At 66.3% G+C, this 56040-nt stretch carries 55 protein-coding genes and 1 tRNA gene (2 of these 56 cut by a window edge); 28 read left to right on the top strand and 28 right to left on the bottom strand.

The genetic code is table 11. The annotated features are described in order from the left end of the window. A protein-coding gene (locus POR01S_RS15315; RefSeq protein ID WP_042136819.1) for an MBL fold metallo-hydrolase crosses the window boundary here: on the top strand, positions 1–5 show its final stretch. The gene continues 1027 nt to the left of window position 1, outside the view; only the last 5 of its 1032 coding nucleotides appear in the window; its start codon lies off the left edge, out of view; it ends in the stop codon at positions 3–5. 2 nt (positions 6–7) lie between these two features. On the opposite strand, the gene POR01S_RS15310 is transcribed toward POR01S_RS15315, so the two are convergent. From POR01S_RS15310 to POR01S_RS15295, 4 genes are all read right to left on the bottom strand, one after another. After that, the gene (locus tag POR01S_RS15310) at positions 8–469 is read right to left on the bottom strand and encodes a hypothetical protein (RefSeq protein WP_027598520.1); all 462 of its coding nucleotides are present in this window, start codon (positions 467–469) and stop codon (positions 8–10) included. After that, positions 466–1095 carry a SatD family protein gene (locus tag POR01S_RS15305; RefSeq protein WP_042136817.1) on the bottom strand — a complete coding sequence of 210 codons (630 nt, stop codon included), beginning with the start codon at positions 1093–1095 and terminating at the stop codon, positions 466–468. Before POR01S_RS15305 ends, POR01S_RS15310 begins: the two co-directional genes overlap by 4 nt. Positions 1096–1306: 211 nt before the next feature. Further along, entirely contained in the window at positions 1307–1642 is a 336-nt protein-coding gene (locus POR01S_RS15300; protein WP_007161915.1) for a protealysin inhibitor emfourin, read from the bottom strand. 12 nt (positions 1643–1654) lie between these two features. Continuing rightward, on the bottom strand, positions 1655–2716 hold the full coding sequence (locus POR01S_RS15295) for a M4 family metallopeptidase (protein ID WP_042136816.1): 1062 nt from the start codon (positions 2714–2716) through the stop codon (positions 1655–1657). A gap of 134 nt (positions 2717–2850) precedes the next feature. Here POR01S_RS15295 and POR01S_RS15290 point away from each other — a divergent pair. After that, positions 2851–2924, top strand: a tRNA-Gly gene (locus POR01S_RS15290). A gap of 93 nt (positions 2925–3017) precedes the next feature. Here POR01S_RS15290 and POR01S_RS15285 read toward each other — a convergent pair. After that, a complete protein-coding gene (locus tag POR01S_RS15285; protein WP_439709724.1) occupies positions 3018–5084 on the bottom strand; it encodes a hybrid sensor histidine kinase/response regulator in 2067 nt (688 codons plus the stop codon). Between the two features lie 359 nt (positions 5085–5443). On the opposite strand from POR01S_RS15285, the gene cycA reads away from it, so the two are divergent. Further along, a complete protein-coding gene (cycA, locus tag POR01S_RS15280) occupies positions 5444–6826 on the top strand; it encodes a D-serine/D-alanine/glycine transporter (RefSeq protein WP_042136812.1) in 1383 nt (460 codons plus the stop codon). A 15-nt stretch (positions 6827–6841) separates the two neighbouring features. Here cycA and POR01S_RS15275 read toward each other — a convergent pair whose 3' ends face one another. The 3 genes from POR01S_RS15275 to POR01S_RS15265 all read right to left on the bottom strand — a co-directional run bounded on the left by POR01S_RS15275 (position 6842) and on the right by POR01S_RS15265 (position 10652). Continuing rightward, complete coding sequence (locus tag POR01S_RS15275) at positions 6842–8113, bottom strand: Y-family DNA polymerase (protein ID WP_042136810.1); 1272 nt, start codon at positions 8111–8113, stop codon at positions 6842–6844. After that, entirely contained in the window at positions 8106–8537 is a 432-nt protein-coding gene (locus POR01S_RS15270; protein WP_027598514.1) for a LexA family protein, read from the bottom strand. The genes POR01S_RS15275 and POR01S_RS15270 overlap by 8 nt, the downstream gene beginning before the upstream one ends. Positions 8538–8633: 96 nt before the next feature. Next, a complete protein-coding gene (locus tag POR01S_RS15265) occupies positions 8634–10652 on the bottom strand; it encodes a methyl-accepting chemotaxis protein (RefSeq protein WP_042136808.1) in 2019 nt (672 codons plus the stop codon). A gap of 175 nt (positions 10653–10827) precedes the next feature. Between POR01S_RS15265 and POR01S_RS15260 the strand changes: the two genes are divergently transcribed. The 8 genes from POR01S_RS15260 to POR01S_RS15225 all read left to right on the top strand — a co-directional run bounded on the left by POR01S_RS15260 (position 10828) and on the right by POR01S_RS15225 (position 17901). Then, on the top strand, positions 10828–12291 hold the full coding sequence (locus POR01S_RS15260) for an N-acyl-D-amino-acid deacylase family protein (protein ID WP_042136806.1): 1464 nt from the start codon (positions 10828–10830) through the stop codon (positions 12289–12291). 265 nt (positions 12292–12556) lie between these two features. Then, positions 12557–13336 (top strand): transporter substrate-binding protein, encoded by a 780-nt coding sequence (locus POR01S_RS15255; protein ID WP_223855486.1) that lies wholly within the window; start codon positions 12557–12559, stop codon positions 13334–13336. Between the two features lie 48 nt (positions 13337–13384). Beyond that, entirely contained in the window at positions 13385–14047 is a 663-nt protein-coding gene (locus tag POR01S_RS15250) for an amino acid ABC transporter permease (RefSeq protein ID WP_027598510.1), read from the top strand. Positions 14048–14057: 10 nt separating this feature from the next. Next, positions 14058–14720 carry an amino acid ABC transporter permease gene (locus tag POR01S_RS15245; RefSeq protein ID WP_042136805.1) on the top strand — a complete coding sequence of 221 codons (663 nt, stop codon included), beginning with the start codon at positions 14058–14060 and terminating at the stop codon, positions 14718–14720. Next, positions 14717–15493 carry an amino acid ABC transporter ATP-binding protein gene (locus POR01S_RS15240; RefSeq protein ID WP_007161901.1) on the top strand — a complete coding sequence of 259 codons (777 nt, stop codon included), beginning with the start codon at positions 14717–14719 and terminating at the stop codon, positions 15491–15493. The genes POR01S_RS15245 and POR01S_RS15240 overlap by 4 nt, the downstream gene beginning before the upstream one ends. Positions 15494–15521: 28 nt before the next feature. Beyond that, a complete protein-coding gene (locus tag POR01S_RS15235) occupies positions 15522–15908 on the top strand; it encodes a RidA family protein (protein ID WP_007161900.1) in 387 nt (128 codons plus the stop codon). Positions 15909–15922: 14 nt separating this feature from the next. After that, positions 15923–16696 (top strand): IclR family transcriptional regulator, encoded by a 774-nt coding sequence (locus tag POR01S_RS15230; RefSeq protein ID WP_042136802.1) that lies wholly within the window; start codon positions 15923–15925, stop codon positions 16694–16696. Next, positions 16693–17901, top strand: a complete 1209-nt coding sequence (locus POR01S_RS15225) for an amino acid deaminase (protein ID WP_042136799.1) — start codon at positions 16693–16695, stop codon at positions 17899–17901. Before POR01S_RS15230 ends, POR01S_RS15225 begins: the two co-directional genes overlap by 4 nt. Before the next feature lie 170 nt (positions 17902–18071). Here POR01S_RS15225 and POR01S_RS15220 read toward each other — a convergent pair whose 3' ends face one another. The 4 genes from POR01S_RS15220 to hrpB form a co-directional block, all read right to left on the bottom strand. Then, positions 18072–18500, bottom strand: coding sequence for a pyridoxamine 5'-phosphate oxidase family protein (locus tag POR01S_RS15220; protein ID WP_027598506.1), 429 nt, complete (start codon positions 18498–18500; stop codon positions 18072–18074). 112 nt (positions 18501–18612) lie between these two features. Beyond that, positions 18613–19551 carry an AraC family transcriptional regulator gene (locus POR01S_RS15215; RefSeq protein ID WP_042136797.1) on the bottom strand — a complete coding sequence of 313 codons (939 nt, stop codon included), beginning with the start codon at positions 19549–19551 and terminating at the stop codon, positions 18613–18615. 12 nt (positions 19552–19563) lie between these two features. Beyond that, entirely contained in the window at positions 19564–20394 is an 831-nt protein-coding gene (locus POR01S_RS15210; RefSeq protein WP_042136795.1) for an oxidoreductase, read from the bottom strand. A gap of 109 nt (positions 20395–20503) precedes the next feature. Beyond that, positions 20504–23008 (bottom strand): ATP-dependent helicase HrpB, encoded by a 2505-nt coding sequence (gene hrpB / locus POR01S_RS15205; RefSeq protein WP_042136794.1) that lies wholly within the window; start codon positions 23006–23008, stop codon positions 20504–20506. A gap of 102 nt (positions 23009–23110) precedes the next feature. Here hrpB and pmcY point away from each other — a divergent pair, with 102 nt between their 5' ends. The 5 genes from pmcY (at position 23111) to POR01S_RS15180 (ending at position 27171) form a co-directional block, all read left to right on the top strand. Continuing rightward, complete coding sequence (gene pmcY / locus POR01S_RS15200) at positions 23111–23536, top strand: periplasmic Zn2+ metallochaperone PmcY (RefSeq protein ID WP_027598502.1); 426 nt, start codon at positions 23111–23113, stop codon at positions 23534–23536. Continuing rightward, a complete protein-coding gene (locus tag POR01S_RS15195; RefSeq protein WP_042136792.1) occupies positions 23536–24450 on the top strand; it encodes a cation diffusion facilitator family transporter in 915 nt (304 codons plus the stop codon). Before pmcY ends, POR01S_RS15195 begins: the two co-directional genes overlap by 1 nt. Positions 24451–24530: 80 nt before the next feature. After that, positions 24531–26060 carry an FAD-dependent oxidoreductase gene (locus POR01S_RS15190; protein ID WP_042136790.1) on the top strand — a complete coding sequence of 510 codons (1530 nt, stop codon included), beginning with the start codon at positions 24531–24533 and terminating at the stop codon, positions 26058–26060. A 9-nt stretch (positions 26061–26069) separates the two neighbouring features. Next, positions 26070–26540 (top strand): metallophosphoesterase family protein, encoded by a 471-nt coding sequence (locus POR01S_RS15185; protein ID WP_027598499.1) that lies wholly within the window; start codon positions 26070–26072, stop codon positions 26538–26540. Positions 26541–26550: 10 nt separating this feature from the next. Continuing rightward, positions 26551–27171 (top strand): flavin reductase family protein, encoded by a 621-nt coding sequence (locus POR01S_RS15180; protein WP_042136787.1) that lies wholly within the window; start codon positions 26551–26553, stop codon positions 27169–27171. Positions 27172–27230: 59 nt separating this feature from the next. On the opposite strand, the gene POR01S_RS15175 is transcribed toward POR01S_RS15180, so the two are convergent. From POR01S_RS15175 to POR01S_RS15145, 7 genes are all read right to left on the bottom strand, one after another. Continuing rightward, entirely contained in the window at positions 27231–28169 is a 939-nt protein-coding gene (locus POR01S_RS15175; RefSeq protein WP_042136786.1) for a glutathione S-transferase family protein, read from the bottom strand. After that, a complete protein-coding gene (locus tag POR01S_RS15170) occupies positions 28157–28477 on the bottom strand; it encodes a GIY-YIG nuclease family protein (protein ID WP_169853361.1) in 321 nt (106 codons plus the stop codon). The genes POR01S_RS15175 and POR01S_RS15170 overlap by 13 nt, the downstream gene beginning before the upstream one ends. A gap of 2 nt (positions 28478–28479) precedes the next feature. Next, positions 28480–29172, bottom strand: a complete 693-nt coding sequence (pcsA, locus tag POR01S_RS15165) for a phosphatidylcholine synthase (RefSeq protein ID WP_085982652.1) — start codon at positions 29170–29172, stop codon at positions 28480–28482. A 264-nt stretch (positions 29173–29436) separates the two neighbouring features. Continuing rightward, positions 29437–30204, bottom strand: a complete 768-nt coding sequence (locus POR01S_RS15160; RefSeq protein ID WP_027598495.1) for an amino acid ABC transporter ATP-binding protein — start codon at positions 30202–30204, stop codon at positions 29437–29439. A 10-nt stretch (positions 30205–30214) separates the two neighbouring features. Beyond that, positions 30215–31315, bottom strand: a complete 1101-nt coding sequence (locus tag POR01S_RS15155) for an amino acid ABC transporter permease (protein ID WP_027602996.1) — start codon at positions 31313–31315, stop codon at positions 30215–30217. Between the two features lie 9 nt (positions 31316–31324). After that, complete coding sequence (locus tag POR01S_RS15150; protein ID WP_027598493.1) at positions 31325–32512, bottom strand: amino acid ABC transporter permease; 1188 nt, start codon at positions 32510–32512, stop codon at positions 31325–31327. 99 nt (positions 32513–32611) lie between these two features. After that, positions 32612–33640 (bottom strand): amino acid ABC transporter substrate-binding protein, encoded by a 1029-nt coding sequence (locus tag POR01S_RS15145; protein ID WP_027602995.1) that lies wholly within the window; start codon positions 33638–33640, stop codon positions 32612–32614. A 384-nt stretch (positions 33641–34024) separates the two neighbouring features. On the opposite strand from POR01S_RS15145, the gene POR01S_RS15140 reads away from it, so the two are divergent. The 3 genes from POR01S_RS15140 to rhlB all read left to right on the top strand — a co-directional run bounded on the left by POR01S_RS15140 (position 34025) and on the right by rhlB (position 37420). Further along, positions 34025–34669 (top strand): alpha/beta hydrolase, encoded by a 645-nt coding sequence (locus POR01S_RS15140; protein WP_027598491.1) that lies wholly within the window; start codon positions 34025–34027, stop codon positions 34667–34669. A 199-nt stretch (positions 34670–34868) separates the two neighbouring features. Then, complete coding sequence (locus POR01S_RS15135; RefSeq protein ID WP_037007679.1) at positions 34869–35819, top strand: GGDEF domain-containing protein; 951 nt, start codon at positions 34869–34871, stop codon at positions 35817–35819. A 95-nt stretch (positions 35820–35914) separates the two neighbouring features. Next, a complete protein-coding gene (rhlB, locus tag POR01S_RS15130; protein ID WP_042136783.1) occupies positions 35915–37420 on the top strand; it encodes an ATP-dependent RNA helicase RhlB in 1506 nt (501 codons plus the stop codon). A 124-nt stretch (positions 37421–37544) separates the two neighbouring features. On the opposite strand, the gene POR01S_RS23435 is transcribed toward rhlB, so the two are convergent. The 5 genes from POR01S_RS23435 to POR01S_RS15110 form a co-directional block, all read right to left on the bottom strand. Next, positions 37545–37937: a DUF3592 domain-containing protein gene (locus POR01S_RS23435; protein ID WP_074584121.1), complete on the bottom strand. Its 393-nt coding sequence runs from the start codon at positions 37935–37937 to the stop codon at positions 37545–37547. A 114-nt stretch (positions 37938–38051) separates the two neighbouring features. Continuing rightward, on the bottom strand, positions 38052–38507 hold the full coding sequence (gene moaE, locus POR01S_RS15125) for a molybdopterin synthase catalytic subunit MoaE (RefSeq protein ID WP_042136781.1): 456 nt from the start codon (positions 38505–38507) through the stop codon (positions 38052–38054). A 2-nt stretch (positions 38508–38509) separates the two neighbouring features. Next, positions 38510–38761, bottom strand: a complete 252-nt coding sequence (locus tag POR01S_RS15120; RefSeq protein WP_042136779.1) for a MoaD/ThiS family protein — start codon at positions 38759–38761, stop codon at positions 38510–38512. Continuing rightward, complete coding sequence (gene moaC / locus POR01S_RS15115; RefSeq protein WP_027598486.1) at positions 38758–39237, bottom strand: cyclic pyranopterin monophosphate synthase MoaC; 480 nt, start codon at positions 39235–39237, stop codon at positions 38758–38760. Before moaC ends, POR01S_RS15120 begins: the two co-directional genes overlap by 4 nt. A gap of 86 nt (positions 39238–39323) precedes the next feature. Next, positions 39324–40715, bottom strand: a complete 1392-nt coding sequence (locus tag POR01S_RS15110; RefSeq protein ID WP_007161876.1) for a PhoH family protein — start codon at positions 40713–40715, stop codon at positions 39324–39326. A 353-nt stretch (positions 40716–41068) separates the two neighbouring features. Here POR01S_RS15110 and yaaA point away from each other — a divergent pair, with 353 nt between their 5' ends. The 6 genes from yaaA (at position 41069) to POR01S_RS15080 (ending at position 47934) form a co-directional block, all read left to right on the top strand. Continuing rightward, positions 41069–41848, top strand: a complete 780-nt coding sequence (yaaA, locus tag POR01S_RS15105) for a peroxide stress protein YaaA (protein ID WP_042136777.1) — start codon at positions 41069–41071, stop codon at positions 41846–41848. Positions 41849–42245: 397 nt separating this feature from the next. After that, positions 42246–43706, top strand: coding sequence for a mannose-1-phosphate guanylyltransferase/mannose-6-phosphate isomerase (locus POR01S_RS15100; RefSeq protein WP_027598484.1), 1461 nt, complete (start codon positions 42246–42248; stop codon positions 43704–43706). A 116-nt stretch (positions 43707–43822) separates the two neighbouring features. Further along, complete coding sequence (locus tag POR01S_RS15095) at positions 43823–44686, top strand: TIGR01459 family HAD-type hydrolase (RefSeq protein WP_042136775.1); 864 nt, start codon at positions 43823–43825, stop codon at positions 44684–44686. A gap of 25 nt (positions 44687–44711) precedes the next feature. Next, positions 44712–45686 carry a 2-hydroxyacid dehydrogenase gene (locus tag POR01S_RS15090; RefSeq protein WP_042136774.1) on the top strand — a complete coding sequence of 325 codons (975 nt, stop codon included), beginning with the start codon at positions 44712–44714 and terminating at the stop codon, positions 45684–45686. Positions 45687–45916: 230 nt separating this feature from the next. Further along, positions 45917–47437 (top strand): fumarate hydratase, encoded by a 1521-nt coding sequence (locus POR01S_RS15085; protein ID WP_042136772.1) that lies wholly within the window; start codon positions 45917–45919, stop codon positions 47435–47437. A 128-nt stretch (positions 47438–47565) separates the two neighbouring features. After that, the gene (locus tag POR01S_RS15080) at positions 47566–47934 is read left to right on the top strand and encodes a putative quinol monooxygenase (RefSeq protein WP_042136770.1); all 369 of its coding nucleotides are present in this window, start codon (positions 47566–47568) and stop codon (positions 47932–47934) included. On the opposite strand, the gene POR01S_RS15075 is transcribed toward POR01S_RS15080, so the two are convergent. The 4 genes from POR01S_RS15075 to POR01S_RS15060 form a co-directional block, all read right to left on the bottom strand. After that, positions 47909–49159, bottom strand: a complete 1251-nt coding sequence (locus POR01S_RS15075; protein ID WP_042136768.1) for an acyltransferase family protein — start codon at positions 49157–49159, stop codon at positions 47909–47911. The genes POR01S_RS15080 and POR01S_RS15075 overlap by 26 nt on opposite strands. Positions 49160–49307: 148 nt before the next feature. Next, positions 49308–50462, bottom strand: coding sequence for a phospholipase D-like domain-containing protein (locus POR01S_RS15070; RefSeq protein WP_027598478.1), 1155 nt, complete (start codon positions 50460–50462; stop codon positions 49308–49310). A gap of 174 nt (positions 50463–50636) precedes the next feature. Then, positions 50637–52775, bottom strand: coding sequence for a putative bifunctional diguanylate cyclase/phosphodiesterase (locus POR01S_RS15065; RefSeq protein ID WP_169853363.1), 2139 nt, complete (start codon positions 52773–52775; stop codon positions 50637–50639). A gap of 251 nt (positions 52776–53026) precedes the next feature. Then, positions 53027–53722, bottom strand: coding sequence for a YiaD family glycine zipper/OmpA-like lipoprotein (locus POR01S_RS15060; protein WP_042136767.1), 696 nt, complete (start codon positions 53720–53722; stop codon positions 53027–53029). A gap of 218 nt (positions 53723–53940) precedes the next feature. Here POR01S_RS15060 and POR01S_RS15055 point away from each other — a divergent pair, with 218 nt between their 5' ends. The 3 genes in view from POR01S_RS15055 to POR01S_RS15045 are tightly spaced (at most 16 nt apart) and all read left to right on the top strand, a layout consistent with a single transcriptional unit that may run on beyond the window. Next, positions 53941–54231, top strand: a complete 291-nt coding sequence (locus tag POR01S_RS15055; RefSeq protein ID WP_007161865.1) for an ArsR/SmtB family transcription factor — start codon at positions 53941–53943, stop codon at positions 54229–54231. A gap of 16 nt (positions 54232–54247) precedes the next feature. Beyond that, positions 54248–55411, top strand: a complete 1164-nt coding sequence (locus tag POR01S_RS15050; RefSeq protein WP_027598476.1) for an MFS transporter — start codon at positions 54248–54250, stop codon at positions 55409–55411. A 15-nt stretch (positions 55412–55426) separates the two neighbouring features. Continuing rightward, a protein-coding gene (locus POR01S_RS15045; RefSeq protein WP_042136764.1) for an alkene reductase crosses the window boundary here: on the top strand, positions 55427–56040 show its 5' portion. Its footprint extends 436 nt past the window's final position; the window shows 614 of its 1050 coding nt (coding positions 1–614); the start codon lies at positions 55427–55429; the stop codon falls past the right edge of the window.

The following is a 56040-nucleotide window of genomic DNA, read 5'->3' as shown; positions in this document are numbered from 1 at the left end:
CCTGAGGTCAGCCGCCGACCTTTGCTGCTTCGATCAAAGGCGGCAAGGAGGAGGCGCTGAGCCAATCCATCAGGGTGGCTCTCATACCGACTCCCCAATGCTGGTCATAAAGCATCCAGGCCCCGGTAATCACGATGGCCCAGAGAATGCTGAACAGCGAGCCGACCAGAAAGTATTCGGCAAAGTCCCGCTGATCCAGCTCCTTGAAGCGAGCGACGGTCTTGAGCGCTATCACCGCCGCGAGGATTTCCCAGCTGTTGCTTAACAGTCCCGCAGCCAACACCAGACGTTCGAGCCAGCCGATGAGGCGTCCCGCGGAAAAGGCGCCATCGCTGGACGCGCCTGGCATTCTTGGCCGTGTCATGCGGATGAGCATCCTGCGACACAAGACATTGCCAAGCTCGGTCAACAGGGCCAAGGCGAAGAGCGTATAGGCCAGTGCATGCAATCCTTGCAGCAACCCGTTCATTGCTCAGCCTCCCTGCGATCCAGATCCGCCAGCACTTCCAGCACGGCATTCCACTGTTGGCTATAGGCCTCGAAGTGACCGGAGGTGCGTACCTTGTAGATGCTATGGACCGATACCTGACGCTGCTCTGCCAGCTCCGCGGGTAACTGTCCGTTCAACAGTGCCGCGATGTCGCTCAATTGACGTTGCGTCCAACCCTTCTCGACAACCGTCAAGCCAACCCCTAGTGCATCGAGAGTGGTCTCCAACAGCGGCTCCTGAGGCAGCGAGAAACCATAGCGGCAGAGCGCGCGCTTTTCGTTTAGCTTGTGCCGACTGCGGCTAAGACCCGGCCCCATCATGTTCCAGGCCTGCTGCGGATTCACAGCCGTTTCTATCCGGGCCAGCCCCAGCACGAAACGGCAATCGATACCACGCTGCAGGAGATCCAGCCTGATGTCACGCAACAGCCGAGCGCCGGCATTCAGGGACGTCACCAAGCCCTGAAATTCGTCTCCAAGGGTGATGGTCAACGGTGATGCCAGGACGTCGGCATAACGCCTGTTGCACTGCACGACCGCTTCATTGAAAGCCTTGTGTAACTGCGCGATATCGGCAGCGTGCTCGCTATGCACCAAGTCGCCCATTACCACCGCGAGTGTCCTGGCAGTTATTTCCTGTTTTGGGGTCATTCTTCGCGATGTAACCATAAAAGGGTCAATCGCTTCTTTTTACCCAAAAACGGTGCGACTCGCCTAGCGCTAAATGTCATCAGTAATCAGCAGGGCAAGAGACAAAAGCAGCCAGGACGCTTGAGGATGCCCTCAACACCTCGCTGCTCCCGCCCATTAATTCAGGTTATTCCACCAGCCCCTTGTCCCAGAGTCGTACCAGCTCGCTGGGCGCGCGGTCCTCGGGAATCAGCAGGGTCAGTTCGTCCTGCTGCTCGGCGGGCTGGGGACGGAAGCGCAATTCCACCTTGAAGTAGCGCTGATCGCCCCGCCCGACCTGGGTCGGTTCGCCGGATTCCGGCAGGCAGCGTTCCAGCACCGAGCAGATGCGCCCGCGCTGGGCGCTGTCGTACTGGCCGAATTCGATCTCCCGCGGCTTGCTCAGCGCGTGCAGGGGCGCGAAGCCGCCCTGTCGCGAGAGTCGCACCACGGTGTCCTTGCCCAGCGGGGGAAGTTCGCGCATTGCCCTGCTCCTCTAGATGAGAGTGACGCCCACGCCAGCCCAGGCCTCTTCGACCGCACGCACCTCCGCCGACTCGGCGCCGAAACGGCGACCGGCATTGGAGACGGTCAGACGGGCGAAGGCGGCGAAATCCGCATCGTTGGCCAGGCGACTGTCGCACAGAGTGTCGTACCAGATCGGCCCGGCCTTTTCCCAGGCGTAGCCACCTAGGGCCATCGCCGCCAGATAGAAGGCCCGGTTGGGAATTCCCGAGTTGAGGTGGACACCGCCGTTGTCTTCGCGGGTCTCGATGTAGTCGCGCATATGCCCGGGCTGGGGGTCCTTGCCCAGGGTCGGATCGTCGTAGGCGGTACCCGGCTCGGCCATGGACCTCAGGCCCTTGCCGTTGATCTTCTTGGTCAGCAGCCCGGCGCCGATGATCCAGTCCGCCTCGGCGGCGGTCTGCTTGAGTTCGTACTGCTTGACCAGGATGCCGAAGACATCGGAGACCGACTCGTTGAGCGCGCCGGACTGGTTGAAGTAGACCAGTCCGGCCTCGCTCTCGGTGACGCCATGCACCAGTTCGTGGGCGATGACGTCCAGGGCGATGGTGAAGCGGTTGAAGATCTCGCCGTCGCCATCGCCGAACACCATCTGCTCGCCGTTCCAGAACGCGTTCTGGTAGTCCTGGCCATAGTGGACAGTGCCGGCCAGTGGCAGGCCCTGGCCATCGATGGAATTGCGCCCGAACACCTCGTTGAAGAATTTGAAGGTGGCGCCCAGGTAGTCGTAGGCCTCGTCCACCGTCACATCGCTCAGTGCCGGCTGCCCTTCCTGGCGCACCAGACGCCCGGGCAGCTGCATGGCGTTGCCGGCATCGAAGATGCTGCGCTGCGGACTGGCGTCATCGGTACGCGGCAGCGGCCCGACCGGTGCCTGGCGCACGCCGGGGCGACCGGGGTTGTGCAGCAGACTCTGGACATGACTCAGGGTGGTCAGGGCGCAGGAACGCTGGTGTTCGTCGCCATGATCGATGATGCGACCAAGAATGTAGGGGGGAATCACCCCCTGGTAGGTGCCCGGGTTACGAGACATGCGCGCCCTCCTCCTCTGGGGGACAGAGTCCCCGATCACCGCAGCGTGCGGTCCGTGTTTCTTGGACCACGAAACGACCAGACGGCTCCCGCCTCTTCACCCGGAGGCAGGCTTCTGGTACAAAGGCACCCCACGCGGGCGTCGTATAATGGCATTACCTGAGCTTCCCAAGCTCATGACGAGGGTTCGATTCCCTTCGCCCGCTCCAGATTCCAGACGGCCTCCAATCAGTCCTTGCGGACACGCTGATTGGGGGCCGTTGCGTTTCCGGGCCCTGCCAAAGGGGTTTCGCGCGCGAAACCTACTCCGCCACCAGCCCCTTCACCCGCTGCGCCAGGGCCTCCACCGCGAAGGGCTTGGTCAGGATCGCCATGCCCGGTTCCAGGTGGCCGTCGCTGAGCAGCGAGGTTTCGGCGAAGCCGGTGATGAACAGCACCTTGAGCGCCGGGCGGCGGACGCGGGCGGCGTCGGCCAGCTGGCGGCCGTTCATGCCGCCGGGCAGGCCGACGTCGGTGACCAGCAGGTCGATGCGGGCATCGGAGTGCAGCACCTCGAGGCCGCCGGCGCCATCGGCGGCCTCGATGATGACGTAGCCCAGTTCGCGCAGCAGATCGGTCACCAGCATGCGCACCGTGGGTTCGTCGTCGACCACCAGCACCGTGGCATTGGCGCCTTCCAGCAGAGCGGGCTGGTCCTCCACCCGAGGCAGCCCGCACGGCCGCTCCACCGGTCGCAGGGGCAGGTACAGGCAGACGGTGGTGCCTTCGCCGGGCGTCGAGCGCAGCCGCAGCTGGCCGCCCGACTGGCGGGCGAAGCCATAGATCATCGACAGCCCCAGGCCTGTGCCCTGCCCCATGGGCTTGGTGGTGAAGAAGGGCTCGAAGGCCTTGGCGGCGACTTCCGGCGTCATGCCGCTGCCGCTGTCGGTCACGCTCAGATGCAGATAGCGTCCAGGTGCAAGCTCGAAGTCGCGGATATCCGCTTCGCCCAGGGTGCGATGACTGGCGGCGATGAGGATGCGTCCGCCCTTGGGCATGGCGTCACGGGCATTGATGCACAGGTTGAGCAGGGCGTTCTCCAGCTGGGACTGGTCCACCAGCAGGGGCTGGTCGTCCGGCAGGCTGCTGAATTGCACCTGGATGGCCGGCCCCACGGTGCGCTGCACCAGGTCGAGCAGGCCGCCCACCAGCTGGTTGACCTCGGTGGCTTCCGGGGCCAGGGTCTGGCGGCGGGCGAAGGCCAGCAGCCGATGGGTCAGGGCCGCGGCGCGCTTGGCGCTGCTCTGGGCAGCCGTCAGGTATTTTTCCAGCTCGGTGAAGCGCCCCTGGCCAATTCTCAGGCTCATGAGGTCGAGGCTGCCCGAGATCCCGGCGAGCAGGTTGTTGAAATCGTGGGCCAGGCCGCCGGTGAGCTGGCCGACCGCTTCCATCTTCTGCGACTGGCGCAGGGCCTCTTCCGAGCGCCGCAATTCTTCGGTGCGTTCTTCGACCCGCTGCTCGAGGGTGGCGGTCAGGTCCCGCAGGTCCGCCAGGGCGCGGTCGCGCTCGTCGGCCAGGGCCCGGCGGGCGTCCACGTCCAGCAGCACGCCGGGAAAGCGCAGCGGGGTGCCATCCGGCGCCAGTTCGACGTGGCCGTTGGCCTCCAGCCAGTAGTAGCGGCCGTCACTGCGGCGGACCCGGTACTGGTGGGCATAGCGGCCACCACGGCCGATGACGTCGGCGATGGCCGCGGCCAGGCCGGGCTGGTCGTCCGGATGGACGGTGGCCACCACTTGCGCCAGGCTCAGGCCATCGCGCCCCAGGGCCGGGTCGAGGCCGAAGTTGATGGCGAAGGCCTCGTCGACGGTGAACCTGTCGGTGGGCAGATCCCAGTACCAGGTGCCGATGATGGCGCCGGCGGCGAGGGCCAGCTGCACGCGCTCGGCGGCGGCCAGCACGCTGCTCTCCGCGGCGCGGGCGCTATCGAGCTCGTCGATGCGTGCGGAAAGCTCCTGTTCGAGGGTCAGGTTGTGCCGCCGCAGGGCGGCCTCGGCCACATCGCGCTGACGGTGGGCCTGAACACTGGCGGTGGTCTCGGTGGTGATGTTGAGCATGCCGACGATGCGCTCGCCATCGCGCAGCGGGCTATAGGAAAAGCTCCAGTAGGTGTCCTCGGGATAGCCGTTGCGGGTCATCACGAAGTGCTTGTCGACGAAGTGCAGCGCCTCGCCGGCCAGCGTCCGCGCGATCAGCGGCGCGATCTCGTCCCACAATTCCGCCCAGACCTCATCGATCGGCTGCCCCAGGGCGGCCGGATGGCGGGCGCCGAGAAAGGGGGCGTAGGCCTGGTTGTAGATCAGCGTCTGCTCGGCGCCCCAGGTGGCGCACATGGCGAAGGGAGACGCCATCAGCAGGTCGTAGGTGGTCCGAAGGGCCACGGGCCAGCTGGCGCGCGTGCCCAGTGGCGTGGTTTCCCAGGCGAAACCTTCGAGATAGGACAAGGGACGACTCACTGGCAGAGGCGCGGAGGGATCTCGTGGCCGTCCGGGCCTGCCGCGAGGCGCCCGGATGCCCATGATAGGCAGGTACGCAAGGCCCCTGCCAGTACCGCGATCCATCGCTGGCACCGCCCTGCCCACCCGAGGCGGGACCGGGCCTGCGGCATGCTGTCCCGGTGAAACGACTGGCACCGGCGCCGTGCATCTCTTACCGTGTGGCCCCCGCTGTCGCTGTCAGGTATCCGCTCGTCATGTCCGCGTCTCCCACCCCGCCCGAGGGGCTGCAACGCAGCCTGTCCAATCGCCATCTGCAACTGATCGCCATCGGCGGCGCCATAGGCACCGGCCTGTTCATGGGCTCGGGCAAGACCATCGCCCTGGCCGGCCCCTCGATCCTGCTGGTCTACCTGATCATCGGCAGCGCCCTGTTCTTCGTCATGCGCGCCCTGGGCGAATTGCTGCTGTCGGATCTGGAGTACAAGTCCTTCATCGACTTCTGCACCGATCTGCTCGGGCCCTGGGCCGGCTTCTTCTGTGGCTGGACCTACTGGTTCTGCTGGATCGTCACCGCCATCGCCGATGTCATCGCCATCGCCGCCTATGCCCAGTTCTGGTTTCCCAGCCTCGCGCCCTGGATCCCGGCGCTGCTCTGCGTGCTGCTCCTGCTGGGTCTGAATCTGGTCACGGTGCGACTGTTCGGCGAACTGGAATTCTGGTTCGCGCTGATCAAGATCGTCGCCATCTGCGCCCTGATCGTCACCGGATTCGGCCTGGTGCTCTGGGGCTTCCAGTCGCCCTCGGGCAACGTCGCCAGCCTCGCCAACCTGTGGAACGACGGCGGCGTCTTTCCCATGGGGCTGGGCGGCTTCTTCGCCGGTTTCCAGATCGCCGTCTTCGCCTTCGTCGGTATCGAGCTGGTGGGCACCACCGCCGCCGAGACCGCCGATCCGCGGCGCAACCTGCCGCGGGCGATCAACTCCATTCCGGTGCGCATCCTGGTGTTCTATGTGCTGGCGCTGGTGGTGATCATGGCGGTGACGCCCTGGCGCCAGGTGGTGCCGGACAAGAGTCCCTTCGTCGAACTCTTCGTGCTGGCCGGCGTGCCCATGGCCGCCAGCCTGATCAATTTCGTGGTGCTGACCTCCGCCACCTCCTCGGCCAACAGCGGCATCTTCTCCACCAGCCGGATGCTCTATGGCCTGGCCCGGGAAGGCCATGCGCCACGCGGCCTCACCCGCCTCTCGTGGGCGGCGGTGCCGGCGCGCGGCCTGGTGCTGTCCTGCCTGTGCCTGCTGCTGGGTACGGTGCTGATCTACCTGATCCCCAACCTGGTCACCGCCTTCACCCTGGTCACCACCCTGGCCGCAGTGCTGTTCATGTTCGTCTGGTCGCTGATCCTGCTGGCCTGGCTGGCCTACCGCCGCAACCGTCCGGAGCGCCATGCCGCCTCGGCCTTCCGCCTGCCCGGCGGGCGCTGGGTGTGCTACGGGGTGCTGGCCTTCTTCGCCGCGGTGCTGGTGCTGTTGACTCTGCAGGACGACACCCGCCAGGCGCTGCTGGCCAGTCCGCTGTGGTTCCTGCTGCTGGGGGTGGGCTACTGGTGGCGCGGGCGGCGGGTGGTACGCGCCGGCTAGCCGGACGCTGGCCGCTCAGCCCAGCGTCCAGAGTTCATCGAGCCGGGTGGTGTAGCGCGGGCTGAGCAGGTCGCGGCGCATCTGCCAGGCGGGATCGCGCGGGATCCGCGCCGGTCTCAGGGTCTCGCGACCGAACCGGCCGTTGATGGCGTCCAGGGTCGCCATCAGCCGGGCCGCGGCCGGATCCGGGGCGGCGGCGAAGAGATCCGCCGCCACCTCGCTACGGCCGCAGAGATCGAGCAGCAGCACCTCGGCCTTGGCGTAGCCGAAGCCGTCGCGAAAGATCTCGCGCAGGCCCGCCTGGGCCTGGTCGTTGAGCACCCGGGTGTCGTCGCTGGGCACCGGCAGGTTGAGCAGGGCGGCATTGGCGTAGCGGCCTTCGTCGGCGCCGTGCATGCCGGTCTGGATACTGACCCTCAGGGTGCGACAGAGCGAGCCCTGGGCGCGCAGCTTTTCCGCAGCCCGCGCGGTGTAGCTGGCCACCGCCTCGGCCAGGGCGCCGAACTGATACTGGCGGCGACCGAACATGCGACTGCAGCAGATGGTCTGCCGGGGCGCTTCCAGTTCCTCCAGGCTCAGGCAGGCCAGACCGCGCAATTCCCGCGCGGTCTTTTCCAGCACCACGCTGTAGCGCTGGCGCAGCGACCAGGCGTCCTGCCCGGCCAAGTCCCAGGCCGTGCTGACCCCCTCCCCGCGCAGCCGCGCGGCCAGGCGCCGGCCGACGCCCCAGACGTCTTCGATGGGCGAATGCCTAAGCACCCAGTCATGCACCGCCGGATCGCGCAGATCCAGCACCCCGCCGGTGCGCTCCGGCCAGCGCTTGGCGGCTGCATTGGCCAGCTTGGCCAGGGTCTTGGTGCCGGCGATGCCGACGCTGACCGGGATGCCCGTCCACTTCTGCACCCGGGCCTGCAGGCGATGGCCGAGGGCGTCCAGGGGTTCGGGCAGGCCGGCCAGATCGGCGAACACCTCGTCGATGCTGTAGCGCTCCAGGCGCGGCACCAGGGTCGCCAGGGTGCGCATCACCCGGTCGCTGAGATCGCCATAGAGGGCATAGTTGGAACTGAAGGCCGTCACTTCGCCGCGCCGGGCCAGTTCGCGCACCTGGAACCAGGGCGCCGCCATGGCGATGCCCAGGCGCTTGGCCTCGGGCGACCGGGCGATCACGCAGCCGTCGTTGTTGGACAGCACCACCACCGGGCGCCCGGCGAGATCGGGGCGGAAGACCCGCTCGCAACTGCAATAGAAGGCGTTGCAGTCGATCAGCGCCAGCACCGATTCAGCCATGGCCGAAACGCCTCAGGCTGTGGGTGGCCACGCCCCAGACCTCGAAGTCGTCGCGCTCGCCGATGACCAGGGGGGCATAGGCGGGATTTTCCGCCAGCAGGACGAAATTGGCGCCGCGCCGACCGAGGCGCTTGAGGGTGGGTTCGCGATCGCGCACCGCCACCACGATGTCGCCAACCCGTGCCGGCCGGGCGCGATCGACGATCACCAGGTCGCCGGCAAAGATGCCGGCGCCGGTCATGCTGTCGCCACTGACCTGGATGACATAGGTGTGGGGCGCGCGCAGGTCGACCAGCTCGTCCAGCGAGACCTGGCGCTCCAGATGATCCTGGGCCGGCGACGGGAAGCCGCACGGCAGGCGAAAATCATAGAGCGGCAGCCGGGTGTCGGACGATTCCAGGCAACCCAGGACGGTAACGGACATGACAAGGCGCTCCTGCGGATAACTGTCTATTTATACAGTTATCCGCAGCTGCCGTGTTGTAAAGTCCGACCTAATCTGCGCCGATGAGCGGCGCCATCAGGCGCTGAGGCGGAAGCGCGAGACTATGCCGCGCAGGTCCTGGGAGAGGCCGGCGAGGCGTTCGGCGGTACCGGCATCGGACTCGATACCGGTCAGGACCTGCAGGGTGCTGGCGCGGATGCCGGTGGTGTTGCGGTTGATGTCTTCGGAGACCGCCGCCTGCTGTTCCGCGGCACTGGCGATCTGCACGTTGACGTCGACGATGCGCTCCACCGCGGCGCCGATGCTGGTCAGGCTGACGCTGGCCTGCTCGGCCGCCGCGACGCCGGTCAGGGCATGGCCGCGGCTGGCCTGCATCTGCCCGACGGCCTCGCCGGTGGCGGCCTGCAACTGCTCGATGATGCGGCGGATTTCCTCGGTGGAGGTCTGGGTGCGCGAGGCCAGGGTGCGGACCTCATCGGCCACCACGGCGAAGCCGCGGCCCTGCTCGCCGGCCCGAGCGGCCTCGATGGCGGCGTTGAGCGCCAGCAGGTTGGTCTGCTCGGCGATGGTGCGGATCACCGCGATGACCCCGCCGATGGCCTGGCTGTGGGTTTCCAGGGCCGCGACCTTGGTGGCGCTGAGGTCCACCTCGGCGGCCAGGGCCTCGATGGCCTGTTGCGTCTGCTGCATCACCCGGGTGCCTTCCCGGGTGGCCTGATCGGCCTGCTGGGCCGCGGCCACGGCGCCTTCGGTGTTGTTGGCGACGTCCGCCACGCTGGCGGTCATCTCGGTGATGGCGGTGGCCACCTGATCGGTCTCGCCCTGTTGCGTCTGCATGGTCGAACGGGCCTGGCCGATGGAGCCGGCCAGGGACCCCGAGGCCTCGGCCACGGCGCTGGAGGCCTGATCCACCTCGCGCAGCGAGCGACCGAAGGCCTCCAGCATCGCGTTCAGGCTACGGCCGATGTCGGCGATCTCGTCACGCCCGTACAGGGCGGCGCGGCGACTCAGATCGCCCTGGGCGGCGGCGGCGGTCACCCCGACCAGTTCGGCGATCCCCAGGCGCAGGGCCTGGTAGATGCCGGCGAAGGTATAGGCCAGCAGCAGCAGGGCGCCCAGGATCATGCCCACGACCAGATTACGCAGCGTGGTCGCATGCGCCAGACGCTCGGCCAGCAGCTGGGAGAGCTGACCCTGCGCTTCCTCCTGCACCTTGTAGTAGCGGGCGACCACGGCATTGCCCTGGGCACCCAGGGCGCGACCGGAAACCGTACCCTCATTGGTCATGGCCGCCTGCATGCCCTGACGGAAGTTGGCATAGTCGTCCGCCGCCTGGGCCAGGGAGCCCTTGAGGCGCTGGGCCAGCTCCGGCGCCTGCCGCGCCAGGAGTCTGAGGCCCTGCTCCAGTTCGTCGGCGCTCTGCCGTTCCTGGTTCACCACGCTGCGCGCCAGATTCAGACTGGCCGGATCGAAGCGGTTGGTGGCACTCAGGCCGAAGGCCAGGCCGCGCAGCTGGCCGATGAGGTTGATTTCCCGCGGCAGGCGCACGGAGGTGATGTCGATGAGAAAGAGGCTGGTGTAATCCGAATCCAGCGCCAGGCCGGAGGTGGCCGACACGTAATAGAAGAGATTGAGGGTCTGGGTCAGCTGCTCGTTCCAGGCCTCGAATCCCTCCAGCGGGGTGCCGGTGGCTCCCTGCATCAGGCGCTCGGCGCCTCGCCGCAGCTGGCTCAGGCGATCGCCGGTTTCCAGCTGGGTGCCGAGTTCGCGATCCAGCCGGCCGAGGTCGTCATAGGCCTTGAGCAGGTTGTCACGGTTGTTCTGCCAATCCTGCTGGGCCGAGGCATCGCCATCCTGGAGTCGCTTGGTCAGGGCGCGCTGCAACATGCTCAGGCGGGCGACCGGCGTCAGTTGCGTCAGATAGCGCTGACCGTCGATTTCCTGGGCCAGACCGACCCGCTGTTCCTGGATATCCTGATAGAGATAGACGCTGAGAAACACCAGGGGCACCAGGATGATGGCCGCCAGGCAGGCGAATTTGGCGGGGAATCTCAGGCGATTCATTAGGCTTACGACAGGGGTCAACAGATTCATGGCGGGCTCACGGGCGGCAGAGAGGGTCACTTGGGCTGTACCGCCCAATTTGTGACGTAATAGACAGAGTTTTCTGTAACAGTTCTATCGCTATCGGCCTGCCGTCTCGCTTATATGGCCCTTTGCCACTCGACGGTCGAAAGGCGTCTCCCAACGGTCGCAGGATGGCTCTAGCATGCATGATGTAGTGATTCTCAATGCCCTTGTGCTGGATGGTCGCGACCGTCCGGGCCGGGTTCTCGACGTGGCGATTGCCGGCGAGCGTATCCAGGCACTCGGTCAGTTGGCCGGGCAACCGGCACGGGAGGTCCGCGATGGCCGCGGCCTGGCGCTGGCGCCCGGCTTCATCGATGTCCATACCCATGACGACACCATGGTCATCCGCCGCCCCGAGCAGTTGCCCAAGCTCAGTCAGGGGGTCACCACCGTGGTGGTCGGCAACTGCGGCATCAGCGCCGCCCCGGTGCGGTTGCGTGGCGAGCCGCCGGATCCCTTGAATCTGCTCGGCCCGGCCGCGGCCTTCAGCTATCCCACCTTTGCTGCCTATCGCGCGGCGGTGGAGCAGGCCCGCCCCGGCGTCAACGTCGCCGCCCTGGTCGGGCACACGGCGCTGCGCAGCAATCACCTGGACGATCTCCAGCGTGCCGCCACCCCTGCCGAGATCGCTGCCATGCGCGCCGAACTGCGCGACAGCCTGGCCGCTGGCGCTCTGGGGCTCTCCACCGGCCTGGCCTACGCCTCCGCCATGGCGGCGCCAACCGCGGAGGTGGCGGAGCTGGCCGCCGAGCTGGACGCCGTGGGCGGACTCTATGCCACCCATTTGCGCAGCGAATTCGCCGCGGTGCACGAGGCCCTGGACGAAGCCCTGGACATCGGTCGCCAGGCCCGGGCGCCGGTGGTGGTGTCCCACTTCAAGTGCGCCGGGGTGGACAACTGGGGCCGCGCGCCGGAGTTGCTCGGCGCCCTGGCGCGGGCCGCCCACGGACAGCCGGTCGGCTGCGACTGCTATCCCTATGCCGCCAGCTCCTCCACCCTGGACCTCAGGCAGGTCACCGACCGCCACCGCATCACCATCACCTGGTCCACCCCGCATCCCGAGTGCGGCGGCCGCGACCTGGCCGCCATCGCCGCCGACTGGGGCCTGGACCTGCAGGCCACCGCCCGTCGCCTGCAACCGGCCGGTGCCGTCTACTACGGCATGAGCGAAGCCGACGTGCGCCTCATCCTCGCCCATCCGCTGAGCATGATCGGCTCCGATGGCCTGCCCGAGGACCCCTTCCCCCATCCGCGACTCTGGGGCGCCTTCCCGCGGGTGCTCGGTCACTTCAGCCGCGACCTCGGCCTCTTTCCCTTGCACACCGCAGTGCACAAGATGACCGGCCTCTCCGCTGCCCGCTTCGGCTTGGCGGGTCGCGGCCTGATCGAGCCGGGCGCCCAGGCGGACCTGGTGCTGTTCGATCCCGCCCGCATCCGCGACGTGGCCGACTTCAGCGAGCCGCAACGGCCTGCCGAAGGCATCGAAGCGGTCTGGGTGAATGGGCAACTGGCCTATGCACCGGGGCAAGCCATTGGCGAGCGTCATGGTCGCTTCCTGCCGCGCGCCGGGGATCTGCGGTCGACCTTCCCACGTTCCGCCTGAGCGCTACCAGGTAACGCCTCCAGCTGGTGCATCCCCGTTACCTTCCGCCACCTCCCGGTGCCCCTTGGCGCACCGGGAACCCCTTCGGCTGCCTGTCCCCCGTGCCAAGCCCTTGATTTGCAACGTCATGCGAATAGCTGGCACAGTCGCTGCAATCTATTCCGTTGTTACGAACATACTTCCGCTATAACGGAAAAGGAGACATGCGATGACAGGCAAGACGAAGGGGTGGAAAACGCTGGCGCTGCTGGTCGGCCTGGTCGCCATGACCGGCGCCCAGGCGGCCAAGCTGGATGACGTGCTCAAGCGCGGCCATCTGGTCGTGGGCACCGGCAGCACCAATGCGCCGTGGCACTTCCAGGGCGCCGACGGCAAGTTGCAAGGCTTCGATATCGATATCTCCAAGGTCATCGCCAAGGGCCTGTTCAACGATCCGGAAAAGGTCGAATTCGTCGTCCAGGGCTCGGATGCGCGCATCCCCAACCTGCTCACCGACAAGGTCGACATCAGCTGCCAGTTCATCACCGTGACCGCCAGCCGCGCCCAGCAGGTGGCCTTCACCCTGCCCTACTACCGCGAAGGCGTGGCCCTGCTCCTGCCGGCCAACAGCCGCTACCAGCAGATCGACGACCTCAAGGCGGCCAAGGGCGACCTGACCGTGGCCGTGCTGCAGAACGTCTATGCCGAGGAACTGGTGCACCAGGCGCTGCCCGGCGCCAAGGTCGACCAGTACGACAGCGTCGACCTGCTCTACCAGGCCCTGGGCACCGGCCGCGCCGACGCCGTGGCCACCGACCAGTCCTCGGTCAAGTACCTGATGACCCAGAATCCCGGCCGCTACCGCTCGCCCGACTACGCCTGGAGTCCCCAGACCTACGCCTGCGCGGTCAAGCGCGGCGACCAGGACTGGCTGAACTTCGTCAACACCGCCCTGCACGAGGCCATGACCGGTGTGGAATTCCCCACCTATCAGGCGTCCTTCAAGAAGTGGTTCGGCGTCGAGCTGCCCTCCCCGGCGATCGGCTTCCCCGTCGAGTTCAAGTGATCCTGGCCCCGGCGCGGCTCGTCCGCGCCCTCTAGGTAGACGTCGAGCATGAACTACACCCTCAACTTCGCCCCCGTGTGGCAGAACCTGGACCATTTGCTGGCCGGGCTCGCCCTCGGCTTGCAGCTGGCGCTGGTGGGCATCGCCATCGGCTGCCTGATCGGCCTGGCCACCGCCTTCGCCCTGCTCTCGCCAGTGCGGGCGCTGCGCTGGCTGGCGGGGGGCTATGTCACCCTGGTGCGCAACACCCCGATCCTGGTGCTGATCCTGCTGCTGTACTTCGCCCTGCCCAGCGTCGGCATCCGCCTGGACAAGCTCAGCTCCTTTCTCATCACCCTGGCGCTCTATGCCGGGGCCTACCTGGCCGAAGTGTTTCGCGGCGGGCTCATGGCCATTCCCAAGGGCCAGCGCGAGGCGGGCCTGGCCATCGGCCTGCGCGAGTGGCAGATCAAGGCCTACGTCATCATTCCGGTGATGCTGCGCAACGTGCTGCCGTCGCTTTCCAACAGCTTCATCTCGCTGTTCAAGGACACCTCCCTGGCGGCGGCCATTGCCGTGCCGGAGCTGACCTACCAGGCGCGCAAGATCAACCTGGAAAGCTACCGGGTCATCGAGACCTGGCTGGTGACCAGCGCCCTCTACATCCTCACCTGCTACGTCATCGCCCTGCTGCTGCGCCAGCTGGAGCGACGCCTGAGCCTGACCCGCTAGGAGCCCGATCGTGTACGAAGCCCCCTCCTGGTTCCTGGAATTGTGGAACGCGCGCCAGACCCTGGCCGCCGGGTTCGCCACCACCCTGGCCTGCTCGGTACTGGCGGTGCTCGGCGGCACCCTGCTCGGCACCCTCGGCGGCCTGGCGCTGACCTATGGCCGCTGGCCGCTGCGCCTGCCCTTTCGCCTCTATGCCGACCTGATCCGCGGCACCCCGGTGTTCGTGCTGGTGCTGGCCTGCTACTACATGGCGCCGGCGCTGGGTCTGCGGCCCACGCCCTTCCAGGCCGGCACCGCGGCGCTGCTGCTGTTCTGCGGCTCCCACGTGACGGAGATCGTCCGCGGCGCCCTGCAGGCCATCCCCCGCGGCCAGCACGAGGCGGCCAAGGCCATCGGCCTGACCTTCGCCCAGAGTCTCAAGGAGGTGCTGCTGCCCCAGGCGCTGCGCCAGATCCTGCCCACCTGGGTCAATGCCTCCACCGAGATCGTCAAGGCCTCCACCCTGCTCTCGGTGATCGGCGTGGCCGAGTTGCTGCTGAGCAGCCAGCAGGTCATCGCCCGCACCTTCATGACCCTGCAGTTCTATCTGTTCGCCGGGCTGCTGTTCTTTCTCATCAACTTCGCCATCGAGCGGCTCGGCCGCTATCTGGAAAAACGGGTGACCCTGCCATGACCGACGCCAACGCCCCGCTGTTGAGCATCAACGGCCTGCACAAGAGTTTCGGCGCCACCGAGGTGCTCAAGGGCATCGACCTGTCCCTGGACCGCGGTGACGTGGTCACCCTGATCGGCTCCAGCGGCTCGGGCAAGACCACCCTGCTGCGCTGCGTCAACCTGCTGGAAGACTTCCAGGGCGGCAGCATCCAGCTGGCCGGCGAGGCCATCGGCTACCGCGAGGAAGGCGGTCGCCGCCAGCGCCTGCCGGAGCGCGAGATCGCCCGCCAGCGCTCGCTCACCGGCATGGCCTTCCAGCAGTTCAATCTGTTTCCCCACCTCACCGCCCTGGAAAACGTCACCCTCGGCCTGCGCAAGGTCAAGAAGATGGGCAAGGACGAAGCCATCGCCCTGGGTGAACAGTGGCTGCGCCGGGTCGGCCTGATCGAAAGACGCGACCATCATCCCGGCCAACTCTCCGGCGGTCAGCAGCAGCGGGTGGCCATCGCCCGCGCCATCGCCATGAATCCCAGCCTGATGCTGTTCGACGAACCCACCTCGGCGCTGGACCCGGAGCTGGTCGGCGAGGTGCTGGCGGTGATCAAGGACCTGGCCCAGGACGGCATGACCATGCTGCTGGTGACCCACGAGATGAGATTCGCCTACGAGGTGTCCGATCGCATCGTCTTCATGAGCCAGGGCCGCATCGAGGAGCAGGGCCCGCCCCGCGAACTCTTCGAGCGCCCCCGTTCCACCCGTCTCGCCGAATTTCTCGGCCGGACCTCCTTCTGATTCCTTCCCCCGCTACAGGAGCATCCTTATGAGCATCACCCGATACGGCGCCGGCGAACGCGGCGCAGGCGGCCAACCCCTGCCCTTCGCCCGTGCGGTGGAAGCCGATGGCTGGCTGCACGTCTCCGGCCAGGTGGCCATGGAGAATGGCGAGATCATCGACGGCGGCATCGTCGCCCAGACCCACAAGACCATGCAGAATCTGATCGCCATCCTGCACGAAGCCGGCTACGGTCTGGAGCACGTGGTGCGTGCCGGCGTCTGGCTGGACGATCCGCGCGATTTCTGGAGCTTCAACAAGGTGTTCGCCGAGTACTTCGCCGGCCACGCCCCGGCGCGCGCCTGCGTGCAGTCCTCCATGATGGTGGACTGCAAGGTCGAGATCGACTGCATCGCCTACAAACCCAAGGCCTGAGACAAACCACCCAGATGACCGAACCTACCCGCCAACGAGCCCGCGGCCTGGACCGCGCCTTCGACATCCTCGATCACCTCAAGCGGGTAGGTCGGCCGCTGCGCCCCAACGAGATCGCCGCGGGCCTGGGCATTCCCAAGTCCACCGTCTACGACCTGGTCGGCCTGCTGCTGGAGCGACACATGCTCGATGCCGTGGGCCGCGACGGCCAGGTCTACCTGGGCCGCGAGCTGTACTTTCTCGGCCAGGCGCACCTGCGCCACTTCGATCTGGCCCGCGAGGCCGGGCTGCTGCTGGACGACATCGTCGCCCAGACCCGCGAGACCGCCCAGCTGTGCCAGCTCAACGGCCGCAAGTACACCGTCTCGCTGATGAAGGAAGGCGCCCGCGCCTTTCGCATCTCGTCCAATGTCGGCGAGGACGCGCCCATTCCCTGGACCGCGTCCGGGCGACTGCTGCTCGGTCATCTGAGCGATGCCGAGATCCTCGCCCTGATCGATCCGGACGACTTCATCCTGCCCGACGGCAGCCGTCTGGCCCCGACGACCTTTATCGCCGAGATCCGCAGCGCCTGCGCCGAAGGCTTCTTTTCCTTCGACAGCATCGCCGACACCTACACCCACTGCTTCGCCGCCCCGGTGCAGGACGCCAGCGGCCTGAGCATCGCCACCCTGTGCATCGTAGCGCCCCGCGCCGACGCCCAGGCCCACCATGCCGAGTACCGCCAGGTGCTGGTCGACAGCGCCCGCCGCCTGTCCCAGCGCCTGGGCGGCCAGGAGAATCCATGACCATCCTCATCGCCCCCGAGAAAGGCGCCGCCAGTCCTGGCGCCAACCTGCTCAGCGACATCGCCCTGCCCGCCCTGGTCATCCACCAGGACGCACTCGATCACAACATCGGCTGGATGCAGGCCTTCGCCAGCGACCGCGGCGCCGAACTCGCGCCCCATGGCAAGACCAGCATGGCGCCGGCGCTGTTCCAGCGGCAGCTGGCCGCGGGTGCCTGGGGCATGACCCTGGCCACCGCGGTGCAGACCCGCGCCGCCCAGGCCCACGGCGTGCGCCGGGTGCTGATGGCCAACCAGCTGGTGGGCGCACCGAACATGGCGCTGATCGCCGAGTTGCTCGCCGCCGATCCGGACTTCGACTTCCATTGCCTGGTGGATCATCCCGACCAGGTGACCGCCCTGGGCGCCTTCTTTGGCGCACGGGGGCTGGCGCTGCAGGTGATGATCGAGTACGGCGTACCGGGCGGCCGTTGTGGTTGCCGCAGCGAAGCCGAGGTACGAGAACTGGCCCGGACCATCGCCGGGCAACCGGCGCTACGCCTGACCGGCATCGAAGGTTACGAGGGGGTGATCCACGGCGCCGAGGCGGCCACCGACATCCGCGCCTTCGCCGATTCCCTGGTGCGCTTGGCGGAGGAACTGCGCGGCCAGGGCGCCTTCGCCCTCGACCGACCCATCGTCACCGCCTCGGGTTCGGCCTGGTATGACCTGATCGCCGCCGCCTTCGACCAGCTGGAAGTGCGCGAGCGCTTTCTCGCCGTCATGCGGCCCGGCAGCTATGTGGTCCATGACCACGGGATCTATCGCGATGCCCAGCGTGGCGTCCTGGCCCGCACCGGTCTGAACGAGGGCCTGCAACCGGCGCTGGAGGTCTGGGCTCACGTGCAATCCCTGCCCGAACCCGGTTTCGCCATCCTGGCCCTGGGCAAGCGCGACATCGCCCACGATGCCGGCCTGCCGCTGCCGCTGCGCCGCTACCGGCCCGGCCAGACTGCTGCCGAGGCGGTCGACGTCAGCGGCTGCACGGTCACGGCCATCATGGACCAGCACGCCTTCATGGTCGTCGCCCCGGGGACCGCGCTGGCCATCGGCGACCTCATCGCCCTGGGCACCTCCCACCCTTGCCTGACCTTCGACAAGTGGCGCCAGGGCTGCATCGTCGACGAAGGACTGCAGGTGGTGGAGACCTTCGCCACCTGCTTTTAGGCTTGTTTGAAAGGTCGTCGAACGAAGGTCAGGCAAGGCAAAAATCTGTGAGGAAGCGGGTCGGACTCGCGCTCGAGTTTACGAATGGTAAATGAGCATTCCGACTGGGCTGGCATTCCAGCAGATTTTTAACGCAGCATGACCGAGTGCAGGCACCTTTCAGACAAAGCCTAGGGGCGCAGCTCGCCCTCTTCCTCCCCATCCCAGTAACGGATGCGCTCGGCATGCACCTTGATGAGGATCATGCCGGGCGTGTCGGTGCCCTGGGGAAACCAGCGGTCCAGACTCTTGGTCCAGTGCGCCTCGAATTGCGCCTTGTCGCGGATAAGCTCGGCGTGCCCTTCGATGCCGATGAAGATGCCGGGCTTGCCGAGCAGGCTCTTGCCTTCGCTGAAGCTCAGTCCCACCGCCGGATCCTGCTCGATGTCCCGGATCTTGGCCGAGTCCTCGTAGGCATAGAACCAGGAGTCCCCGTCGTATTCGACGTCGCCGTTGTTGCTCATCGGCCGGCTGGTCAGGCGCCCGGTGCCGGTGGTCAGCATGCAGAAATCCAGATCGCGCATCGCTTTGGAAAGGTCGTGCAGGGTCTTGTCGGCCATGGGGGGCGCTCCGGTTGGGCGGGCAGGCAGTGCCCGTCTGCATTCAGACCGGGGGCGGCGGCCGCTTGGTTCCGGCGCAGCGGCGTCGCCCGGGCTTTTCGGACGGACAGCCCTAGTGGGAAGCGACATAGACCGCCGTCGCCGGCGGTGCCGGCAGCGCATAGGTGGCCTTCATCCAGTCGATCTCCGCCAGCGGGGTCCGGCCGAACAGCCGCTTGAATTCGCGGCTGAACTGGGAGGCGCTCTCGTAGCCTACGGCAAAGGCCGCGTTCGCCGCCGGGAGGGCGTCGCGCAGCATCAACAGCCGCGCCTGGTGCAGACGGGTCGACTTCAGATACTGCATGGGCGTGGTGCCGGTAATGTCGCGGAAGTGCCGGTGGAAGCTGGGCTGACTCATGCGCGCTTCCTGCGCCAGCGCGGCGACGTTCAGCCGCTCGGCATAGCGGGCGTGCAGGGTGCGCAACGACCGGGCGATACGGCCGAAACGCCCCTGGCGATCCAGGGCCGCGCGCAACGAGCCGCCCTGGGCGCCGGTGAGGATCCGATAGTAGAGTTCGCGCAGCAGCGCCGGCCCCAGCAGCCGGGCGTCGGTCGGCACGCTCAGGACCTCCAGAAAGCGCAGCGTCGAGGCGCGCAGCGGCTCGTCGATCGGCGAGGCATAGAGCCCGCGGGGCGCCTCCAGCGCCGGCCCCAGTTCGCTGTCTAGCTGCAGCACCAGGTCGCCGAGCAGCCGAAAATCCAGCCGTAGATAGATGGCCAGCAGCGGTGCCTCCGGACTGGCATCGGTCTCCATGGTGAAGGGCACGGGCACGGAGACCACCAGGTAGTGCTGGGCATCGTACTGATAGACGCGGTCACCAAAGTAGCCGCGCTTGCCGCCCTGGCAGACGATGACGACCCCGGGATCATAGAGCACGGGTACGCCGGTCAGCGGGCGATCCGAGCGCAGGAAGCGCACATCCTCCAGAGGGCTGAGGTTGTAGCCTTCCTGGGGCGCCAGCCTGCCCAGCAGCGCCACCAGCCGGCTGGCAAGGGGATCGCTCGGATTCATGGGGCCTCCGCTTCAGCCATCGGTGGAAAGGGTCAGGGCTTCCCAGCGGTCGATTTCCCGGCTGGCCGTGGCCAGGCGTTCGCGAACCAGGTGCAAGGCATCGCTTCCCAGCAGCAAGTGCGTTGGCGGCGCCGGCAGGGCGATGAGCTGCAGCAGCGCCTGGGCCGCCTTGCGTGGATCGCCCAGCTGCTTGCCGCTCTTGGCCTCCCGCGCCGCCCGGATCGGCGTGAACTGCTCGTCGTAGTCGGCGATGCCGCGTGCGCTGCGACGCATCGAGCGACCCGCCCAGTCGGTGCGAAAGGAGCCGGGTGCCACGGCGGTGACCCAGACGCCGAAGGGTGCCAACTCCTGGCCCAGGGCCGCCGAGATACCTTCGAGGGCGAACTTGCTGCCGCAATAGTAGGAGATACCCGGCAGGGTGATGGTGCCACCCATCGAGGTGATGTTGATGATATGACCGCGGCGCCGCTCGCGAAAGGACGGCAGGAAGGCCTTGGTCATGGCGACCGCCGCGAAGACGTTGACCTCGAATTGCTGGCGCAGCTCTTCCAGCGGCGATTCTTCGAGAATGCCCTCATGGCCGTAGCCGGCGTTGTTCACCAGGACATCCACCGGACCGTGGGCTGCCTGAACCTCGGCCACCACTGTCGCCAGGCGCGCATGGTCCGTGACATCCAGCAGCACGCCATGGGCCCGGTCCGACAAGGCCGCGAAGGCCTCCAGATCGGCTTCCCGGCGTAGCGTGCCGATGACGCGGTGGCCGGCCGCCAGGGCTTCCCGCGCCAGGACATTGCCCAGGCCGCTGCTCACGCCGGTGATGAAAAGGGTCTTGTGCTCGTTCATGGTCCACTCCCATCGTTGGAAGCGGCCATGCTAGCGCCGGTGTCTGGCGCCCCCACTGCCGGATCGTCTGGGTGTCTTGCCTAATCCTCTCGGCATCGACGCTCCGTGCTCAGGTCCCCCGCGGCTTGGCCCGCGCCGTGGGTTCGGCGATCAGGGGATCGTCCGGCCAGTAGTGCTTGGGATAGCGGCCCTTGAGATCCTTCTTCACCTCGCCGTAGGTATTGGCCCAGAAGCTGGCCAGGTCCTGGGTGACCTGCACCGGGCGACGCGCCGGCGAGAGCAGGTGCAGCTTGACCGCCAGGCGGCCAGCGGCGATGCGCGGGGTATCGGCCAGGCCGAACAGCTCCTGCAGCCGCACTGCGAGCACCGGCGGCTGCTCGCTGTAGTCCAGGCGGATCGTGGAACCCGAGGGCACGGCCAGACTTCGCGGGGCCAACTCGTCGAGCTGACGGGGCAGCGGCCAGGGCAGCAGGCCCTGGAGCATGGCGGCCAGGTCCAGGGTGGCGAAGTGGGCCAGGCGGCTGACGCGATCCAGATAGGGCAGCAGCCAGACTTCCAGGCTGGCCAGCAGGGCGGCGTCGCTCACGTCCGGCCAGTCGCTCGTCGGCTGCTGCTGCAGATCCAGTTGGCGCAGCAGCGCCACCCGCGCCTGCCACTGGCGCAGCTCCGGCGTCCAGGGCAGCAACTCCAGCCCCTTGCGCCGCACCAGTCCGAGCAGGGCCCGGCTGCGGGCGGCGGTGTCCAGATTCTTCAAGGGTTCGCGACTCAGCACCAGCTGGCCGATCCGCCGCTGGCGTTCGGCGCGCAGCACCCCTTCACGCTCGTCCCACTCCAGTTCGTCGTGGCCTGCCACCTGCTCGGCCATCGGCCCCTCGAACAGCGCCGGATCCAGTTCGGCAGCCAGATAGATGCGCTCCTCGCGCTGGCCCTGGCGACTGCCCAGATCGGCCACCACCAGCCAGGGCGATTTCATCAGCCCATCCGGTTCGCCAAAGCTGGCGGCCCGGCCGTTGGCCAGGCGATAGTCCTGGCCGCCGGCCTTGCGCTGCTGGGCGATGCGATCCGGATAGGCGCAGGCCAGCAGCGCCCCGGTCCAGCGCGGGTGCCCGGGATCGGCCACCGGCTGCCCGGCCGGGCCACGCAACAGGCCGCGATACTGGCGGACCAGCTGCCGAATCCGCGCCACGCCGCCGCGCGGACCTCGGCCTTCACCGCCCAGGAGCAGCAGGCGGGTGTGCAGATCGGCGCCCTGCCCCGGGGCCAGGTCGCGCTCGCCCAAGAGCGCGGCGATCTCGCAGGCGCGTTCGGCCAGGCCCCAGGCCTGCCCCCGCAACAGCAGGTGCGCCAGCCGCGGATGAGCCGGCAGGCCGCTCATGGCCTGGCCGTGAGGGGTGAGTACGCCCTGGTCGTCCAGGGCGCCCAGGCGCACCAGCAGATCGCGGGCCTGCGCCAGGGCGGCGGCGGGTGGCGGATCGAGCCAGGCCAGCTCCTCGGCGTTCATGCCCCAGCGCGCCAGTTGCAGCGCCAGGCCGGCCAGATCGGCCTGGAGGATCTCGGCGCTGTCATAGGCCGGCAACTGCTGATGCCCCTCCTCCGACCAGAGTCGATAGCAGACGCCCGGCTCCAGGCGGCCGGCGCGGCCCTGGCGCTGGGTCGCCGAGGCGCGGGAAATGCGCCGGGTGGTCAGGCGGGTCATGCCACTGCCGGGATCGAAGGCCGGCACTCGCGCCAGGCCCGCGTCCACCACCACCCGTACCCCTTCGATGGTCAGACTGGTCTCGGCGATGTTGGTGGCCAGCACCACCTTGCGGCTACCTGGCGGCGCCGGCTCGATGGCCGCACGCTGGGCGGCCAGTTCCAGCTCGCCATGCAGCGGACAGAGCAATACCCCGGCGGGCAGCTGCTCCGCCAGGCGCTCGGCGGTGCGGCGAATCTCCGCCTGGCCGGGCAGGAACACCAGCAGGCTGCCGGCTTCCTCGTCCAGCGCCTGGAGCACCGTGGCGGCCACCCGCGCTTCCAGGCGCTCGTCCTGGCCGAGCGGCCGGCTCCAGCGGGTCGTCACCGGAAACATCCGTCCTTCGCTGCGCACCACCGGCGCGCCGCCGAGCAGCGCGGCGAGGCGTTCGCCTTCCAGGGTGGCCGACATCACCAGCAGCTTGAGCGGGGTATCGCGCAGCAATTCGCGACCGCTCAGGGTCAGCGCCAGGGCCAGGTCGGCGTCCAGGCTGCGTTCGTGGAATTCGTCGAAGATCACCAGGCCGACGCCGTCCAGCGCCGGATCGTCCTGCAGGCGCCGGGTGAGGATGCCCTCGGTCACCACCTCGATACGGGTGCGCGGCCCGACCCGGCTCTCCAGGCGGATGCGATAGCCCACGGTCTCGCCGACGCCTTCGCCCAGCTCCGCGGCCAGGCGCTCGGCGGCAGCGCGCGCCGCCAGCCGGCGCGGCTCCAGCAGCAGGATGCGCTGGCCGGCCAGCCAGGGCTCCTGCAACAGCGCCAGGGGTACCCGGGTGGTCTTGCCGGCCCCGGGCGGCGCTTCCAGCACGCAGTCGTCGCGGTGGGCAAGGGCCTGGCGCAGCTCGGGCAGGACAACATCGATGGGCAAGGGCGTCATTGGGCACGGCCGGTGGTCTCAACGGGGCGGGCAGTATAAAGCGTCTCGCCCGCCGTGATTCCGGCCGCTATAGTGGCGGCCTCATCCAACCGGAGGTTGTCTATGTCGATGCGTACCCGCGCGGTGTGTGGCGTCCTCGCCGCCGCCCTGTTCACCCAGCTGACCGCTTGCGGCTCGCTGTTCTATCCCGAGCGTCGCGGCCAGATCACCGGCAGTGGCCGGATCGATCCGGGCATCGTCGCCCTCGATGCCATCGGCCTGCTGTTCTACATCATTCCCGGCCTGATCGCCTTTGGCGTGGACTTCGCCACCGGCGCCATCTACCTGCCCGACAACAAGCGCGCCGAGGTCGATCCCGGCGAACTGAACAAGGCGGTCAATCCGGACGGCAGCGTCGATCGCGCGCGCCTCAAGGCCATCATCCAGCAGGCCACCGGCCACAGCCTGCCGCTGGACGATCCGCGCCTGCTGCAGCGCAGCGGCAGCAACGAGCAGCTCGCCAGCCTGGGGCTCGCCCCGCGCGCCTGATGAGCGACCCGCACCGCACCGAGCGGCTGCTGCGTCGCGCCACCGCCGCCTCGGTGGCGGTGGCGACGACGCTGATCCTGGCCAAGGCCGTGGCCTGGTGGTTCAGCGGCTCGGTCAGTCTGCTCGCCGGCCTGACCGATTCGCTGCTCGACGGCCTGGCCTCGGTGTTCAACCTGCTGGCGGTGCACTACGCCCTCAAGCCGGCGGACGACGACCACCGCTATGGCCATGGCAAGGCCGAATCCCTCGCCGGCATCGCCCAGGCGGTCTTCATCGGCGTCAGCGCCGTGCTCATCGCCTGGCAGGCGATCGGACGCCTGCAGCAACCCGAGCCCCTGGGCGCCCATGCCCTGGGCATCGCCGTCACCCTGTTTTCCCTGGCCCTGACCGCCGTGCTGGTGGCCTACCAGCAGCACGTCATCCGTCTCACCGACTCCACGGTGGTCCGCGCCGATGCCCTGCACTACCGCTCCGATCTGCTGCTCAACGTCGGCATCCTGGTCGCCCTGGCGCTGACCGGCTTCGGCTGGTACTGGCTGGATCCGCTGTTCGGCCTGGCCATCGCCCTCTACATCCTCTGGAGCGCCTACGGCATCGCCCGCGACTCCTTTGGCGTGCTGATGGACCAGGAACTGCCCGCCGACATCAGCGAGCACATGCTGCAGCTGGCCTGCCAGGTGCCGGGCGTGGAGGGTGCCCATGACCTGCGCACCCGCCTCTCCGGCAATCACTGGTTCGTGCAACTGCACCTGGAGCTGCCGGGCGAGATGAGCCTGTCCCGTGCCCATGTACTGTGCGACGAGGTGGAAGCCGCCATCCGCGCCGAATATCCCCAGGCCGAAGTCTTGGTCCACGCCGATCCGCTGGACGCACCCGACGTTCCGCACCGACATCCGCTGCCGCCCGCCACCTGAGCGGAACCCGGCGCCGCTGCGCTCTCTCGAATCTGCTGAGCCTGATTCAAGAGAGCGCCCAGACGGCGCCGGAGTCCACCATGAAAGCCATGCACCCCGTCGCGCGCCTCGCCGACCTGCGCGAAGACCGTGGCACCGCGGTCAAGATCGAAGACACCGAAATCCTGCTGCTGCGCGTCGGCGACGAGGCCCGCGCCTTCCAGGCCAAATGCCCCCACGCCGGCGCGCCGCTGGCCGACGGCGCGGTCTGCCAGGGGCGCCTGGTCTGTCCCTGGCACAAGGCGAGCTTTGCGGTCGAGGATGGCAGCCTGTGCGAGCCGCCGGCGCTGGACGCCCTGCAGCGCTATCCGGTGGAGGTGCGCGATGGCGAGGTGCTGGTCGGCCGCGATCCTCTGCCCGCCCAGGCGAAGGAATCCCGGCCCGACGACCGCCTGTTCGTCATCGTCGGCGACGGCGCCGCGGGTACCGCCGCGGCCGCCGCCCTGCGCGAATTCGGCTATGGCGGACGCCTGTTGCTCATCGGTCGCGAACCGGGCGAGCCCTACGACCGGACGGCCCTGTCCAAATTCGTCCTCCAGGGCGACAAGGCCCCCGACGAAGCCCCGCCGCTGCGCGAGCCCGAGTTCTTCCGCCAGCAGCGCATCGAACGGTTGCATGCCGAGGTGACCCGCCTGGATCCCCAGACCCGTCAGCTGGAACTCGCCAACGGCCAGACCCTGAGCTACGACGGCTGCGTGCTCGCCACCGGTGGCGAACCCAAGCCGCTAGACGTTCCCGGCGCCCAACTCGAGGGCATCCACCTGCTGCGGACCCGCGCCGACGCGGCCGCGATCCTCGCCGAGCTGCCCGGCGAGGGCCGCGCGGTGATCGTCGGTGCCAGCTTCATCGGCCTGGAAGCCGCGTCCGCCCTGCGCAAGCAAGGCCTGGCAGTGGACGTGGTCTCCCCCGCCTCCCTGCCCTTCGTCAAGCAGATGGGCGAGACCCTCGGCCAGCACTTCAAGACCCTGCACGAGGCCAATGGCGTGACCTTCCACGCCCCCAGCGAGGTAGTGGGCTTCACCGGCGACGCTCACGTCCGCCAGGTCAGCCTCAAGGACGGCAGCCAATTGCCCGCCGACCTGGTGCTGGTGGGTACCGGCATCACGCCGGCCACCACTTTCCTCACCGATCTGCCCCTGGCGGATGACGGCAGCGTTCCGGTGGACGCCGAGCTCCGGGCCGCCGAGGGCCTCTACGCTGTCGGCGATCTGGCCACCTTTCCCTTCGCCGGTCAGCCGACCCGCATCGAGCACTGGCGCCTGGCCCAGCAACACGGCCGCCTGGCGGCGCGCAATCTGCTGGGCCAAGCCGAACGCTACGCGGACGTGCCCTTCTTCTGGACCCTGCATCACGGCAAGCGTTACGAATACCTGGGCCATCCCCGCCACTGGGACGACATGCATCTGGACGGCTGCCTCGGCGACCAGACCTTTGTCGCCCTGCTGCTGGCCGAGGATCGGGTGGTAGGCGTGGTGGCCTGCCAACGGGAACGCGCCACCGCCATCCTGGCCCAGCGTATGCGTCAGCCGCTGGGACGCGCCGAGGCCCTGGACATCGTCCAGGCCAATTGAGGAGTCGCCATGGCCAATCCCTATCGCGTCGGCCTGATCGCCGATACCCATGGCCTGCTCCGGCCCGAGGCGCTGGAGGCCCTCGCCGGCAGCGACTTCATCCTGCACGCCGGTGACATCGGCAAACCCGAGATCCTCGATGCCCTGCGCGAGCTGGCACCGCTGGCGGTGGTCCGGGGCAACAATGACGACGTGCCCTGGGCCGACGACATCCCCGAGCGCGTCACCCTGACCCTGGACGGCATCGACATCCATATGCTGCACATCCTGCCCGAGCTCGACCTGGCCGCCGCCGGTGCCCAGGTAAGGGTGGTGGTCAGCGGGCACTCGCACAAGCCGCTGATCGAAGAGCGCGATGGCGTACTCTACATAAACCCCGGCAGCGCTGGCCCACGGCGCTTTCGGCTGCCGATCAGCGTTGGCCGCCTGACCCTGGACGCCGGCCAGATCCAGGCCGAGATCCTGGAACTCACCCCCTGAAGGAATCCCGATGAGCATCGATTACCACTTCTACGAACCCAGCCAGGGCCACGGCCTGCCCCACGATCCCTTCAACGCCATCATCGCGCCGCGTCCCATCGGCTGGATCTCCTCCCAGAGCGAAACCGGCGTCCTGAACCTCGCGCCCTACAGCTTCTTCAATGCCTTCAACTACAAGCCGCCGCTGATCGGCTTTTCCAGCCAGGGCTACAAGGACAGCGTGGCCAACATCGAGCGTACCGGCGAATTCGTCTGGAACCTGGCCACCCGCGAACTGGCCGAGGAAATGAACACCAGCAGCGCCATGGTCGGACCCGAGGTGGACGAATTCGCCCTGGCTGGCCTGGAGCCTGCCGCTTCGACGGTGGTCAAGGTGCCGCGTGTCGCCCGTGCCCAGGTGGCCTTCGAGTGCCGGCTGAGCCAGATCGTCCGCCTCAAGACCGCCGCCGGGGACGAACTGGATCAGTGGCTGGTGCTGGGCGAGGTGGTGGCCGCCCACATCGACAAGCGCCTGCTCAAGGACGGCATCTACCAGACCGCGGCCGCTCGCCCCATCGTCCGCGGCGGTGGCCCGGCCGACTATTTCGAGATCACCGAGGCCGCACTGTTCCGCATGCGCCGCCCGGACTGAGCGGTAGGCCCTGCAATGCAAAACGGCGCCTTCGGGCGCCGTTGTCGTTGTCGCGACCCCTAGCCCGCTGCACTGACGCGGAAATTCAGGCGCGGGAAATGCACCTGGATCGCCCCCAGATGCTCGTCGTGACGGCGGATCACCAGAGCCTCGCTATCGGCATGCACCAATTCACCCACCACCGGATCCACCCCATAGTCGGTTGCCGCCACACTCACCCGGTCACCCCAGGCGAAGCCTTCCACGGCGAGGGCCTGGTCGCGCGGCAAGGCCAGGGGCTCCGCCGCCCTGGCGATCTCCAGCGCCTCGGCGGCGCCGAGTTCCTCATGGGTACCATGACCGAACCCCAGCACCCGGGCGAACCAGGCGGCGATCTCGGGGCGCTCGTCGACCAGGGGCGCCAGTTGCGGCGTGCTCTTGAGAAACCAGAAGTTGTGCGCCAGGGCGATGTCGGCCACCGAGGGCGCGCCGAACAGGAATTCGCCGGTGCTGCGCTGGAGCTGGGTCTCCAGGCGGGTCAGCAGGGTCGGCAACTGTTGCCGGGCCTGCTCGGGACTCAGCCGGCTCAGGCTGCCACCGCTGAACAGCGCCTTGCGGTCGTCCAGGAACGCCTGGGCCTGCTCCGGCGGCAGGCTGGCCAGGCGTGGGCCCATGATCTCCGGCTGGAACATCAGCGCCACGGCATGCTGGAACAGCACCGAGTCCGCCCAAGCGGCAAAGGCGGCCACCACCGCTTCCTGGCCTTCCGGAAACAGCGCCGGCACGGCCTTTTCCGCCTCCAGGCGACGGGCGATCAGGGCCGTGTCGCAATAGACATCTGCCCCCACCTGCAATACCGGCGTCTTGCGATAGCCACCCGTGAGCGCCACCAGCTCGGGCTTGGGCAGCATCCGCGGAATGATCACCGAACGCCAGGCCAGCCCCTTGAAGCCCAGCAGCAGGCGCGCCTTCTCGGCGAAGGGCGATTGCCAGTAGTGATGCAGAATCAGCTCGGACATGACAGCTCTCCTGAAAGGGCCGCGGACGCCAGGCCGGCGCGGGCCAGCACCAGGGATTCCTTGGCTTTTTTGGTCAGCTTCTTGATCTGGATTTCGCGACGCAGGGCGGTCGACTTGTCGCCACAGGCTTCCACATAGACCAGCGCCTGGGCCGGACTAGAGGCGAAGAAGCGGGCACCGCGGCCACTGCGGTGCTGGGCGAAACGGCGCTCGGGATCATCGCTGATGCCGCAATAGAGCGCCTGATTCTCGGCACGCACCAGGTAGACATACCAGGTGCGCGCGGGTGGCAGGGGGATGTCGCTCACCCTCAGGCGAACCACTCCCGGGCGGTGCGCCAGACGCACACGCCGACGAAGTAGATGCCGCTGGCGAACCAGAGGACCATCAGCCACAGCGGCTTGTCGGGATGCACGAATACCATCATGGCGCTGCTGAGCAGCCAGATGGAGGTCACGGTGATGTTCACCGCCATCAGCTGGCGCACGCGGAAGGGATGCAGGAACTTGACCCGGGTCAGGGTCAGGGCGGCCAGCACCAGCACCACCGCCATGCTGAACCAGGGCGCCAGGTCTAGTACGTAGAAATACAGCGCTACCACGTTCCAGGCCGCGGGAAAGCCAACGAAATAGTTGTCGGCGCTCTTCATGTTCACATTGCAGAAACAGAACAGCGACGACAATAGGATGATGCCCACCGCCACCAGTTCGAAATGCGGCGGCAAGGGCACGAAGCGATAGATGAAGATGGCCGGAATGAACACATAGGTCAGGTAGTCGACCACCAGGTCCAGCGCCGAGCCGTCGAAATGGGGCAGTACCCGCTTGACTTCGAACTTGCGCGCCAGGGTGCCGTCCAGACCATCGACGAGCAGGGCGATGCCCAGCCACATCAGACAACCCTTGGGTTGACCGTCGACCAGAGCGAGCAGCGCCAGAAGCGCGAGGATCACACCACTGGAGGTCACCGCATGGGCGCCCCAGGCCTTGGCTTTTGTCAGCATGAGCGGATGGGAAATGGAGTTCACGGGCGTCTCTCTATGATGACGGCTTCGACTGCCCAGCGCACCGCCCGTTCTGGCGATACGCTACGAAATCGACAATGAAGCCGGTGAACGGCAAGGCGGACCTTGACCGCCGACCCCGGAAACCGGGCGCCAAACGTCGAGGATACCGCGCCTTGCGGCCCTTTGCCCGCCTTCCCGCCGAACGCCCGTGACTGGGTTCGCAGGACGACCGGGGCGGACAGGTCTCCGCCCCGGCCGCGCTTAGTGCAGGATCTGCCCGAGGAACAGGCGGGTACGCTCGTTCTGCGGGTTGTCGAAGAACTGGTCCGGGGCGGCCTGTTCGACGATTTCGCCCTTGTCCATGAAGATCACCCGGTTGGCCACGGTGCGGGCGAAGCCCATCTCGTGGGTCACGCAGAGCATGGTCATGCCGTCCTGGGCCAGACCGATCATGGTGTCCAGCACCTCCTTCACCATCTCAGGGTCGAGCGCCGAGGTCGGCTCATCGAACAGCATGATGCGCGGCTGCATGCACAGCGCCCGGGCGATGGCCACGCGCTGCTGCTGGCCGCCGGACAGCTGGCCCGGAAACTTGTTGGCCTGCTCGGGAATGCGCACCCGCTGCAGGTAGTGCATGGCGATTTCTTCGGCCTGCTTCTTCGGCATCTTGCGCACCCACATGGGGGCCAGGGTGCAGTTCTGCAGCACGGTCAGGTGCGGGAAGAGGTTGAAGTGCTGGAACACCATGCCCACTTCGCTGCGAATGGTCTCGATCTGCTTGAGATCGTTGGTCAGCTCGGTGCCATCGACGATGATCTGGCCCTTCTGGTGTTCTTCCAGCCGGTTGATGCAACGGATGGTGGTGGACTTGCCCGAGCCGGACGGCCCGCACAGCACGATGCGCTCGCCCTGGGTCACGGTCAGGTTGATGTCCTTGAGCACGTGGAACTGGCCGTACCACTTGTTCACGTCCTTGAGCTGGATCATGACCTTGCTGCTGTCGACCTGCTGCTTGTTGCTTACGTTCATCTGATGACTCCTAACGCTTGTGGCCGGTGTTCAGCTTGCGCTCCAGGCGAGCGGAGTAGCTGGACATGGCGAAACAGAAAACCCAGTAGATCAGCGCGGCGAACACATAGCCCTCGGTGGACATGCCCAGCCAGGCCGGATCCGAGGTGGCGCGCTTGATGCTGTTGAGCAGGTCGAACAGGCCGATGATGATCACCAGGCTCGAATCCTTGAACAGCGCGATGAAGGTGTTGACGATGCCCGGGATCACCAGCTTGAGCGCCTGCGGCAGGATCACCAGGCCCATGGTGCGCCAGTAGCCCAGGCCCATGGCGGCAGCGGCCTCGTACTGGCCCTTGGGAATGGCCTGCATGCCACCGCGGACCACTTCGGCGATGTAGGCCGCCTCGAAGATGATCACCATGACGATGGCGCGCAGCAGCTTGTCGAGGTTCATGCCCTCGGGCAGGAACAGCGGCAGCATCACCGACGACAGGAAGAGCACCGTGATCAGCGGGATGCCCCGCCAGAACTCGATCATGGTCACCGAGATGACCTTGATCGCCGGCAGCTTCGAGCGGCGGCCGAGGGCCAGCAGGATGCCCAGCGGCAGCGCGCCGACGATGCCCACCGCCGCGATGACGATGGTCAGCATCAGGCCGCCCCACTCGCTGGTGGGGACCACTCGCAGGCCCAGACCACCGTACAGCAGCCAGAAGGCCACCAGCGGGTAGATCACCAGCAGGGACAGGCCGTAGCGAGCCTTGTGCTTGAAGCTGTCGAGGAACAGCGGAATGGCGCCGACCACGGCCAGCACCACGGTCAGGTCGAACCGCCAGCGCTGGTCTTCCGGGTAGAAGCCGTACATGAACTGGCCGATGCGTTCCTTGATGAACACCCAGCAGGCACCGCCCGGCGCGCAATCGGACCGGGTCGTGCCACTCCAGGTGGCATTGAGGAAGGCCCAGTTCACCACCGGCGGCACGATCAGCCAGACCAGGTAGAGGCCGAGCAGGGTCAGCAGGGTATTGCCGACGCTGGAAAACAAATTGCCACGAATCCAGGCCAGGGCACCGACGCTGGAGGGTGGCGGCGGCAGGTCCGGTTTGAAGGTATGGGTCTGGTTACTCATACGCGCTCCTTAACGCTCGATCAGCGCGATGCGCTTGTTGTACCAGTTCATCAGGATGCTGATGCTGATGCTGATGGCCAGGTACACGCTCATGGTGATGGCCATGGTCTCGATGGCCTGGCCGGTCTGGTTCAGCGTGGTGCCGGCGAACAGCGCCACCATCTCCGGATAGCCCACCGCGGCGCCCAGGGAGGAGTTCTTCATCAGGTTCAGGTACTGGTTGGTCAGCGGGGGAATGATCACCCGCAGCGCCTGGGGAATGATCACCAGCCGCAGGGTCAACCCGGGACGCAGGCCCAGGGAGCTGGCTGCCTCGGTTTGACCATGGCTGACCGCCTGGATACCGCCCCGTACCGTCTCGCCGATGAAGGCCGCGGTATAGACCGATAGGGCCAGCGCCAGGGAGACCAGTTCCGGAATGATCACCCAGCCACCGCGCAGGTTGAAGCCTTGCAGCTCCGGCAGCTCCCAGTGGAACGGCTTGCCGAACACCAGGGTCGCCAGCAGCGGAATGCCGATCAGCAGCGCCAGGATCGTCCACAGCACCGGGAAACGTTCACCGGTGGCGTGCCGACGCTTGCGGGCCCAACGGAACACCACGACGCTCGCCACGACGGCGATCAGAAAGGCGATCAGGCCCGGAATGAAGCCCGCATCGGCGCTCGGGGCCGGCATGTACAGGCCGCGGTTGTTGACGAAGAAGGCGTCACCCAGGCTCAGACTCTGGCGCGGGCCAGGCAGCGGCGCGAGGACGGCGAAGTAGACGAAGAAGATCAGCAGCAACGGCGGAATGTTGCGGAAGATCTCGATATAGACCGTGGCGACCTTGCGCAGCAGCCAGTTGTTGGACAACCGCGCCACGCCCACGGTGAAGCCGATGATTGTCGCCAGCACGATGCCGATCACCGAGACCAGCAGGGTGTTGAGCAGACCGACCAGGAATACCCGGCCGTAGGTGTCACCCTCGGTATAGGGAACCAGGTGCTGGGGAATGCCGAAGCCGGCGGAGTTGTTGAGGAAGCCGAAGCCCGAGGTGATCCCCCGGTGAGACAGGTTGGTCTGGGTGTTGTTGAACAGGAACCAGCCGAAGGCCACGACGGCGACTACGGCGACGACCTGGAACAGCCACGAACGCACCTGAGGGTCGGTCAGTAGCGACCCACGGACTGGTGGCGAGGTTTTGCTAACGTTTTGCATCTACTGGAAGCCTCATTAAATCCTCGCCCCGCAGCGCGAACAGCGCTGCAGGGCGAGAATCTGCACATCCGGAAGGTGTCGGCGACTAGGGCGCCGAGATCAACGGACCGGCGGGGAGTACTGCAGGCCGCCTGCGTTCCACAGGGCGTTGAGACCACGCTTGATCTTCAGATCGGAACCCATGCCGACGTTACGTTCGAAGACTTCGCCGTAGTTGCCGACCTGCTTGACGATGTTCAGCGCCCAGTCCTTCGGCAGCTTCAGGTCCTTGCCGAATTCGCCATCGGTACCCAGCAGACGACGCACGTCAGGATTCTTGGAATCCTTGGCCTGGGCTTCCACGTTGGCGGAGGTCAGGCCCATTTCCTCGGCGCTGACCATGGCGAACTGAGCCCACTTGACGATGGTGAACCAGTCTTCGTCGCCACGACGGACGGCGGGAGCCAGGGGTTCCTTGGAGATGACCTCGGGCAATACGACGTAGTCGTCGGGCTTGGCCAGCTTGATGCGCTGGGCGTACAGCTGCGACTGGTCGGAGGTCAGCACGTCGCAACGACCGGCTTCCATGGATTTGGCGCTTTCGTCGGAGGTGCTGTAGGTGATGGGGGTGAACTTCATGCCGCTCGAGCGGAAGTAGTCAGCCAGGTTCAGCTCGGTGGTGGTACCGGCCTGGATGCACACGGTGGCACCGTCCAGTTCCTTGGCGCTCTTCACACCCAGCTTCTTGTTCACCAGGAAGCCCTGGCCATCGTAGTAGGTCACGGCGGTAAACATCAGGCCCATGCCGCCATCGCGGGAGCTGGTCCAGGTAGTGTTGCGCGACAGGACGTCGATCTCGCCGGACTGCAGCGCGGTGAAGCGCTCCTTGGCGGTGAGGGGGGTGAAACGCACCTTGGAAGCATCGCCGAACACGGCGGCGGCGACGGCGCGGCAGACGTCCACGTCGATACCCTTGTATTCACCCTTGGAGTCGGTGAAGGAGAAACCCGGCAGGCCATCGCTGACGCCGCATTGCACGAAACCCTTGTTCTTCACCGCATCCAGAGTAGCGCCCGCATGAGCCATGCCGGACAGGCCCAGAGCAGCGGCGGTGGTCAGAATTGCCAGGGTAGACTTCACCATCTTCATCGATAAGCTCCACTTTGTTTATGAATTACGTTTCCAGTCGCACGGCAGCACGATGTCTCTCGCCTGATTGCCGTGTAACTCGCCCACCCGATCCCTGGGCGTCCTCTATCAAGGGATGGAGGAGACGCGCTGGAAGGCGTGACGAAGCAGTGAGTCAGTGTTACCTGTTAGTGCACTACCTGGCCGCAGCCTAGAAGAGGCAATTTGCGGACCAGTGAATGCGACAGCTGCTCACTTCGCTCAAACCCGGCAATCGCGTGACTTCGAGCAAAAATCCGAACAACAGAATTACGAAAATGCGACACGCATTTTGTGCACCATCTGTTACCACACCCATTTTTAGTGGCACCAAACTGGAGCAAAGCCTTGGAAAATTCGCCTCTTGTGCTGGAATCGCCCAGCGGAACCGCCGATAGCTGCGTCATTTGGTTGCATGGCCTGGGTGCAACCCAGCATGACTTCGAACCCGTTGCCGAATTGTTGCAGCGCAGCCTGACGTCGACCCGATTCGTCCTGCCCCAGGCGCCCACCCAGGCGGTCACCATCAATGGCGGCTGGGCCATGCCGTCCTGGTACGACATCCTGGCCATGAATCCGGCCCGGGCCATCGACCGCGCCCAGCTGGACGCCTCGGCCGCCACGGTCCGGGCACTGATCGAGACCCAGCAGGCCCAGGGCATTGCGGCCGAACGCATCGTGCTGGCCGGCTTTTCCCAGGGCGGCGCCGTGGTCCTGCACACCGCCTACAACACCGCCTGCCCGACACTGGGCGGCGTCATGGCGCTGTCGACCTATGCGCCCAGCTTCGAGGACGCCCAGGTCAATCGGGGCGGGGCCACCCCGGTGCTGTGCCTGCACGGCGAGCAGGACGACGTGGTACCCCTGGCCCTGGGGCGGGCCGCCTACGAGGCGCTGGTGGCCGCGGGCGTGGAAGCGCTCTGGCACAGCTACCCCATGCGCCACGAGGTCATCCCCGCGGAGATCCAGGACATCCAGGGCTGGCTGCTGGCACGTCTCGGCGGAAAATAAAGGGCGAATTGCCGGACCGCTTCGTTTTTGGAAACCGGTCGACAATTTGCAGAATCTGGACGCGAAGGGAGGCCTGGAAAGGGCAAAGCGAACGAACTTTGAGGTACCCATCCGGTCCAGTGTGGGTGCCTGAAGGTCGTGATGTGCATGGAGCAGCTATGGCCCGAGTTTTCCTTTCAGTCCCCGGGGTGATCCTTTGATGGCTGCCCCCTTGTCGGTCTGGTTGGCCGAAGTCCCGGTCGATTCCCTGAAGGACCTGCGCCTGTTCAAGGGCGTGGAGACCCATCTGCTGGAAGCCCTGATCGCCCGCTCGGCCACGCGCAGCCTGGTCGCTGGCGAGTGCCTGCTCTCGCCCGCCATGCTCAACCAGTACATGTATCTGATCCTAGAGGGTCGCCTGCGGGTCCACCTGGGCTCGCCGGACAATCCGCCCATCTATCTGCTGGGTCCGGGCGAATGCTCGGGCGAGATCAGCTTCATGGACAGCGAGCGACCCAGCGCCCACGTCATCGCCGAGGCCGACACCCAGGTGCTCTGCCTGCACCGCGATCTGGTGCTGGAACTGATCGAGCGCTCCTCCAAAGCCATGCACAACCTGCTCGGCATCCTCTGCGAGCGGATGCGCCGTGGCAACCAGCTCATCGTCGATACCGAACGCAATGCCAACGTCGACACCCTGACCGGCCTCTTCAATCGTCGGCGACTCGAACAGCTGTTCGAGCGCGAGAGCACCCGTTGCGCCTTCAATCGGCAGCCCTTGAGCCTGCTGATGCTGGATGTGGATCACTTCAAGCGCTACAACGACACCCATGGGCACCTGGCGGGCGACTACGCCCTGTGCCTGGTGGCCAACACCCTGCGCGACCAGCTGAGACCCAAGGACAGCATGGCGCGCTATGGCGGCGAGGAGTTCGTCATCCTGCTGCCGGAGATCGACCGCGACGAAGCCATCGCCATCGCCGAGCGCCTGCGCCAGAGCCTGGCGGAGATCAAGGACTTCTATTCGCCCTGCGGCAAGCTGCCGGGGGTGACCGTGTCCATCGGCCTGGCCCAGATGCGCAAGGCCGACTCCCTGGATGAACTGGTAGGGCGTGCGGACAAGTCGCTCTACCAGGCCAAGGATGCCGGGCGCAATCGGATCAGCGGCTGAGCGGATTGCGCTTGCGTTCGGCAGGTAGTTGTTGCCGGGCACGTAGGTTGCTTTACACTGCGGTCTCATTCCGCTTTCGATGATCGAGACCCTCCGTGCTCAAGGCACTCAAAAAATTTCTGGGCAAGGATCAGGAGGTCGCTCAGCCGACTCCCTCCCCTGCGCCCCAAGCTACCCCCAGCGTCGCTCCTGCCGCCCCCTCCTCTGCTGCACCCATCGCGCCCGAGCCCCAGGCCGAGCGGGCGCCGCGCAAACCGCGCAACTCAGGCGAACCGCGCAGCCAGGAGCCGCGCGCCCAGGCTGAAAAACAGGAACCCCGCGCGCAGGCGGAAAGAGCCGCCAAGCCGCGTCGCGAACGCAGCCCGCGCAAGCCCAAGCCGGTCGATACCTGGAAACTGGAAGACTTCGTGGTCGAGCCGCAGGAAGGCAAGACCCGTTTCCACGATTTCAAGCTGGATCCGCGGTTGATGCACGGCATCCATGACCTCGGCTTTCCCTATTGCACGCCGATTCAGGCGCAGGTGCTGGGCTTCACCCTCAAGGGCAAAGACGCCATCGGTCGCGCCCAGACCGGTACCGGCAAGACCGCCGCCTTCCTGATCTCGACGATCACCCAGTTGCTGACCACCCCGCCGCCCAAGGAAAGGTACATGGGCGAACCGCGGGCACTGATCATCGCGCCGACCCGTGAACTGGTGGTGCAGATCGCCAACGATGCCCTGGACCTGGCCAAGTACACCGGTCTCAACGTCATGAGTTTTGTCGGCGGCATGGACTTCGACAAGCAGCTCAAGCAGCTCGAAGCGCGCTATTGCGACATCCTGGTTGCCACCCCGGGCCGCCTGCTGGACTTTAATCAGCGCGGCGAGGTGCACCTGGACATGGTCGAGGTGATGGTGCTGGACGAGGCCGATCGCATGCTGGACATGGGCTTTATTCCCCAGGTTCGCCAGATCATCCGCCAGACCCCGCCCAAGAGCGAACGCCAGACCCTGCTGTTCTCCGCCACCTTCACCGACGACGTGATGAACCTGGCGCGGCAGTGGACCACCGATCCGGCCATCGTCGAGATCGAGCCGGAAAACGTGGCCAGCGATACCGTCGAGCAGCACGTCTATGCGGTCTCTTCCAGCGACAAATACAAGCTGCTCTACAACCTGGTGGCCCAGAACAACTGGGAGCGGGTGATGGTGTTCGCCAACCGGCGTGACGAGGTGCGCCGCATCGAAGAACGCCTGACCAAGGACGGCATTAGCGCCGCCCAGATGTCCGGCGACGTGCCCCAGCACAAGCGCATCAAGACCCTGGAAGGCTTCCGCGCCGGCAAGATCCGCGTGCTGGTGGCCACCGACGTGGCCGGTCGCGGCATTCACGTCGACGGCATCAGCCACGTGATCAACTTCACCCTGCCGGAAGATCCGGACGACTACGTGCACCGCATCGGCCGTACCGGTCGGGCTGGCGCCAGCGGCACCTCGATCAGCTTCGCCGGCGAGGACGACGCCTTCGCCCTGCCGCCCATCGAGACCTTGCTGGGTCGCAAGATCTCCTGCGAAATGCCCCCGGCCGAATTGCTCAAGTCGGTCCCGCGGCAGCGCTGAGGCAGACCTATTCAGGCGGCTACTGCTATAGCCGCCTGAATTATCGTGGCCATGCCGGTCCACAAACAAAACCTCTCCTACACCCGCTCAATGCATCTGTAGCAGGCAACTACAACATAGCGATTCAACAGGCCTTCGATCGCCCGGCTACGCGCGTTATCCAAGCCTTAAAAGGTTGCCACCACCTGCGCGGTGGTCCCCCAAGGCAGCATAGCGAAGGATCTTTGGTCGAATACCAAACCGGCACCTTATCGCCCACCTGATAGGTACAAGCCAAACGTTGAGCCTCACCGCTGAACGCACCCGTTGCTGTCTCATAATAGGTCTTATGAAACCGTTGTCCCTGAGCGGTGTAGCTGAAGGTAATCAGGGGGCGAGAACCAGGTTCAGCACTTCGTCCCTCCAAATACGTTATGCGGCCCTCCGTCAGCTCACCTGTCTTCAAGCTAAGATGCCGGTGAACAACGTTGTAAAGCGTCGCGACGAATACCAGCGACACGATGACCAGTTCCAGCATGGATATCCCTCTCCGATCAGTTGGCAGTCTCGCAAACGAATAAAGGCATAGCCCTATTCACCAACGGCCCAATCTCCTGATGGCAACCGCCGTGCAATTTTCTACCCTACCCCATCAGGCCTTCGCCCAACGCCCCGCGGCATCCTGGTCGCTGGCGCGGCCTTCCACCCAGCGCGGGCCTTCGGCCGTATCTTCCTTCTTCCAGAAGGGTGCGCGGGTCTTGAGATAGTCCATCACGAAATTGCAGGCGTCGAAGGCGGCCTGGCGATGGGCGCTGGCGGTGCCGACGAAGACGATGGGCTCGCCCGGTTCCAGGCGACCGACGCGATGCAGGATATCGACCCCGAGCAGCGGCCAGCGCTGCTTCGCCTCTTCGACGATGCGCGCCAGGGCCTTTTCGGTCATGCCGGGAAAGTGTTCGAGGAACAGCCCGCCGACGTCGCGCCCGTCGTTGAAATCCCGCACGTACCCCACGAAACCCACCACGGCACCGATACCCGTGTTGGCGGCATGCAGGGCATTGAGTTCCTGGCCGGGATCGAAGGCCGCGGCCTGCACACGAATGGCCATGGCTAACCTCCAGTCACGGTGGGAAAGAAGGCGACCTCGTCGCCATCGCGCAGCGGCTCGGCCAGACCACAGAGTTCTTCGTTGCGCGCGCACATCAGCCCCCGCTCACCCAGGGTCTCGGCCCAGCCGCCGCCGCGCTGGACCAGGTGCTCGCGCAGGTCACCAACGGTGGCCAGCTCAGGCTCCCAGGCCAGCGTCTCTTCGGCACGCCCCAGCACCTCGCGATAGCGGGCGAAGAATTGCACGCGGATCATGCCGGTTGCTCCTCGGCGCGGAAATGACCGCTCTTGCCGCCACTCTTTTCCAGCAGTCGCACCGCCTCGATGGTCATGCCCCGATCAACCGCCTTGCACATGTCGTAAAGGGTCAGGGCCGCAACGCTGGCGGCGGTCAGGGCTTCCATTTCCACCCCGGTCTGGCCGGACAGCTTGCAGGTGGCGGTGATCCGCACCCCATCGGGCGCTTCGGCGGCCAGCTGGACCTTGACGCCGGTCAGCATCAGCGGATGGCAGAGCGGGATGAGGTCGGCGGTCTTCTTGGCCGCCTGGATGCCGGCGATACGGGCCACGGCGAAGACATCGCCCTTGGGATGGCCACCGCTCTGGATCAGATCGAGGGTTTCCGGACGCATGCGCACCCGGGCTTCGGCGGTGGCTTCACGGAAGGTCACCTGCTTGTCGGTGACATCGACCATGTTGGCACGGCCTTGGGAATCGAGATGGGTCAGCACGGCATGACTCCTGGAAAAGACCTGCCATTGTAGACCCGCGGTTGGGGATTTGATCCCCGCCCGTGGCCGGACGGGGATCGGGGGAGTTACAGATGGGCCTCGGCGTATTCGGCGAGGACGGAACGGGGCACGCCCTGCAGGGTGATGTGCACCCCGTGGTTGAAGCCCTTGAAGCGCTCGGAAAGATAGGTGAGTCCCGAGCTGGTGGCCGAGAGGTAGGGCGTGTCGATCTGCGCCAGGTTACCCAGGCAGATCACCTTGGAGCCGCTGCCGGCACGGGTGATGATGGTCTTCATCTGGTGCGGGGTGAGGTTCTGGCATTCGTCGATGAGGATCAGACTCTGCTGGAAACTGCGGCCGCGGATGTAGTTCAGCGACTTGAACTGCAGCGGTACCTTGCTGAGGATGTAGTCCACGCTGCCGTGGGGGTTGTGGTCATCCATGTGCAGGGCTTCGAGGTTGTCGGTGATGGCGCCCAGCCAGGGCTCCATCTTCTCGGCCTCGGTCCCGGGCAGGAAGCCGATGTCCTCGTCCAGGCCCTGGACGCTGCGGGTGGCGATGATCCGCCGGTATCTCTTGGTGACCATGGTCTGTTCGATGGCCGCGGCCAGCGCCAGGATGGTCTTGCCGGAACCCGCCGCGCCGGTCAGGTTGACCAGGTGAATATCCGGCTCCAGCAGGGCGAACAGCGCCAGCGCCTGATAGATGTCACGTGGCTTGAGGCCCCAGGCTTCCTGGTGCATCAGCGGTTCCTGGTGCATGTCGAGCAGGATGACCTCGCCATCGCGCACCGCCTTGACCCAGCCGACGAAGCCCTGCTCGTCGAGCACGAAGTCGTTGACATTGAAGGGCGGCATCTCGGCCGCCAGCTGCACCCGGTGCCAGACCCGGCCCAGCTCCTGCCGGCTTTCCACCTTGCTCACGTTGTCCCAGAAGGATCCCGGCAGATTGTGATAACCCTGGGACAGCAGGGAGACGTCGTCGAGCAACTGGTCGGTCTGGTAGTCCTCGGCGGCGATACCGCAGCCCCGCGCCTTGAGGCGCATGTTGATGTCCTTGGTCACCAGCACGACCCGCTCCTGGGGATGCTGGGTACGCAATTCGACGAGCTGGTTGATGATGCGGTTGTCGTTGATGTCGTCGGGCAGACAGGCCATGGGCCCGGCGCGACGCCCCATGAGGATGGACAGCCGCCCCTTGGCCTCGCCCTTGCCGCGGGGGATGGGTACGCCCCGCTCGACGTCCTCGGGCGAGGATTCGGCGAGGACGCTGTCGATCAGGCGGATCGCCTGCCGGCATTCGGCGGCAACGTTGTGCTTGCCGGTCTTGAGCTTGTCGAGTTCCTCCAGGACCGTCATGGGAATGGCGACGTGGTGCTCCTCGAAATTGAGCAGCGCGTTGGGGTCGTGGATCAGTACGTTGGTGTCGAGCACATAGAGGGTGGGCTGGGTGGGGCGGGAACGTCCGTGATCATCCATACTCGGTCACCTCGTAGAAACGCTTGACTCGCAAGCCTGTCGACGGAGCGCCAGACGACGCTCCGCTGCGAAAGGTGCCGTCGCTCCAGCAACGGGTTCACGGACCGGCCAACATGAGGGCACGGGACCCGAGAGATGCGACGGACACTTCGGTAATAACGCAAAAGGTCTGAGGCACAAAGGCTTTTTTTGGCGGTAAGCGGTTTTTTTCGCGGACCGGTATTTCCTGCTGCCTGGCCTGGCAACCTCGCCCCGGGAGCGTGGTCAATACCTATCGATCCCATCGGCAAGGTCCACTGGAGCCCAGCGGCGGAGGCTTCTAGAATGGCGCCTCGCCAAGAGGAGCCAAGCCGATGCTGATGGTGATTTCACCCGCCAAGACGCTGGACTACAGCACGCCGCCGAGCACGTCCCGCCATACCCTGCCGCAATACCTGGAGCACTCCCGTGAGCTGATCGACGGACTCCGGCAGCTCGCGCCGGCGGAGGTCGCCGCGCTCATGGGGGTGTCCGACAAGATCGCCACCCTCAATGTCGCCCGCTTCGGCAGCTGGACCCCAGACTTCACACCGGAGAATGCCAAGCAGGCGCTACTGGCCTTCAAGGGCGACGTCTACACCGGCCTGGCCGCCGAAGACTTCCAGGAAGAGGATTTCGACTTCGCCCAGCGCCACCTGCGCATGCTTTCCGGACTCTATGGCCTGTTGCGGCCGCTGGACCTGATGCAACCCTATCGCCTGGAGATGGGCACCAAGTTCGCCAACGCACGCGGCAAGGACCTCTACGCCTTCTGGGGCGAGCGCATCAGCGACTGGCTCAAGGCGGATCTCGCGGCTCAGGGTGACGATGTCCTGCTAAATCTGGCCTCGAACGAGTATTTCAGCGCGGTACGCCGCGCGCGCCTGCAGGCCCGGGTCGTGGACGTGGAGTTTCGTGATCTCAAGAATGGCGACTACAAGATCATCAGCTTCTATGCCAAGAAGGCCCGCGGCCTGATGGCGCGGCACGTGATCAAGCAGCGCGTCACCGCGGTGGACGACCTGCGCGACTTCGACGACCAGGGTTATCGCTATTCGAGCGAGCGATCCTCGGCCGATACGCTGGTGTTCCTGCGCGATGCGGCGCCGAATTAGCCGAGCGAATCGACGGATGGCACAATTGCCCGCACACCGGGCCATCGAACTGGCTAGGGGGTCACATTCGACGCCTGCCATCCGTGAAAGACTGTCATCTCCCTCCAATAAAAAAGGTTTCAGCCCCGTAGCGGAGACGTTTCAGGCGCGAAAAGTTGCCGGACATCTCAAAACCGCTGCCTTTCCGGAAAAAGGAAAATTCGCTGAGAACCACTTTCGTTTGATTCTGTCTTTGTCTGGTCCTTGCCCTGGGTCATGCTGGCCAAAGGCAATCAGTCCGCACGTTCAATTTGTACCGGTCGACCTGTCGGCCGGTTGATCTTTCGAAGCATGGACGCTTCGTCCCGACCTCAGGGACAGCGGCCACAAATCAGCAGACGCTGAAGGAGTAACGCCCATGATTCCCGTCATCCTGTCCGGTGGTAGCGGCTCGCGACTCTGGCCCCTCTCGCGCAAGCTCTACCCCAAGCAGTTCCTGGCACTGACCAGCGAACAGACCATGTTCCAGGAGACCATCAATCGCCTGGGCTGCGAGGGCAGCATCGATTGCCCCATCATCGTCTGCAACGCCGAACACCGTTACCTGGTGGAAGAGCAGCTCAAGGCCGTCGAGTGCAAGCCGCAAGCGCTGATCATGGAGCCCTTCGGTCGCAACACCGCGCCGGCCGTGGCCATCGCCGCCATGCAACTGGTCGCTGACGGCAAGGACGACCTGATGCTGGTGCTGCCCGCCGATCACGTGATCGAGGACGAAGCCGAATTCAAGGCCGCCCTGCAACAGGCCGCCGCCGCCGCCGAGCGTGGCGAGATGGTGCTGTTCGGTATCCCGGCCACCGCGCCCGAAACCGGCTACGGCTACATCAAGACCGGCTCCAACGACGGTCTGCCCCAGGGCGTGTCCCGCGTCGAGCGCTTCGTCGAGAAGCCCGATGCCGTCACCGCCACCGAATACGTGGCTTCCGGCGACTACTGCTGGAACAGCGGCATCTTCCTGTTCCGCGCCAGCCGTTTCCTGGAAGAGCTGAAGAAGCACGACACCGACATCTATGACACCTGCCTGCTGGCGCTGGAGCGCAGCAGCATCGACGGCATCAACATCAGCATCGATGCCGCCACCTTCGCCGTCTGCCCGGACAACTCCATCGACTACGCCGTGATGGAAAAGACCACCCGCGCCTGCGTGGTGCCCATGAGCGCCGGCTGGAACGACGTCGGTTCCTGGTCTGCGCTGTGGGACGTGCATGCCAAGGACAACAACGGCAACGTCATCAAGGGCGACGTCGTCCTGCATGACAGCCGCAACTGCCTGGTGCACGGCAACGGCAAGCTGGTGACCCTGGTCGGTCTGGACGACGTGGTCGTGGTGGAAACCAAGGACGCCGTCATGATCGCCCACAAGGACAAGGTCCAGGACGTCAAGAAGCTGGTCAACACCCTCGAGAAGCAGAACCGCAACGAGGTCAAGGCCCACCAGGAAGTCTTCCGTCCCTGGGGTTCCTACGACTCCATCGACATGGGCCAGCGTTTCCAGGTCAAGCGCATCACCGTCAAGCCGGGCGCCCAGCTGTCGCTGCAGATGCACCACCACCGTGCCGAGCACTGGATCGTGGTCTCGGGTACCGCTGAGGTCACCTGTGATGACAAGGTCTTCCTGCTGACCGAAAACCAGTCCACCTACCTGCCGATGACCTCCGTGCACCGCCTGGCCAACCCCGGCAAGGTACCGCTGGAGCTGATCGAAGTGCAGTCCGGTGGCTACCTGGGCGAGGACGACATCGTCCGCTTCGAAGACATCTACGGCCGCGTCGACACCCAGGCCCTGGAAGTCGCCAAGGCAGGCAAGGCGTCGACCCGCTAAGCCTCGCTGTACGGCAATGAACAGACACCGGCTCCGGCCGGTGTCTGCGTTTTCGGCAGCCGCTCGGCAAAACCGGTTAGGCTTGTCGTTTCCCCTTTCGCCATCGGATCCGCCGCATGACCGCTCCCACCCTGCTCCGCCTCGATCAACTGGACGAGGCCCTGGCCGCCTACGACGGCTTCATCCTCGACCTCTGGGGCGTGCTGATCGACGGCTACGAAACCTTTCCCGGCGCTCGCGCCTGGCTGGAGCGCCGCGCCGCCGAAGGCAAGCCGGTGTGGTTCCTCAGCAATGCCTCGCGTGATGCGGACGGCATGGTCGAAGAACTGGGCAAGCTGGGCGTGCCGCGCGAGCTCTTCGCCGGCATCACCACCTCGGGTCAGCTGGCCATCGATGCCTTTCAGCAGGACCCAACCTTCAGCGAAGGCGGCATCTACCTCTCCGGCCCTGGCACCGGCCAGGTCGGCTGGCCTGCGGAAATCCGCGCGCGCTTTGTCGAGGACATCGCGCAGGCAGCCATCATCCTGGGCGTCGGCAGCTTTCCGGAAGACGAACTGGAGGCGCGCTTCGCGCCCCTGGCCATGGCGCTGGACAAGCCCTTTCTCTGCGCCAATCCGGATCGCAACGTGGTGTCCGGGGGTCTACCCTTCTATGCAGCCGGCAAGCTGGCCGATCGCTTCGCCGCCCTGGGAGGCGCGGTCACCTGGTATGGCAAGCCCGATCCCTATGCCTTCCATTGCGCGGCAGGCGCCCTGGCCGAGCGTGGCGCCAAGCGTCTGCTGTTCGTCGGCGACTCGCTGGTGACCGATGTACCCGGCGCGGTGGCGGCGGGCATCGACTGTCTCTGGCTGGCGGCCACCGGCATCCACCGCGAGGCCCTCGGTCTGGACTTCAACCAGGAGCCAACCCGCGAGGGACTCGAGCCGCTGCTCAGGCAACATCCCGAGCGGCCGCGCTTCGCCGCGGCCGGTCTGGCCTAATCCTTTTCCGCACGCCGAGGTATCGATGAGCAAGAAGCACGTAGTGGTCTTCAACCGCCTGCCCGAAACGCTGGTGGAACGTTTGCGCGAACATTTCTCCGTCGAGGTGATTCCCGCCAGTGCCAACATCGACCTGTTCGCCGCTTCCGCAGCCAAGGCCCAGGGCCTGATCGGCGCCAGTCGCAAGCTGGGCGAGAAGGAGCTGGAAATGGCCACGACCCTGGAAGCCATCGCCAGCGTCTCGGTCGGCTACGACAGCTATGACGTGGACTACCTCACCGAACGCGGCATCCTGCTCACCAATACCCCGGACGTGCTCACCGATACCACCGCCGACCTCGGCTTCACCCTGCTGGTCAGCGCCGCCCGGCGGGTGCCGGAGCTGGACGCCTTCGTCAAGGCCGGACACTGGCGCAAGGGTATCGGCGAAGAACACTTCGGCACCGACATCCATGGCCGTACGCTGGGCATCGTCGGCGCCGGTCGCATCGGCGCGGCCATCGCCAAGCGTGGCCACTTCGGCTTCGACATGCCGATCCTCTATACCGCCAACAGCGCCAAGCCCGAGCTGGAAGAGCAGATGGGGGCCCAGCGCCGCGAGCTGGACGACTTGCTCAAGGAAGCCGACTTCGTCTGCCTGGTGGTGCCCCTGTCGACCGCCACCGAAGGCCTCATCGGCGCCCGCGAACTGGGGCTGATGAAGTCCAGCGCCATCCTGATCAACCTGGCGCGCGGCCCGGTCATCGACGAGCCGGCGCTGATCGAGGCGCTGCGTCAGGGCCAGATCCGCGGCGCCGGCCTGGACGTCTATACCCGCGAGCCGCTGGAAGCCTCGCCGCTGTTCGAACTGCCCAACGTGGTCACCCTGCCGCACATCGGCTCGGCCACCCACGAGACCCGCTACGCCATGGCCGAACGCGCGGTGAACAACCTGATCGCGGCCCTCACCGGTGAGCGCCCGACCGACCTGGTCAATCCGGCGGCGCTGGATCGCCGCTAGGCGCTGATCGCCCACCGTCGACCCAGGTGGCGTGCCGTCCGGGCGCTTAAAGGCTATACTGCCGCGCCGCTCTCGGGTCGGCCGCCCTGGCCGGGTGGGCCTCTCTCAGTGTGTCAGGCCACCCCTCCGATCGGGCTCCTTCGCGGCCCGGTCCGTGCGACCCGAATTGCGCGCCCGTCTCGCCACCGCCCGTGGCCGAGACGCAAGAAACCGCCAAGAGGAGCGCGTACATGACCGTGATCAAGCAGGATGACCTGATCCAGAGCGTTGCCGACGCCCTGCAGTTCATCTCCTATTACCACCCCGTCGATTTCATCCAGGCCATGCACGAGGCCTATCTGCGCGAAGAATCCGCCGCCGCGCGCGATTCCATCGCCCAGATCCTGATCAACTCGCGGATGTGCGCCACCGGCCACCGGCCGATCTGCCAGGACACCGGCATCGTCACCGTCTTCGCCAAGGTCGGCATGGACGTGCGCTGGGACGGCGCCACCCTGAGCCTGGACGAGATGATCAACGAAGGCGTGCGTCGCGCCTACAACCTGCCGGAAAACGTCCTGCGCGCCTCGATCCTGGCCGACCCGGCCGGTGCCCGCAAGAACACCAAGGACAACACCCCGGCGGTGATCCACTACCAGATCGTCCCCGGCAACACCGTGGAGATCGACGTTGCGGCCAAGGGCGGCGGCTCCGAGAACAAGTCGAAGATGGCCATGCTCAACCCGTCCGACTCCATCGTCGACTGGGTGCTCAAGACCGTGCCGACCATGGGCGCCGGCTGGTGCCCGCCGGGCATGCTGGGCATCGGCATCGGCGGGACCGCCGAGAAGGCCGCGGTGCTGGCCAAGGAATCGCTGATGGACGAGATCGACATCCATGAGCTGAAGGCCCGCGGTCCGCAGAATCGCCTGGAAGAGCTGCGCCTGGAGATCTTCGACAAGGTCAACCAGCTGGGCATCGGTGCCCAGGGCCTGGGCGGCCTGACCACGGTACTGGACGTCAAGATCAAGGACTACCCGACCCACGCCGCCTCCCTGCCGGTGTGCATGATCCCCAACTGCGCCGCCACCCGTCACGCCCACTTCGTGCTCGACGGCTCCGGCCCCGCCAGCCTGGAAGCCCCGCCGCTGGACGCCTATCCGGAAATCGTCTGGGAAGCCGGTCCCAGTGCCCGTCGGGTCAACCTGGACACCCTGACCCCGGAAGAGGTGCAGAGCTGGCAGCCGGGCGAGACCGTGCTGCTCAACGGCAAGATGCTGACCGGTCGCGATGCCGCCCACAAGCGCATGGTCGACATGCTCAACAAGGGCGAGCCGCTGCCGGTGGACCTCAAGGGCCGCTTCATCTACTACGTCGGCCCGGTCGATCCGGTGGGCGACGAGGTGGTCGGCCCGGCCGGTCCCACCACGGCGACCCGCATGGACAAGTTCACCCGCCAGATCCTCGACCAGACCGGTCTGCTGGGCATGATCGGCAAGTCCGAGCGCGGCCCCATCGCCATCGAGGCGATCAAGGACCACAAGGCCGTCTACCTGATGGCCGTCGGCGGCGCCGCCTACCTGGTGGCCCAGGCCATCAAGGGCGCCAAGGTCCTGGCCTTCCCGGAACTGGGGATGGAAGCCATCTATGAGTTCGAGGTGAAGGACATGCCGGTGACCGTGGCCGTGGATACCCGTGGCGAGTCGGTGCACATCACCGGTCCGCAGGTATGGCAGAAGAAGATCGCCGACAGCCTGGCCGTCGAGATCTAAGCGCCCGTCGCGACAGAAAAGCCCAGCCCCGTGCTGGGCTTTTTCTTTGGGCGCACGTCCGTCAGCCGGTGGGAGCACTGCCGACCGGCCGAGGTCGCATGCAGACCATCCCCGCCCCCGGAGCCCCCATGCCCACTCTTCCCAGCGATTCCGTCTGCAGCCTGGCCCCCGTCTTCGCCGTCCAGCCCGATCAGCTCGAAGCCTTCAAGCGCCTGGACGAGGCCATGCTGGAGCGCACCCGCAACGAACCCGGCTGCCTCTACTACGGCTTCTGTTATGACGGCACCACGGCGCGTTGCCGCGAAGGCTATCGCGATGCCCAGGCGCTGCTGGCGCACCTGGACAACGTCGGCGATCTGCTGGAGCAGGCCCAGGCCATCGCCACCCTGGAGCGCTTCGAGGTATTCGGTGCGGCCGATCAGCTGGAGCAGCTGCGCGAGCCGCTGGCGGCCCTGAACGCCCGTTTCTTCGTCATGGCCGCAGGCTTCCGCCGCTAGCCTGGGGCGGCTGCTGCGGCGGCGCCAGGCGCGGCAGCAGCACCGCGAGGATGCGCTTGCGGGTCGGCACCACCAGCCGCTCCTGGAACAGCACGCAGAGCACCACCACCGCCAGCAGGAACAGCCAGTACCACTCGATGGAGTTGGTATAGGCCCCGGCGGCGGCGATGCAGACCTCGCGATCGCCACTGAGGCAGGCCTTTAGATTGCCGCCGATCAGCTGTTCCAGGGTCATGTAGATCCCCGACAGGGGCACGTGCAGGGCGAACATCGACAGCGACGCGCCGCCGAGTCGTGGCGACCAGTGGCGGATGCGTTCGCTGGCCGGCTCCTGCGCCAGCGCGGCCAGATAGACCAGGATCAGCTGCGACGGCAGGAACAGGCCGTTGTGGAACAGGAAGTACCAGAACTTGGGCCCATGGGTGAACAGCGCCGTGCCCAGGGCGAAACTCAGGATCAGGTAGCTCGCCAGCAGCAGCCGCTGCCGCTCCGAGGGTATCCAGCCCCGCGCGTGCTGGCGACGGAAGATGGCGTACAGCAGGATGCCGGCGAGAAACTCCGGCAGCCGGAACAGCGGCACTCGCTGCAGCAGGCCGGTAAAGGGCATGCCGTAGTTCTGGTGCAGGATCACCAGCAATGGCGGAATCAGATAGAGCACCCAGACCAGCAGCAACAGCTGCCAGGGACGCTCGCTGGTCATCAGCCGCGGGGCCAGCTTGGGAAAGGTCAGGTAGAAGAAGAACAGCGCCGAGATCGACCAGAGCGGCGCGTTGAAGGTGAGGTAGTAGGGATTCCAGGCCTGCAGCATGAACAGCTGCAGCACGGCATTGAAGGCCAGCTCCGCGTTGCTCATGAAGTGCTGGAACAATTCGGGATGGGTCCGCGCCAGGGGCTCGTTGGTGTCGAACACCACGAAGCGGATGCTCGCCGTGGCGGCGCCCGGTGGAATCCCCAGACTGCCGATCCAGGTCACCACCGCCATCGCCAGCAACAGGGCGAAGATGTGGATCGGATAGAGGTTGGCAAAACGCTTGACCCAGAAACTGCGCGCCGGCTCGCGCAGGCTGCCGCGGCCGCAATAGACGTGGGCGAGCAGAAAGCCGGAGAGCACGAAGAAGGTACTGGTGGCGAAGAAGCCCATGCTGGTGATCTCGTCCAGCAGGGGGATGGTCTTGCGCTCGGGATAGAAATGGATGGTGTGGTAGACGACCACATAGAAACCCATCAGGAACCTGAGCCACTCCAGACCGATGAAGCGGTGTTTATCTAAAGTCTGCACTAAGGCGTTACTCGTCTGGCCTCGTCCGCGGGACGATGGGTCCGGCCTACAGCGCCGGATCGGTTATGTTACCCGCACCTGACACCCGGGGCTGCTAACCGCGCCCCAGTACACCGATCACCAGGCGATCCAGCGAACCCCAGAGCCACTCGCGTGCGCGCCGCCACCAGGGCCGACTGCGCCAGAATTCCAGGGTGATCTCGCGACTCTGGGCGAAATCCTTGACGAAGCTGGCCGCCACCGCCTGACTCAGGCCGCGATCCACCGCCTCGACATTGGCCTCCAGGTTGAACCTCAGATTCCAGTGATCGAAATTGCAGGAGCCGACGCTGACCCAGTTGTCCACCAGGACCATCTTGGCGTGGATGAATCGCGGCTGGTATTCGTAGATGCGCACACCGGCGCGCAACAGGCTGCGGTAGTAGCGCTGCCCGGCGAAACGCACCGGTGGATTGTCGGTGTGCCGACCGGTAAGCAGCAGCCGCACGTCGGCGCCACGCCGCGCGGCCCGTCGCAAGGCCCAGCGCACGCGCCAAGTCGGGAGGAAATAGGGGGTAGCGAACCAGATGCGTTCGCGGCCGCCTACCAGGGCGCGAATCAGCGCCTGCAGGATGTCGCGGTGCTGACGGGCATCGGCATAGGCGACCCGGCCCTGCCCTTCCTGGGCGGCAGGCGGCGGTGGCGGTCGCTCGCGACCCCGCCGCGGGCGTGGCTTCCAGGCGCGGCGGCGACCCACCGCTTCCCATTGCCGTTCGAACAGCGCCAGCCAGTCCTCCACCAGGGGTCCCTGGATGCGTACCATCACCTCGTGCCAGTTGCAGTCGCTCTTGGCCGGATCCCAGAAGTCATCGGTCGCGCCGCTGCCACCGACGAAGGCCTCCTCGCCGTCGATGATGAAGATCTTGCGATGGTCGCGGTGCAGGTTGTGCAAGCCGTGACCGAAGCGCACGGGGTTGAAGATGCGCAGCTCGGCGCCCGCCTCTTCCAGCTGGCGGCGCAAGCCGGCGTCCATGCGCAGGGTGCCGAAGCCATCGAACAGGCAACGCACCGCGACGCCGCGCCGGGCCGCTTCGGTCAGGGCCACGAGCAACTGCTCGGAGCAACTGCCGGCTTCCACCAGATAGAGTTCGACATCGATCCGGCGGCTGGCGCCAGCGATGGATTCGAGCATGGCCGGAAAGAACCGACCGCCGTCCACCAGCAATTCGAACCTGTTGTTTTCCCGCCATGGAAAGACGGCGCCCCGCATGCTTCCTACTCCGTGCCTGTGGCCATTGCATAAGAAGGCGCGGACGGGGGTTCGTTCAGTGGCAGGCGTGGTTTGGCTGGCCAGGGGAGCACCGCCGGCTCTGGCGCGGCGCCTGCTCGACGGCCTGCGCCGATGGACGGAGGGGCCTGCCCCTGGAGCAGGCCGTCAGCGCGCCTAGAGCGTGGGCTCGGGGCGTCGGGCGGTCCAGTCCACCTGCTGGGGAAAGCGACCGGTCACCTCGGCGCTCAGCGGCCGGGAGACCAGGAAGCCCTGCATGATCTCGCAGCCGTGCTCGATCAGCCAGTCGCGCTGTTCCAGGGTCTCCACCCCTTCGGCGATGACCTCCAGATCCAGGTTGCGACCCAGTTCGAGGATGGTGCTGACGATGGCGGCGTCGCGGGAGGAATCCAGCATGTTGGCGATGAACAGCTGATCGATCTTGAGGGTGTCGAGTTCGAAGTGGCGCAGATAGGCCAGCGAGGAATAGCCGGTGCCGAAGTCGTCCACCGCGATGCGCACGCCGAGGGCGCGCAGTTGCGACAGCTGGGCGCGGGTGTAGTCGATGTCGTGCATCAGCGCCGACTCGGTCACCTCGATTTCCAGCTGCTCGGGTCGCAGCCCATGGGTCTCGATGATCTGGCGCAGGCTTTCCGCCAGTTGCGGCATGCCGAACTGCACCGGACTGAGGTTGATGCTCAGCAGCAATTCGTCGCCATAGATTTCCTGCAGGGACTGCAGCTTGGTCGCGCCTTCGCGGAAGATCCAGTCGCCGATGCGGTTGATCAGCCGGGTCTCTTCCAGCAGCGGGATGAAGACGCTCGGCGAGACCTTGCCGGCCACCGTGTGCTCCCAGCGCAGCAGCGCCTCGAAGCCGCGGAGACGGCCGTCGCGCAGATAGACCTGCGGCTGGTAGGCGAGCACGAAGTCCTTGTTGTCGATGGCGTTGCGCACGCTTTCTTCGAGCATCAACCGGGAACGGGCGCGGCCGTTCATGTCCGGCGAGAAGAAGCGGTATTGCTGGCGCCCGCCGCGCTTGGCCTCGTACATGGCGATGTCGGCGGATCTCAGCAGGCCGTCCACGGTATGGCCGCAGTCGGGATAGCTGGCGATGCCGATGCTGGCGCCCAGGCTGACTTCCATGCCGTCGATGCGATGCACCGTGGCCAGCAGCTCCAGCAGCTTCTCGGCCACGCGGGCAGCGTCCTCCGGATGCTCCAGGGAATCGAGCAGCGCGGTGAATTCGTCACCGCCCATGCGCGCCAGGATGTCGTAGGGCCGCATGCAGCTCTTGAGCTGCTCGGCGACGATGCACAGCACCCGATCCCCGGCTTCGTGACCGAGGGAATCGTTGATGCGCTTGAAGCCGTCGAGATCGATGTAGAGCACCGCCATGCGCTTGCCGTTGCGGCCGCTGCGCGCCAGCGCCGCTTCCAGCGTCTGGTTGAAGCCGCGGCGATTGAGCAGACCGGTCAGGGCATCGGTGACGGCCTGGGATTCCAGCTGGTCCTGCAGCTCGCGCATGCGCGACATGTCCAGGGCGATGATGACCATGGCCCGCTGCATGCGCGGCAGCGGCGCGCAGGACAGCGCCACCGGCAGGCTGTCGCCACGATTGGTGCGCAGGCGGGCATCGTGCAGGCGATAGGTCTCGCGGCGGTCGTAGTGCTCCATGAAGGGCGAGGTCTGCCAGTCGTCGAGACCGCTGCCGCCTTCGAGAAAGTCGAGGAAATTGGCGTGCACCAGGTCGCTGACGCTGCATCTCAGCATGCGGGCGATGGCGGCGTTGGCGAAGGTCACCCGACCCTGTTCGTTGACGGTAAGGATGCCTTCGGCGGCATTGTCGAGCAGCGAATCGCTGAAGGACTTGGCCAGTTCCAGCTGCTGGGTGGCCTGCAGCAATTCGCGGCGATTGCGCTCGTGATCGAGCAGCGAGCGCACCTTGTGCCTGAGGATATTGGGATCGACCGGCTTGAGCAGATAGTCGACCGCGCCGGTGGCATAGCCCCGCAGGACCGATTCGTAGGAGTGGGCTTCGGCGGAGACGAAGATGATCGGGGTGAAGCGGGTGCGCAGGTTGCTGCGCATGATGCGCGCCACCTCGAAGCCGTCCATGATCGGCATCTGGACGTCGAGCAGCACCAGATCCACGGTTTCGTCCAGCAGGTATTGCAGGGCACGCTCACCCGAAGCGGCCGTGATCACCCGCCAGTTTCCGACCTCCAGTACCGCCTGCATGGCGAGCAGATTCTCCAGGCGGTCGTCGACCACCAGCAACACCGGACCTTGCTCTGTCTGCGGCAACGGGCACTCCATCAAGCCTCTTCTCCCCGCGGCCTCTGCCGCCGTGCAGCAGCCATGCGCGGCTGGCTACCTCTTCCCGTCGTGACCGTTATGCGACGCGTCGCTCTCAACCCTACTAGGGTAGCAGCCGGACAGGGGTCTGCCGCCTGCCGATTGGCAGGCGGGACCCTTCGCGACGTCTATCAGAGCGCAAAATGAAAAAGCAGTTTCCGCCAGGCTGCACGAAGGCGCGGAAACTGCCGGTCGCCGGCGACGAGCGGTCGCTACTGGGCGGGGGTGCCGGTGGCTCCGGGCAGGGGGCGCAGATTGACCTCGACACGGCGATTCTGCGCGCGGCCATCGGCGGTGGCGTTGCTGGCGATGGGTGCATCGGGACCGGCGCCCCGGGTGCTCAGGCGCGCCGCGGGTACGCCCTGGGCGGTCAGGTAGCCGGCAACGTTCTGCGCCCGGCGCTGGGACAGCTCGACGTTGTGGGCACGGCTGCCGGTGCTGTCGGTGTAGCCGACGATCTCGATGCTGTTCTGATCGAATTGCTTGAAGGAATTGGCCAGATCGTTCAGCGGCTTGTAGAAGCTGTTGGCGATATCGGCGGAATCGGTGGCGAAGGTGATGTTGCCGGGCATGATCAGCTTGATGTCGTCGCCCTGGCGCTGCACCTCGACGCCGGTGTTTTCCATCTGCCGGCGCAACTCGGCTTCCTGGCGATCGGCGTAATAGCCGTAACCGGCGGCGGCCGCACCCACGGCGGCGGCGCCGATCAGCGCACCCTTGCCGCGGTGGTTGTGATCGATGGCGGCACCGGCGACGGCACCGGCCAGGGCGCCCAGGCCACCGTACTTGGCGGTCTTGGAGGTACCACCGCTGGCCTGACCCTGGTTTTCGTAGGGATTGGGGGATGCGCATCCGGCCAGGGTGGCCAGGGCCAGGCTGGCGAGAAGGATACGGGTGGGCAGCACCATGTCTTTGCTCCTTGGAAATCCATTGCGGCGAATGGGGCCGCACCCGGCAATTCTAGCCGCGTGATCTGAATCGCAACTGAACGAAGCGGCGCTCGCGGACACTTATCGCGATAGTGAGCCTCTAAGTCCGCGATAGGCAGAATCGAAGATGGATAGCTTGCATATCGATTTTTAGCGATCTAAGGTTCGTTACAACCCAATATGACGATGCGACCGTGATGGACGAGATCCTCAAAGCCCTGGCCAATCCCCTGCGCCGCCAGATCCTCGGCTGGCTGCGCGATCCCCGGCAGTATTTCCCGCACCAGGAACACGACCTGGGTACGGGCGTCTGCGCCGGACAGATCGAAGCCCGTGCCGGACTCTCGCAGTCCACGGTCTCGGCCCACCTGGCGGTGTTGACCCGGGCTGGCCTGGTCACCACGCGGCGCATCGGCCAATGGGTGTTCTACCAACGCGACGAGGCCGCCATCCAGGCCTTTCTGCAACGTCTCGCCCGCGAACTCTAGTCTGCAAGGAATCCTGATGCCCGCTTCTCTCATCGTGCTGGCGCTGAGCGCTTTTGCCATCGGCACCACCGAATTCGTCATCATGGGGCTGCTACCCAACGTCGCCGCCGATCTCGGCGTGTCCATTCCCAGCGCCGGCTGGCTGGTCACTGGCTATGCCTTGGGCGTGGCCGTCGGCGCACCCTTCATGGCACTGGCCACGGCCCACTGGCCGCGCAAGCGCGCCCTCCTCGCGCTGATGGGCATCTTCATCGTCGGCAATCTGCTCTGCGCCATTGCCAGCGGCTACAACATGCTGATGCTGGCGCGGGTGGTCACCGCTCTCTGCCATGGCGCCTTCTTCGGCATCGGCGCGGTCGTGGCGGCGAGCCTGGTCCCGGAAAATCGCCGCGCCTCGGCGGTGGCCCTGATGTTCACCGGCCTGACCCTCGCCAATGTGCTGGGCGTGCCCCTGGGTACCGCCCTCGGCCAGGCCGCCGGCTGGCGCTCGACCTTCTGGGCGGTGGTGGCGATCGGCGTGGTCGCCCTGATCGGTCTCTGGCGGGTGCTGCCGGCCGACCGCAACCAGCCGCGCGCCGACCTGCGCCGGGAATTGCTCGCCCTGCGCGGCCTAGGCTTCTGGCTGGCGCTGTCGATGACGGTGTTCTTCGCCGCCTCCATGTTCGCCCTCTTCACCTATGTGGCGCCGCTGCTGCAGGAGGTCACCGGCGTCTCGCCGCGTGGCGTCACCGGTACCCTGCTGCTGATCGGTCTGGGCCTGACCCTGGGCAACTTCATCGGCGGTCGCCTGGCGGACTGGCGCTTGGCCACCAGCCTGGTGGGCATCTTCGTGGCCCTGGCCCTGACCTCCGCCGCCCTGCGCTGGACCGGTCAGGCCTTCCTGCCCGCCGAGATCACCCTCTTCCTCTGGGCCGCGGCCGCCTTCGCCGCCGTGCCGGCCCTGCAGATAAACGTGGTCACCTTCGGCAAGGACGCGCCGAACCTGGTCTCGACCCTCAACATCGGCGCCTTCAACGTGGGCAATGCCCTCGGCGCCTGGGTCGGCGGCCTGGTGATCGACCACGGCCTGGGTCTTACCGCGGTACCCCTCGCCGCCAGCGGGCTCGCCCTGCTGGCCCTTATCGCCACCCTGCTGACCGCCAGCCAGGCCCGCAAGAGCGGCCTGGCGACCGCCAGCTAATCAAGAGAGCTAGCCATGACTCAGCTGTTCGACCCGATCAAGATCGGCGCCCTGGAACTGCCCAACCGCGTCATCATGGCGCCCCTCACCCGTTGCCGCGCCGAACCGGGTCGGGTCCCGGGCGACCTGATGGTCGAGTACTACGTGCAACGCGCATCCGCCGGCCTGATCATCACCGAGGCCACCTCGGTGGACCCCATGGGAGTGGGCTATCCCGACACCCCCGGCATCTGGTCCGACGAGCAGGTGGCCGGCTGGCAGCGCGTCACCACCGCCGTGCACAAGGCCGGTGGCCGCATCGTGCTGCAACTCTGGCACGTGGGCCGCATCTCCGATCCCAGCTATCTCGACGGCGAACTGCCGGTGGCGCCGAGCGCCATCGCCGCCCAGGGGCACGTCAGCCTGCTGCGCCCTAAGCGTGACTATGTCACCCCGCGGGCGCTGGAAACCGCCGAGATCCCCGGCATCGTCGCCGCCTATCGCCATGGCGCCGAGAACGCCAAGCGCGCCGGCTTCGACGGCGTCGAGGTCCATGGGGCCAATGGCTATCTGCTCGACCAGTTCCTGCAGAGCGACACCAACCAGCGCACCGACAACTACGGCGGCTCCATCGAGAATCGCGCTCGGCT

Origin of the sequence: Pseudomonas oryzihabitans NBRC 102199, assembly GCF_000730625.1 — a bacterium.
Lineage (GTDB): Bacteria > Pseudomonadota > Gammaproteobacteria > Pseudomonadales > Pseudomonadaceae > Chryseomonas > Chryseomonas oryzihabitans.
Note: the sequence above shows the minus strand (reverse complement) of the source record. Positions and strands in the feature narration are given on the sequence as shown.

Coding starts and splice junctions, on each gene's coding strand:
- POR01S_RS15295 (WP_042136816.1), bottom strand. CDS start 2,716: ATGTCTCGTAACCCGGGCACCTACCAGGGGGTGATTCCCCCCTACATT.
- POR01S_RS15305 (WP_042136817.1), bottom strand. CDS start 1,095: ATGGGCGACTTGGTGCATAGCGAGCACGCTGCCGATATCGCGCAGTTA.
- POR01S_RS15085 (WP_042136772.1), top strand. CDS start 45,917: ATGACCGTGATCAAGCAGGATGACCTGATCCAGAGCGTTGCCGACGCC.
- POR01S_RS15175 (WP_042136786.1), bottom strand. CDS start 28,169: ATGTCCGAGCTGATTCTGCATCACTACTGGCAATCGCCCTTCGCCGAG.
- POR01S_RS15100 (WP_027598484.1), top strand. CDS start 42,246: ATGATTCCCGTCATCCTGTCCGGTGGTAGCGGCTCGCGACTCTGGCCC.
- moaE (WP_042136781.1), bottom strand. CDS start 38,507: ATGGCCATTCGTGTGCAGGCCGCGGCCTTCGATCCCGGCCAGGAACTC.
- POR01S_RS15050 (WP_027598476.1), top strand. CDS start 54,248: ATGCCCGCTTCTCTCATCGTGCTGGCGCTGAGCGCTTTTGCCATCGGC.
- POR01S_RS15210 (WP_042136795.1), bottom strand. CDS start 20,394: ATGAACGAGCACAAGACCCTTTTCATCACCGGCGTGAGCAGCGGCCTG.
- POR01S_RS15095 (WP_042136775.1), top strand. CDS start 43,823: ATGACCGCTCCCACCCTGCTCCGCCTCGATCAACTGGACGAGGCCCTG.
- POR01S_RS15250 (WP_027598510.1), top strand. CDS start 13,385: ATGAACTACACCCTCAACTTCGCCCCCGTGTGGCAGAACCTGGACCAT.
- POR01S_RS15270 (WP_027598514.1), bottom strand. CDS start 8,537: ATGTCCGTTACCGTCCTGGGTTGCCTGGAATCGTCCGACACCCGGCTG.
- POR01S_RS15055 (WP_007161865.1), top strand. CDS start 53,941: ATGGACGAGATCCTCAAAGCCCTGGCCAATCCCCTGCGCCGCCAGATC.
- POR01S_RS15300 (WP_007161915.1), bottom strand. CDS start 1,642: ATGCGCGAACTTCCCCCGCTGGGCAAGGACACCGTGGTGCGACTCTCG.
- POR01S_RS15160 (WP_027598495.1), bottom strand. CDS start 30,204: ATGAACGTAAGCAACAAGCAGCAGGTCGACAGCAGCAAGGTCATGATC.
- POR01S_RS15220 (WP_027598506.1), bottom strand. CDS start 18,500: ATGGCCGACAAGACCCTGCACGACCTTTCCAAAGCGATGCGCGATCTG.
- POR01S_RS15225 (WP_042136799.1), top strand. CDS start 16,693: ATGACCATCCTCATCGCCCCCGAGAAAGGCGCCGCCAGTCCTGGCGCC.
- POR01S_RS15145 (WP_027602995.1), bottom strand. CDS start 33,640: ATGAAGATGGTGAAGTCTACCCTGGCAATTCTGACCACCGCCGCTGCT.
- POR01S_RS15155 (WP_027602996.1), bottom strand. CDS start 31,315: ATGAGTAACCAGACCCATACCTTCAAACCGGACCTGCCGCCGCCACCC.
- pcsA (WP_085982652.1), bottom strand. CDS start 29,172: ATGCTGACAAAAGCCAAGGCCTGGGGCGCCCATGCGGTGACCTCCAGT.
- POR01S_RS23435 (WP_074584121.1), bottom strand. CDS start 37,937: ATGCTGGAACTGGTCATCGTGTCGCTGGTATTCGTCGCGACGCTTTAC.
- POR01S_RS15185 (WP_027598499.1), top strand. CDS start 26,070: ATGGCCAATCCCTATCGCGTCGGCCTGATCGCCGATACCCATGGCCTG.
- hrpB (WP_042136794.1), bottom strand. CDS start 23,008: ATGACGCCCTTGCCCATCGATGTTGTCCTGCCCGAGCTGCGCCAGGCC.
- POR01S_RS15255 (WP_223855486.1), top strand. CDS start 12,557: ATGACCGGCGCCCAGGCGGCCAAGCTGGATGACGTGCTCAAGCGCGGC.
- POR01S_RS15065 (WP_169853363.1), bottom strand. CDS start 52,775: ATGGAGTGCCCGTTGCCGCAGACAGAGCAAGGTCCGGTGTTGCTGGTG.
- POR01S_RS15285 (WP_439709724.1), bottom strand. CDS start 5,084: ATGTGCGCCACCTGGGGCGCCGAGCAGACGCTGATCTACAACCAGGCC.
- POR01S_RS15275 (WP_042136810.1), bottom strand. CDS start 8,113: ATGGCTGAATCGGTGCTGGCGCTGATCGACTGCAACGCCTTCTATTGC.
- POR01S_RS15310 (WP_027598520.1), bottom strand. CDS start 469: ATGAACGGGTTGCTGCAAGGATTGCATGCACTGGCCTATACGCTCTTC.
- POR01S_RS15235 (WP_007161900.1), top strand. CDS start 15,522: ATGAGCATCACCCGATACGGCGCCGGCGAACGCGGCGCAGGCGGCCAA.
- POR01S_RS15080 (WP_042136770.1), top strand. CDS start 47,566: ATGCCCACTCTTCCCAGCGATTCCGTCTGCAGCCTGGCCCCCGTCTTC.
- POR01S_RS15075 (WP_042136768.1), bottom strand. CDS start 49,159: ATGGGTTTCTATGTGGTCGTCTACCACACCATCCATTTCTATCCCGAG.
- pmcY (WP_027598502.1), top strand. CDS start 23,111: ATGTCGATGCGTACCCGCGCGGTGTGTGGCGTCCTCGCCGCCGCCCTG.
- POR01S_RS15265 (WP_042136808.1), bottom strand. CDS start 10,652: ATGAATCTGTTGACCCCTGTCGTAAGCCTAATGAATCGCCTGAGATTC.
- POR01S_RS15215 (WP_042136797.1), bottom strand. CDS start 19,551: ATGAATCCGAGCGATCCCCTTGCCAGCCGGCTGGTGGCGCTGCTGGGC.
- POR01S_RS15060 (WP_042136767.1), bottom strand. CDS start 53,722: ATGGTGCTGCCCACCCGTATCCTTCTCGCCAGCCTGGCCCTGGCCACC.
- POR01S_RS15190 (WP_042136790.1), top strand. CDS start 24,531: ATGAAAGCCATGCACCCCGTCGCGCGCCTCGCCGACCTGCGCGAAGAC.
- POR01S_RS15120 (WP_042136779.1), bottom strand. CDS start 38,761: ATGATCCGCGTGCAATTCTTCGCCCGCTATCGCGAGGTGCTGGGGCGT.
- cycA (WP_042136812.1), top strand. CDS start 5,444: ATGTCCGCGTCTCCCACCCCGCCCGAGGGGCTGCAACGCAGCCTGTCC.
- POR01S_RS15230 (WP_042136802.1), top strand. CDS start 15,923: ATGACCGAACCTACCCGCCAACGAGCCCGCGGCCTGGACCGCGCCTTC.
- POR01S_RS15150 (WP_027598493.1), bottom strand. CDS start 32,512: ATGCAAAACGTTAGCAAAACCTCGCCACCAGTCCGTGGGTCGCTACTG.
- POR01S_RS15135 (WP_037007679.1), top strand. CDS start 34,869: ATGGCTGCCCCCTTGTCGGTCTGGTTGGCCGAAGTCCCGGTCGATTCC.
- POR01S_RS15090 (WP_042136774.1), top strand. CDS start 44,712: ATGAGCAAGAAGCACGTAGTGGTCTTCAACCGCCTGCCCGAAACGCTG.
- POR01S_RS15110 (WP_007161876.1), bottom strand. CDS start 40,715: ATGGATGATCACGGACGTTCCCGCCCCACCCAGCCCACCCTCTATGTG.
- POR01S_RS15260 (WP_042136806.1), top strand. CDS start 10,828: ATGCATGATGTAGTGATTCTCAATGCCCTTGTGCTGGATGGTCGCGAC.
- POR01S_RS15180 (WP_042136787.1), top strand. CDS start 26,551: ATGAGCATCGATTACCACTTCTACGAACCCAGCCAGGGCCACGGCCTG.
- POR01S_RS15240 (WP_007161901.1), top strand. CDS start 14,717: ATGACCGACGCCAACGCCCCGCTGTTGAGCATCAACGGCCTGCACAAG.
- POR01S_RS15195 (WP_042136792.1), top strand. CDS start 23,536: ATGAGCGACCCGCACCGCACCGAGCGGCTGCTGCGTCGCGCCACCGCC.
- POR01S_RS15070 (WP_027598478.1), bottom strand. CDS start 50,462: ATGCGGGGCGCCGTCTTTCCATGGCGGGAAAACAACAGGTTCGAATTG.
- yaaA (WP_042136777.1), top strand. CDS start 41,069: ATGCTGATGGTGATTTCACCCGCCAAGACGCTGGACTACAGCACGCCG.